Origin of the sequence: Nocardia sp. 852002-51101_SCH5132738 (genome assembly GCF_001665695.1) — a bacterium.
Taxonomy (GTDB): domain Bacteria; phylum Actinomycetota; class Actinomycetes; order Mycobacteriales; family Mycobacteriaceae; genus Nocardia; species Nocardia nova.
The window spans coordinates 1-56980 of the sequence record NZ_LZML01000123.1; the positions used below are offsets into that span (position 1 = coordinate 1).

Genomic DNA, 56980 nt, shown 5'->3' on the forward strand with positions numbered 1-56980 from the left:
TCGGCCTCGACACCACCATCGGCGCCGACGACAACTTCTTCGACCTCGGCGGCAACAGCCTCGTCGCCACCCGCGCCACCGCCGCCGCCCACGCCGACCGTGACTCCGACGCCGACCACGCCGCCGGGGACCACCACGTGGCAACGGCCCACGACCACTCCGCGCACCACCACGACCACGCCCAACGGTCTGGAACCGGTGCCCGGATTGCCGCTGCCGCCGGGCCTGCAGTTCTCCTAGTCACCGACTCCGTGATGATTTCGTAGCGAAACTCACGCCGTTGTGCCCTAAAGTGATGCGCTGACCGGTCGTTCCGGACGTCGCACCGGGCGAGCGGTCTGTTTGATGGTCGAGGGCTGTTGCCACCCAATGGTTTACCGCCCACGGGTGGCCGGCACGTATGTGCCTGACGAAGGGACTCCATGCGCAAGTTGGCGGCGCGTCGCGCCACGGTCGGACGCGCCTCGGTGGCACGCTCGTCGGTGAAAACTGCTGCTGTCGCCCTCGCTTCGACTCTGCTTCTCGGCCCGTGGATCGCCACATCGCCCGCGCTCGCCGATCCGGCGCCGGCCCAGTCGGCGGCCGACACGCTGCCGCCCGAACTGGTGCAGGCCATCGGCCGCGATCTGAAGATGTCGCCCGCGGAGTATCTGGACCGTGCCGCCCGTGCCCAGCAGTTGCGCGACTACGCCCGCGAATTCCGCTCCTCACACCCGCAGGCTTTCGCCGGGGCGTGGCTCGGCGCCGACGGCAAGCCGGTGATGGCGGTGACCTCGCTCGACGCCGCGCGCATCGCCAACTCCGCCGGATATCAGACTCGCCTGGCGCCGATTTCGGCCGACAATCTGGAGAGCTCGCTCGACCAGCTGGTCAAGTGGATCGGCGGGCTGCCGCGGGAACTGTCGGCCGGGATCAATTCGGTCGCCATCGATTTCCTGAACAGCCAGCTGGTGCTGAGCGTCGCGAACACCCCGGCCGGTCACCTGCTGAACCTTCCGACCCTGATCGCCAACGTCAAGGTCGTGCTCTCGCCCGACGGCGGCGGCCCGGTCGAGCACCGACCGATGGCGGGCGACACCTACATCAGCGCTCCTACCTCCCTCGACGATTCCGCGCTGAAGTCGGTGGACGTCTGCTCCTTCGGCTTCAACAGCATCGACGCCGCCGGGAACGCGCTGAATATCAGTGCCGGACACTGTGATCCGAACGTGGGCAAGGGCAACTCCGAGGCCGGGGTCTACCTGCCGAACGTGCGCAACCTGAAGGCCAGCCCACAGTTCGGCACCTTCGTGAAGGCGCAGCTGGGCGGCAGCACCGGACTGGACTACTCGGTGATCAAGCTCAACGAGCGGGCGATCACCGCCGGCATGGACCAGCCCTCGGTGCGCGGCGGCAACGGCACCACCCTCACGCTGACCGGAACCGCCGAACCGATCACCGGCGCCCCGATCTGCAAGTCGGGGCAGTCGTCCACCTTCACCTGCGGGTTCGTGGTGGCCGACCGGGTCGAGACGGCGCTGTTCACCGCCGAGGGCGACTCGAAGACCGTGCGCGGCTTCGCCAGCTCGGCGTGCACGCTCGGTGGCGACAGCGGTGGGGCGATCGTCTCGGGCACTCTCGCCCTGGGCATCACCAGCGGTTCCAACGCCGCCGACGCACCCGATTGCAAGGCCGCCAACATGGATCTGGCGCAGTACGGCGGCACCGCCACGCTGGGCATCCCGATCCGGCAGATCCTCAGCGATATCGACGCCAATTCCGGTGGCGGCCTGGGCGCCGGCATCACGGTGCGTACGCGCCCGAACGCGGGCTGACGATCCTTCCACTGCGCCGAGGGGCACGTCCGCCGGAGCGGACGTGCCCCTCGGCGCGATACGGACCGGGTGAACAGCGGGTATCGATTTCCGGTATGCCCGGTGTGAGTTCGGCCAAAGTCCGCGACAAGTAGGCATAGCCGCGCAAACCCCATATAGTCGCCTCATGCTCCTGCCACGCATCCGACTTTCGTCCGCCGCGGGACGTGCCCCGCGCACCCGCCTCCGCAGCGCGGCCGTCGCCGCCTCGGCGGCGGTTCTGGTTCTCGGGCCGCTCGCGGCGACCTCGTCCGCGGACCCCGCGCCCGCCCCGGCCCCGAACCTGCCTGCCGATCTCGTCGCGGCCGTGCAGCGCGACCTGAAGATCTCGCCGGAGGAGTACCTGCACCGCGCCGATGTGGCGCAGCACGTGGCGGCCTTCACGGCCACCGCGCAGCGTCAGTTCCCGCAGGCGTTCGCGGGCGCGTGGCTCGATGACGCCGGCAAGGCCGTGGTGGCGCTGGCCCCGGGCCAGGGCCTCGACGAGGCGAAGAAGGCCGCTCAGGACGCCGGATTCGGCGTGAAGGACGTGGCCAAGAGCCAGACCGTGCTGCGCAGCGAGAAGAACGCCTTCCAGCAGTGGCTCTCGGGCCAGCCCGAGGCCGTCGTGCAGGCCGTGCGCGGCGTCGTGATCGATACCGTCAACAACAGCATCGCGGTGCGCGTGGACAAGGCCGGCGTGCCGATGCCGGGCTTCGTCGACCCGGCGCACGTGATCGTGATGGCCGCTCCCCCGGTCGGCCCGCCGGAGTCCGACGCGCAGGTGAAGCCGGTTGCCGGTGAGCAGCCCAACGCTCCCCGCGCCGGCGGAGACGCCTACGCCTCGGTGGCCGGCAAGATGCAGCTGGTCTGCTCCACCGGCTTCAACGGTGAGGACCGCAACGGCAACCCGGTGAACATCACTGCCGGACACTGCGATCCGAACATTCCGGCCGCCGGTACCGCGAACGCGCCGGGCATGTTCGAGCTGCTGCCGGGCAACCACATCGGCGCCCAGCTGGGCTCGTTCCAGAAGTCGATCCTGGGCAACCAGGACTACTCGATCGTCTCGATCGATGGCGGCAGCCGGGATCGCTTCGCCAACAACCTGGTCCGGGTCCCCGGTGCCGCGCCGATCGCGATCACCGGTGTGGCCGATCCCGTCGTCGGCGCCCCGGTCTGCAAGTCGGGTTCGCGCACCGGCTTCAGCTGCGGCGTGGTCAACGCCGTGGATCAGACCGTGCAGGTCGGTGACCGTGACCTGACCCAGGCCTTCTCGGCGAACATCTGTGCGCTGCCGGGTGATTCGGGCGGCCCGATCGTCACCGGCACCATGGCCCTGGGCATCTCCAGCGCCTCCTCGGTGGCCGACTACCCGATCTGCGAGATCCCGAACCTGATCGGCGCCCTGACCGGTGACGCGCCCCAGCTGTTCGCGCAGCCGGTGAACCAGGTGCTCTCCGACAACCCGGGTCTGCGGGTTCGCACCAACTGAGCGCTTCGAGCATCGTCGAAGGCCCGGCAGCAATGCCGGGCTTTCGTCGTATCCGGGGCGGGAACCGGTGTGCCCCGAGCATTCGGGGCAGCGCAATTCGGGGATCCTTCTCCGCGCTGCCGGATGGAAGGATCGCACGCATGTTCACAACGAAGCTTTTCGCCGCCGGTTTGCTCTGCGCCACTTCACTTCTCGTCGCCGCCCCCATCGCATCGGCGACGACCGCCACGCCGGTAGCCGCGTCCGATACCGCCGGTCTGTCTTCCGGCAGCAGCCAGATCAACCTCGGCTGCCTGCTGGACACCCTGTCGGGCGGCGGACGGACCGCCGACTGCAATCCGCCCACCATCCCGGTCGGCTGATCGCCACGAGGAGGCGCCTCGTCGGCAGCACCGAGCCCACTGTGGCTCGCGCCGACGGGGCGCCTTCGCGCGCCGGTGACGAGGCTCGGTGGCCGCGGCCGCGATAGTGCCGGCACAGCGGCTGGGGCATGCTGGAGTTATGTGTCTGGTGTTGATCGGGTGGCGCGCGCATCCGGAGTATCGGCTGATCGTGGCGGGCAATCGCGACGAGTTCTACACGCGCCCAACCGAATCGATGCGCTGGTGGCCGGAGCGGCCGAACCTGCTGGCCGGGCGTGATCTCGGAGCTCCGGACGGCGTGCCGGGCACCTGGCTTGGGATCGTCCCCGAGGCCGGCCGGTTCGCGACCGTCACCAATGTGCGCGGCCCGAACGAGAGGCGCACCGATGCCCGCTCCCGCGGCGCCCTGCTGATGGACTATCTGACCGCCTCCACGGCCCCGGAGAAGTTCGTTCGTACCACCGCGGCCGATCTGGACGACTACAACGGCTACAACCTGGTGGTCTCCGATCTGGAGACGCTGTGGTGGCAGAGCAATCGCAGCGAGGCCACTCCGCTGGCCCTCCCGCCGGGAGTACACGGGCTGTCCAATGCCGCCCTCCTCGGTTCGACCCTTCCCGGTTCCGAACGGACGGCAGGCATCGCGGATGGTCGGACCGCGGAGAGCGGGGGCACCGGAGACGGCACCGTGCACACCGACAGCGGTGCCACAGCGTGGCCGAAGGTGCGCGACGGCGTGCGCGCGCTGAGCGCGATAGTCGGTTCGCCCGCTGTCGAGGACTACTTCGACGTCCTGGCCGACCGCGCCATCGCACCCGACGCCGAACTACCGCACACCGGATTGTCGCCGGATCAGGAACGCTCGGTATCGGCCCGCTTCGTCGCCAACGACTGGCACGGAACCCGCTGCAGCACAGTCCTCCTGGTCCGCGAGGACGGACGTTTCGAGATCGCCGAACGGTCCTTCGCCGAATTCGGCACACCGCTCGGCGAGGTGAGCTACACCGGGCGGCTGCGGTTCGCGGACTGACCGCCACAACGACAACGGCCCGCCTTCCGTGCGGAAGACGGGCCGTACACGTCCAGGAGCCGGCCGATGACCGGCTCTGCGCCGCGAACTACTTCGGCTGGTTGGCCTGCTGCGCCTGGCCGCTGGCCGCCGCCATGGCCGCATCCGACCACTGGGTGGTGCCGTCGGCAGCCTGCATGGTGTTGACGAGCTCGACGCCCGCCGCGACCAGAGCAGGGCCGCCCACCGCGACGGTGCCCACGATGCCGCCGACGCCGGCGCCGGTCACCAGACCCGGGATGCAGCCGGCGACGATCGTCACGACACAACCGATCGCGGCGCCGATGGCGGTACCGACGAAACCACCGATCGCGGTCGCCAGACCGAACTTGGTGGCGAAGTCGCTCATCGCGCGCTGGTTCTCGATCGGCGAGGCGACATCCTTGGCGACCAGAACCGGCTTATCGGCCTGGATCGGCGCCTGCTGGTCGACCTTCGTGTCCGCGACCGCGGCCACGGGGGCGGCGGCGACCGGCTTGGTCAGGTCGACGTTGGCGGGCTTGTCCGGCGTCAGCTCGAGTACCGTGCCGTTGTCTTTGAGCACCGGCTTGATCGGAATCTGAACGCCCGCGATCCGGTAGTCGATCGGCATCTCCAGGGCGACATTGCCGGCCTGGTCCTTGATGTCGACGACCTGCTGCTTCTGGTCGGGAGTCGCGCCGTGCTTCTCCACGAGCTCGAACGTGCCGTTCTTGAGCTTGGTGACGACAGTCTTGTCGACCAGTTTGGTGGAGTAGTCGATCCCCGGCTTGGCGTCGGCGGCCGGGGCCGGGGCCGGGGCAGGGTCGGCGTTGGCAGTTCCCAACGCCACGGTCATTGCGCCGATGACCATAGCGGCGACCGCAGTACCTCTGCGGAGCTTCATTCGGTTTCCAATCCGTCATCAGGGTTTGCCGCACGCAACTTCTCCGCGAGAGCCCACGCATCCATCAGGCCATCAACCCCGACTTCAAACCTGACGGACCTCCCCGAGCAGTGTGAAGGTGCACACAGCAAGCAGGACGAGGTGAGCTTAGTCGAATACCCCGACCGAAAGCGAGAATTGTTATGTGCCCTAACAATTAACGCGGAATTCCACAACGGTTCGCCTTCGCGGCGAGTAAGCCTGTCCTGGCTTGAGCACCGGATTTGCCGGGATTTACCGTGTCAGACGACCGCGCCCACGCCAAAACCGCAGGACAACACGTGAGAACGGTCACACCCCCAGTACGGTTGGACCCCACAACCTGGGATAGACCACTCGTGCATCATACGATGGACAGATAAGTTACCGGCGGGTAACTTACTGCCCGTTACGATACGAGCAACCGACGGCGACCCCAGCCCGGTCGCCGGAATGCTCGTGGAACCGAAGGAAGGTCGCGACATGAATGCCCTGACAGTGACGCTGGGCACGATTGGAGCGGTGCTCAGCCTGGTGTGCTGGGCGTCGTTCATCGGCGGCGCGTGGAAGATCTTCAGCGCGATCAGGGTCGGTCAGCCGGCACCCGATCGTTGGCGGCCGTTCTTCCCACGCCTCAAGACGATGCTGGTCGAGTTCATCGCCCATACCCGCATGAACAAGTTCCGCACCGTCGGCTGGGCGCACTGGCTGGTGATGATCGGCTTCATCACCGGCGCCATCCTCTGGTTCGAGGCGTACGGGCAGACGTTCGACCCCGAATTCCATTGGCCGATCATCGGCAACTGGGGTGTGTACCACTTCTGGGACGAGCTGATGGGCATCGGAACGGTGGTCGGCATCCTGACGCTGATCACCATTCGCCAGCTCAATCACCCGCGGATCCCGCAGCGCCTCTCGCGCTTCAGCGGTTCGAAGTTCGGGCCCGCCTATGTGATCGAAGCGATCGTGCTGATGGAAGGCCTCGGCATGATCTTCGTCAAGGCCGGCAAGATCGCGCTGAACGGCGAGGGCAACCCCGCGACCGACTTCTTCACGATGCGGGTCGCCGAATTGCTGCCCGCCAACGCGACGATGGTGTCGATCTTCGCCTTCATCAAGCTGATGTCGGGTATGGCATTCCTCTATTACGTCGGTCGCAACATCACCTGGGGTGTGGCGTGGCACCGGTTCTCCGCCTTCTTCAACATCTACTTCAAGCGTGAGGACGACGGCGGCGTCGCCCTGGGTGCGGCCAAGCCGATGATGTCCAAGGGCCGCGCCCTGGATATGGAGAACGTCGACCCCGATACCGACACCCTCGGCGCCGGGCGGATCGAGGACTTCTCCTGGAAGGGCTGGCTGGACTTCACCACCTGCACCGAATGCGGTCGCTGCCAGAGCCAGTGCCCGGCGTGGAACACCGGTAAACCGCTCTCGCCGAAGCTGCTGATCATGTCGCTGCGCGACCACGGTGCGGCCAAGGCGCCCTACCTGCTCGCCGGTGGCCGTAAGGATATGGGCGGCGACGAGGTCGGCCTGGTCGACGCCGAGGGCAAGCCGAACGAGGCCGCGCTGGCGAAGATCTCGGAGGCGGCCAAGGCCGAGGCCGAGCGTCCGCTGGTCGGTGGCGAGGATGTCAACGGCATCATCGACCCCGAGGTGCTGTGGTCCTGCACCACCTGTGGCGCCTGTGTCGAGCAGTGCCCGGTGGATATCGAGCACGTCGACCACATCATCGATATGCGTCGCTACCAGGTTCTGATCGAATCGGAATTCCCCTCCGAGCTGGCCGGTCTGTTCAAGAATCTGGAGAACAAGGGCAACCCCTGGGGCCAGAACGCCAAGGATCGCTTGAACTGGATGTCGGAGCTGGACTTCGATATTCCGGTATTCGGCCAGGACGCCGAGAGTTTCGACGGATACGAATATCTGTTCTGGGTCGGCTGTGCCGGTGCCTACGAGGACCGTGCCAAGAAGACCACCAAGGCCGTCGCCGAACTGCTCGCCACGGCCGGCGTGAAATTCATGGTGCTGGGTGCGGAGGAAACCTGTACCGGTGACTCGGCTCGCCGCGCGGGTAACGAATTCCTGTTCCAGCAGTTGGCGATGCAGAACATCGAGACGCTGAATTCGGTCTTCGAGGGCGTGGAGCCGTCGAAGAAGAAGATCGTCGTCACCTGTGCGCACTGCTTCAACGCGCTCAACAACGAGTATCCGCAGGTGGGCGGCACCTACGAGGTCGTGCACCACACGCAGCTGCTGAACCGGCTGGTGCGGCAGCGCAAGCTCGTTCAGGTGAAGCCGGTGTCGGAGAAGGTCACCTATCACGACCCCTGCTACCTGGGCCGGCACAACAAGATCTACAACGCGCCGCGTGAGCTGATGGCCGCCTCCGGTGCGAAGGTCAGCGAGATGCCGCGCCACGGCGAGCGTTCGATGTGCTGTGGCGCCGGTGGTGCCCGCATGTGGATGGAGGAACAACTCGGAAAGCGAGTCAACCTCGACCGGACCGACGAGGCGCTGGCCACCCTGGACGGCGGTAACTCGCCGTCGCTGATCGCCACCGGCTGCCCCTTCTGCCGCGTGATGCTCACCGACGGTGTGACCGCGCGCAAGGATTCCGGCGGGGTCGGCCAGGGCGTCGAGGTCGTGGACGTGGCGCAGCTGATGCTGCAGTCGATCGACCGGGTCGAGCCCGCGGCGCTGTCGGAGAACCTGAAGGTGGTCCAGCAGCCCAAGGCTCCCGAACCGGTCGCCGAAGCCGCGGCCGCACCGGCCGCCGTTGCCGAAGCCGCGGTCACCGAGGCGGAGGCGCCTGCCGAGCAGGCCGCCCCGGCCGCCGGTAAGGGCCTGGCGATGAAGGGTGGCGGTAAGGCACCCGGCGGCAAGGGCCTGGCCATGAAGGGCGCGGCGAAAGCACCGGGCGCCAAGGCGACTCCGGAGCCCGAGGCCGCCGAGGCGAGCGCGGAAGCGCCCGCCGCCAAGCCGGGTGGTCTGGCCATGAAGGGCGCCGCGAAGGCACCCGGCGGCAAGGGCCTGGCCATGAAGGGCGCGGCGAAAGCACCGGGCGCCAAGGCAACTCCGAAGCCCGCCGAGGCCCCCGCGGCAGAGGCGTCCGCAGCCGAGGCTCCGGCAGCCGAGAGCGCCGAGGCTCCGGCGGCACCGACCGCCAAGCCCGGCGGCCTGGCCATGAAGGGTGCCGCGAAGGCACCCGGCGGCAAGGGCCTCGCCATGAAGGGCAAGGCGAAGGCTCCGGGCGCCAAGCCCGCGAGCGAAGCCCCGGCCGAGGCGCCCGCTTCGGAGGCGCCCGCGGAACCGGCCGAGTCGGCTCCGACCGCCACGTCCACCGGCCCCACCGAAACCAAACCGACGGTGGCGCCGAAGGGTCTGGCGATGAAGTCCGGCTTCAAGCGCCCCGGCCCCAAGGCCCCGGGCACCGCCGCGCCCGCCGCTTCCGAATCCGCCCCGGCGGCAAAGGAATCCGGTAACGGCGCGGCACCGGCCGAAGCGGCCGGCGGCGAAGCAGCCGAGACCGAGGCTCCGGCGACCGAGTCGGCTCCCGCACCGGAGGCACCGGCGGCCTCTACCGAATCCGCCGACAGCGGCAACGGTGAGGTCCAGCCTCCGACCGCCAAGCCGGGTGGCCTGGGCTTCAAGTCCGGAGCGAAGGCCCCGGGCCGCAAGAAGTAGTTCGCCTCACCGCACGGGGGCGCTGCCGACACCGGCAGCGCCCCCGTGTCGTTTCCGGCACTACCGGCCTGCGAATCGGAGCATCCACGGATAGCGGCGGGTTCGCCGCAACGCCGAAGGCCGGCCGCTGCGCGAGCGACCGGCCTTCGATGGTGTGTAACTCCTAGTTGCCCGCGGAGTCCTTGGCCCACTTGCTGGTTCCCGGGGCGGCCTGCAGGGTGTTGATCAGGTCCATACCCGCGATGCCGAGTGCGGGGCCACCGACGGCGATGGTGCCGAGGATGCCGCCGACGCCGGCGCCGGCGATCGCGGCGGGGATGCAGCCCACGCCGAGCAGCGGCAGGCCCAGGATGCAGCCGGTGATTCCGCCGACCACGACGCCGATCGCGGTGCCGACGAATCCGCCCACGGCCGTGGCGAGTCCGAACTGGGTGGAGAAGTCGTTCATCGCGCGCTGGTTCTCGAGCGGCGACGCGATCGACTGGACGGTGACAGGATGGTCGGTGGTCATCGTCTTCTGCGGCGTCAGTTCGAGGACGGTGCCGTCGTTCTTCACCACCGGCTTCACCGGAACGGCGACATCGTCGACGCGCACATCGGTGGGCAGCGAAACCACGGTGGCGCCGTGGGAATCGGTGACGGAGTACGACTTCTCGTCCTGCGCCAGCCGGAAGGTCCCCCCTTGCAAGGTCGTCACGACCGTCTTGTCCACGAGTTTGACCGAGTACCTGATCCCGGTCTGCTCCGGCGTGGGAGCCGGGTCGGCGTGGGCGGTGGTCAGCCCGGCGGTCAGTGCGCCGATCGTCAGCGCGGAGGCCGCGGTGAGGCTGCGGAGATTCATCGATACTTCCATTCCGTCATCGAATCTCGGCGCCCGCCCCCTCGACGAGCGCCGTCACACCTGCGGGTTTGCGGTGAATTCGCTTCGAGCTCACCACTTTCGGCCACGCAAGCGGGTCGATGTTACGCGCATGCCCACCAGCGGAGGAGCCCCCAGTACTGGGGGCCGTCACAAGGCACTGTGCCGCGAATCGGGTTGCGGCACAGTCGGACCGCGGTCGGCCGGAACCGGACCTACTTGTCGTCGGCCCACTTGGTCGTACCCGGCGCGGCCGACAGGGTGCCGATCATGTCCAATCCGGTGATCGCCAGCGCGGGACCGCCGATCGCGATCGTGCCCAGGATGCCACCGATACCGGCGCCGGCGACCGCGGCCGGAATGCACCCGACACCCAGCAGCGGCAAACCCAGGATGCAGCCGGTGACACCGCCGATGATGGCGCCGACAGCGGTACCCAGGAAGGTGCCGACGGCGGTCGCGACGCCGAAATTGGTTTCGAAGTCGTTCATCGCGCGATGGTTCTCCAGCGGCGAGGCGATCGGTTGTACGGTGACCGGCTTGTCGACGGTGACGGTGCGCTGCGGCGTCAACTCGAGGACGGTGCCGTCGTTCTTGACCACCGGTGTCACCGGCACCTCGGTCCCGGCGACGCGCACCTCGGTCGGCAGTGAGACCGCGGTGGCGCCGTGGGGATCGGTGATGGCGTAGGACTTGCCGTCCGCGGCGATCCGGAAGGTGCCGCCCTGCAGGGTGGTCACCACGGTCTTGTCGACGAGTCTCATGGAGTACTTGATCGCCGCCGGTTGGGGTGCGGCGGCCGGTTCGGCGTGCGCGGCCGTGGTTCCGGCGGTGACGGCGCCGACGACCAGTGCGGATATCGCGGTAAGGCGCTGGAGCTTCATCCGGCAATCTTAAACGTCAACATGTCACAAATGGGTCAAATCTGAAGAAGGACTGTTCCGGATGTGATTGTATCCACGTTCCGAATCCGGGTCCGCCCCCGACAGGCAACGAGGCGGACCCGGATCGGCAGCGGCGAGGACCGGTCTGCGGGTTCAGTCCTCGCCGCCTCTTCCCACCGCCAGCGCCGTCGTGACGACTATCGAAAGGGGTGGAAGTTCCAGGTCGGGCCCCGGCGGCACGATCCAGTGACAACCCTCGCGGGTCCATCGACCCAGGCTGGTGGGCATCATGGTCTCGCCGCCGTCGGCCGGGATGCCGATATCGAGACGCTGCAGAATCTCCGCGATCTGCCCACCGGGCCGGCTGTCGGGAAATACGAGAAAGCTCCAGCGCGCGCGCCGGGCCAGCACCGGCCCGCACCCGCCGTGTTCGGTCAGCGATCGGCACACCGCTTCGGCGCGGTCGGCCGGCAGATGCACGACACCGACGGCGCCGGTCACCGGCAGCGTGACGAATCCCCCACGCTGGATACATGTCAGACCGGCGTGATGCCGATAGAACATCACCCAATCGTCGGCGGTTCTGAGCTTCTCGACGTTCACAGTTTCCCGACCTTCACGGCGACTCTCTCGATATCTTCAAGGCTCCCGCCACTGCGACGTCCCCGAAACGCCCCCACACGCGCCCTGCACTGCCCTTTCACTGCCCAAACCGCCGGGACCAGCCAATTCCCCTGTACCAGCTCGGTTTCGGTTGTGGCCGTGATCACCGTCCGCTCGTACTCTGGAGACCAGTTCGCGCGGAAGGGATGACATCGTGGTCCGGCAGTGGTCAGGTAAGGAAGCCCGCGCCCTCCGCGATGCCAAACGCATGAGCATCAGGGAGTTCGCGGCCCATCTCGGTGTACACGAACGCCTGGTGTCGAAATGGGAGGCTGGCGGTGCCCGGGTGCATCCGCGCCCGGTCAACCAGGCCGCGCTGGACACATCACTCGCCAGGTCCGACGAAGTCGTGCGGGCACGGTTCGCGGCCATGATCGATCAGCCCGTCATCGATCGGCCGGAACCGGAATTCGAGGTGCGTCAAGGTCATTCGACGCGCAGCAAGTATTCGAGCGACGCGGAACTTTTGGCACTCGTAGACGCAGGTGCGATGAGAGGTGATGCGTTAGCCGAGATTTCGGAGAGGGATCTGATCATGGCGGCTGCCCACGAAGCCAGCGAGCACGCCGGTCGCGCCGAGGCGAGTAACGTCGGCGCCTCCGCGCTGGAACAGCTCGACGCCGATGCCACCCGCATCGCCAGAGAGTATGTCCACGTGCCGCCGGTTCCGATGATGGTGGAGATGCTGCGGGTGCGCCGGCGGGTGTACCGGCTGCTCGAAGGCCACCAGAAGCCCGCGGACACAAGCCATTTGTATCTGCTGGCCGGAACGCTGTCGGGTCTGCTGGCCAACGCCAGTACCGATCTCGGACATCTCGACGCCGCCGGAGAACAGGCCCGTGCGGCCTGGGCCTATGCGGAACTGTGCGGCCACAACGGATTACGCGCGTGGACGCGCGGCATGCAGGCGCTGATCGAATACTGGTCCGAGCGGCCGCGCCGGGCGGTGGCACTCGCGCAGAACGGTCAGCAGTACGCCGACTCGGTGACCGCGAAGGTCCGGCTGCACAACATCGAGGCGCGCATCTGGTCCAAACTCGGCAGCGCCGCGGACGCCGAACGCTGCATCCGCGCCGCCGAGGCCGCACGCGCGGGCACCGGCACCGACGAACTGCACGACGAGACCGGCGGTGTCTTCGGCTTCCCGGAGGCCAAGAGTCATTACTACGCCGGCGCCACCTACATCCATCTCGGCCAGGCCGAACCGGCCCTGGCCGAAACCCAGCGCACCATCGAGTTGTACAGCGGCGGCCCCCGCGAACAGCGGTCGTACGGAGCCGAGGCGCTCGCGCGGGTCGACAACGCGGCGGCCCAGCTGATCAACGGCAGTCTCGACGGCGCCGGCGACGCACTCAGTCCGGTACTCGAACTCTCCGAGGATCGCCGCATCGCCCAACTCGAGGAGCGGCTCACCGGACTGCGCCGTCGCATCGCCACTCCCCGCTTCCGCGACGCGGTCGAGGCGCGCCGTCTGGACGAACGGATCGAGGAGTTCTGCGGCACCACGGTCGCCACCGGGATGCTGCCGGCCAATCCGCCGACCTGAGCGGCGGGCGCGCCGGCCCCGATGTGACCGGCGCAACGCCGATACGGCGCGGGCGCGATGCCTCGGATATGCAGTTGCGGGGCGGTGGCACCATTGAACAGGTGAGCCCTACCAGTCAGTCACCGCATCAGCCGCCCCGGATTCTGGAGCAGTCCCTGAAGCTCCAGAACGTTCTCTACGAAATCCGTGGGCCGGTGCACGCACATGCGGCACGACTGGAGGCCGAGGGCCATCGCATCCTGAAGCTGAACATCGGCAACCCGGCGCCGTTCGGTTTCGACGCCCCCGATGTGATCATGCGCGACATGATCGCCGCGCTGCCGTACGCGCAGGGCTACTCCGAATCCAAGGGCATCCTGCCCGCGCGCCGCGCGATCGTGACCCGGTACGAGCTGGTCCCCGGCTTCCCCGAATTCGACGTGGACGACGTCTACCTGGGCAACGGCGTCTCCGAACTGATCACGATGACGATGCAGGCGTTGCTCGACAGCGGCGACGAGGTGCTCATCCCCGCACCGGACTATCCGCTGTGGACCGCCATGACCAGTCTCGCCGGCGGCACCGCCGTGCACTACCTGTGCGACGAGTCCAACGGCTGGCAGCCGGATGTGGCCGATATCGAATCGAAGATCACCGACAAGACCAAGGCCCTGCTGGTGATCAACCCGAACAACCCCACCGGCGCGGTGTACTCGTCGGAGGTGCTGCAGCAGCTCGTGGACCTCGCTCGTAAACATCAGCTGTTGCTGCTCGCCGACGAGATCTACGACAAGATCCTCTACGACGACACCAAGCACATCTCGCTCGCCAGCCTGGCTCCCGACCTGCTGTGCCTCACCTTCAACGGCCTCTCCAAGGCCTATCGCGTGGCCGGATACCGGTCCGGCTGGCTGGTCATCACCGGCCCCAAGGAACACGCGGCCGGATTCCTCGAGGGCATCGACCTGCTGGCCTCCACCCGGCTGTGTCCGAACGTGCCCGCTCAGCACGCGATTCAGGTGGCGCTCGGCGGCTACCAGAGCATCGAGGATCTGATCCTGCCCGGCGGGCGGCTGCTCGAGCAGCGCGATGTGGCGTGGGAGAAGCTCAATATGATCCCCGGCGTCTCGTGCGTGAAGCCGAAGGGCGCGCTGTACGCGTTCCCGCGGCTGGATCCCGAGGTGCACGACATCCACGACGACGGAAAACTGGTGCTCGACCTGCTGCTTCAGGAGAAGATCCTGATGGTGCAGGGCACCGGCTTCAACTGGCCGCAGCACGATCACCTGCGCATCGTGACGCTGCCGTGGGCCCGGGATCTGGCCGTGGCGATCGAGCGCTTCGGCAATTTCCTCTCCAGCTACCGCCAGTAGGGCCGGGAACATGCCAAAAACAAACCGGGAGTTTGGAAAAGTAGGTTTTTGAAGACTTTACTGGCGCAAACTTCGAACTTTTGTGTACAGTAGTCCTCGGCACTCACAGTGCCCGGCCGAGCCGCCTACCCCCCCTGGGCCGCTCGGCCCTGGATTCGACCGCCTACCCCCCCTGGGCCGTCGGATCCCTTTCGGGCGGCGGAGACATCCCCCTGCTCTCCGCCGCCCGCACTCCCCCGCCTCCCCGCGAATTTCGGCCTGATTCAGGTGCGTGGTTCTGTGCGTTGGCGGCCGGCGGATGGTCGATTGGTTCTGTTAGCCCGTGCCCGGTGAGTTACCCATGTTCTTGCGTGATCAGGTGTGCGGGTGTTCTTTGAGGCTGGGGCGGGCGCGAATCCGGCCAAAGCACGCGGAGACGTAGTACGCGCTGCTGTTGAAAATAAGTTCCTTTAAGCTCCCTGCGGTGAGCGAGCATCATCATCACCATCATGACCATTCCGGGCCCATTGCTATCGGGGCTACGGCGGCTCGGGTGGTGGTGGGGGTGCTCACCGCGATCGGGGTGATCGTCGTGATCGCCATGATCTGGTTGTGGCCCAGTCGGCAGCATGTGGATATTCCGTTGCCGATGCAGAACGGTGGCGGCGGGGCGGTGCAGACCGAGGCCGGGACCGTGGCGATGCAGGATATGGGGCCGTGCGGGAGTCCGTCGAACGGGCGCGCGTTTCCCGATACTCCGCAACCACCGCCGACCAATGCCTACACCTGCCAGCGCAGTCTGGTCTCGATCGAATCGGGGCCGAACAAAGGCAGCCGTACGCTGCTCGAAATCGCGCCGGGGCCGGGACAACCCGATTTGCATGCCGGAGACCACATTCGGCTGGTTCGCCAGGACGACCCGAGCGGAACCACCATCTATTCCTTCGACGACTATTCGCGCGGCATGCCCCTGCTGCTGATCACGCTCGTCTTCGTGGTGGTGATCGTCGCGGTGGCGCGGTGGCGCGGTTTGCGCGCCGTGCTCGGCCTGGTGTTCGCCTTCGGGGTGCTGGTCGTATTCCTGCTGCCCGCACTGCTCGACGGGAAGCCCGCGCTGCCGGTTGCCCTCGTCTCGGGAGCGCTGATTCTCTACGCGGTCCTCTATCTGGCGCACGGCGTCAATCTGCGGACCAGTTCGGCGCTGCTGGGCACACTGAGCGCGATGGTGCTCGCGGCGGTGCTGTCGTGGGTCGCGCTGGAGGTGACGAATCTGACCGGATTGTCCGAGGAGCAGAACACCAACGTCGCCACCTATATCCAGCACGTCAGCATTACCGGCCTGCTGCTCGCGGGCTTCATCATCGGCTCCCTCGGTGTGCTCAACGACGTCACCATCACCCAGGCCTCGGCCGCTTTCGAACTCGCCGCACTCGACGAAGAGGCAACGCGGCGTGAGGTTTTCGCGGCCGCCATGCGCGTCGGCCGCGACCACATCGCCAGCACGGTGTACACCCTGGTCCTGGCCTACGCCGGCGGCGCGCTGCCGCTGCTGCTGATGTTCTCCGTCGCCGGGCGCTCCATCAGCGACGTGCTCACCGGTGATGCGGTGGCCATCGAAATCACCCGATCCGCGGTCGGCGGCATCTGCCTCGCACTGTCGGTGCCCTTGACCACCGCCATCGCGGTCCTGCTGGCCCGCCCCTTCGGGCAACGCGCCGGCTTCGACGACTACGAGCCCGAACCCGAACCCCGCCGTGCCGTTGCCACGGGCCGGCGCCGGGCGGAGAGTGCGGCCGAGACCACCGGCAGCCACCGCCGCGTCGCCGCGCGTGACGAGACCGCAGGAAGTCGGCGCGTGCAGGGCCGGGAGAACAGGGCCGGTCACGACCACATCGACCACCGCGGTGGACCGAATACGGGCAGTCATCGCCGCGTCGAAGGGCGTCCGGCCGAGCCGCCCACCCGTCGCCGCACCGCCCCCTCGCCCGATGCGACCGGGGGCCAACGCCGCGCCGACACCGGCGGCCACCGGCGCATCGACGATCCCCGGGCCGATACGGGCAGTCACCGGCGCATCGATGATCGCCGGACCGATACGGGCAGTCACCGGCGTATCGACGGCCGCACCGGAGAGCCCACCGGCGGCCACCGGCGCGTCCCGTCCGGCCGCCCTCACGACGACCCCCGGCCGAGCTGGCCCACCCGGCCACCGCGACCGGATGCCGAGCCATACCCCCGCAACGATCCCCCGCCGCGCAACCGATCCTCTTGGCCCACAACGGGTTACGGGGATTGATCGACGCGCTTTCGACTACCGGCGGTGAGGGTACCTGCCGCCGCGATCGCCAGCGCTGCTATCACCGCCGTAACAGCCCATCCGAACCAGCTCACCGCGGCCGCACCGAAGGCGGTGCCGGCACTGCCCCCGACGAAATACACGACCATGTAGGCGCTGTTGAACCGGGCGGGTGAGCCCGGGTCGATGGCCAGCACCGTGCTCTGATTGGCGACCTGCGCCGCGAACAGGCCCGCGTCGAACAGACCGAGACAGAGCAGGGCGAGCACCGTATTCGACAGGGCGACAGCGAGTATCACCGCGGCTGTACCGGCGACGACGAGACCCACCAGGATCACACGACGCGCCCCCACCCGATCCGTCCACGCTCCCGCGATGCGCGTCGCGGCGACACCGGCCAGTCCGGCGAACGCGTACAAGCCGATTCGCTCGGACGAGTAGGAGAACGGAGGCTGTGACAAGGCCGCCGCGAGACCGCCCCACACCGTGCAGAAGGCGAAGAACCACAAGGTGCCGCGAAGGGCCGCCGACCCCAGCGACGGACAGCGGGTGAACAGTCCCGGCAGCCCGCGCAGCATCGCCAGATATCCGGAGGCGACCGGCGCGGTTGCGGCGGGCAGCACGACCCGGGTCGCCGCCGCGAGCACCACACACGCCGCCGCGAAGACGAGCAGCATGCCCCGCCAGCCGATGAGGTCGGTGAGCCAACCGCCGACGATTCGCCCGGCCAGGATTCCGGCCGAGATCCCCGCCGTCACGGTTCCCAGCACCGTCGCATGCCGGCTCGGCTCCGCGAAACGCCCTGCCACCGAGCTCATCTGGGCACCCACCGAGGAGGCCGCACCGATCAGGCCGATCACCGGGCCGAGCAACCACATCGCCCCGGCCGCGGCGCCGATCGCCGAGGCCGCGGCGAGCGCGGCGAACTGCAGCGACACCACTGTCCGAGGTGGATACCGGTCCACCAGCGGAACCAGGAGGGCGAGCCCGAGCAGATAGCCGACCGGCCCGCACGCCAGCGCTATCCCCATTTCCGCGACCGACGCGTGCAGCGATCCCGCCACCGCCGCGATCCCCGGCTGCAGTACGTACATGGTCGCGGTGCCGAGCCCGGCCGCCACCGCCATCAGTCCGACGACGGCCGTGCGCAGGACCGGAGCACGGGTGTCGATCAGCAGGTCGTTGTCCATGAACACGACGCTAGGAATCGGTCCCGGCCGGTGCTGGCGCTAATCGGACGCGACCGTCGACGCTTCCCGAGGGAACCGGACGGCCAACTCGTTCAGCGTCGTTCAGTCCGGGAGGAGGCCCATCGCGGTCAGAATTCGGTCCGCATAGCCGGAATCGATGGTCTCCCCACTGACCAGCAGCCGGTAATAGAGGGCGCCGTAGATCAGATCGATGGCAGTGTCGGGGTCGAGACCCGCGGGAAGGCGGCCGGCGGATCGGGCGTCGGCGAGGAGCTCACCCACCTCGGCCCGCCGCCCGGCGATGAACCGATCTCGCAGCGCCGCAGCCAATTCCGGATCGTGCTGCGCGGCGGCGACCAGGGCTACGAAAGGACGTCGCGCGTCGGGATCGCTCATCAAGGTCGCCACGCGGCGGACCGTGGTGCGCAGACGGGTCAGGGCATCCCCCTCGGCGGGGACGCTCATCCGGTCCGCGAAGGCGTCGGTGAACGCATCCATCAGGACGGCCGCCTTGGTGGGCCACCAGCGGTAGATGGTGTTTTTGCTGACTCCGGCGCGGGCGGCGATCTCGTCCACACTCAGGCCCGGCAGGCCGCGGTCGGTCAGCAGGTCGCGGGCCGCCTCCAGCACCGCGCGCCTGGATCGTTCACTGCGCGGCCGGCCCGGACCGCGCGACTGTTTCACCTCGACCATGGCGCAAGTCTAACCTTTTGGATACGATACGAGCAGTATCTTAATTAACCGCAGGTGAGGACATGCGATGGCGACAGACAAGGTGTGGCTGATAACAGGGACCTCCTCCGGATTCGGATTGGCACTGACTCGTGCGATCGCGTCCGCCGGGGGCCGGATCGCGGCGACGGCCCGCGACCCTCAGCGCGCGCAGGCCCTGCGGGAACTGGCGGACGAGCATCCCGGGCGAATCCTGGTGACCCCGCTGGACGTCACCGACGCCGAGCAGTCCCGGCAGGCGATCGCGCGCGCGAAGCAGGCCTTCGGCCGGATCGACGTGGTCGTGAACAACGCCGGCTACGGGGTGTTCGGTGCGCTCGAGGAGATTCCGGACAGCGAAGTGCGCGCGGTATTCGAAACCAATGTGTTCGGATCGCTCAACGTCGTGCGCGCCGCACTGCCGGTATTGCGCGAGCAGAAGGGCGGCCACCTCGTGCAGATCTCGTCGGTAGCCGGTGTGGCCGCGCCGTCGCCGGGCCTGGGCCTTTATGCCGCAACGAAATTCGCCGTCGAGGGCATGAACGAGGGGCTGCTCCGGGAGGTCGCCCATCTCGGCATCGATGTGACCATCGTCGAGCCCGGTATGTTCGGCACCGGTTTCGTTGCGTCGCTGGGGATTACGCCTGTCACGCATCCCGACTACGGCGCCAGTGTCCGAGCGGCCTTCGACCGTTTGTCTACCCTGGACCCGAGCGTCTACGGCGATCCCGACGATGCCGCGCAGCAGATCATCGCGGCCGTCGAATCGCCCACACCGCCGCTGCGGCTACCGATCGGCCGGGACGCGATCACCGCGATCCGCGCCGAACTGACCGCCGAACTCGCCGCCCTCGACGCGCTGGACAGCGCCGCGGCGGCCGGCCGCTGATGCCGCACCGGATCGCGACGCCTCCCCGCGGGTTCGATCGCGGGGTGGCAGGCGCGCACGAATGCCGCTAAGGTCGGTGCGTTCCACCGGCACGGTGCCGGGGGAATCTTCAACGGGGGTGGGCCGCATGGCATTCCGTAAATCGACGATCCAGAAACAGCTGGCCGAGAAGCTGGTCGAATTCGCCCCGCCGGGTGAGCAGATGCAGCTCGCCTTCCAGGCGATCACCGGCCCGAGCCCGTGGGTGGACGACCTGCCCTACGTGCGGTTCGCGATGCTGTTCGTGCGCAAGTACTACTTCGTCGTGCTGACCAATACGTCGGTCGTCATCGTCGAGGCCAACAAGTGGACGGGCCGGCCCGCGAACCTGGTGTGCGCCGAGCATTTCAGCACGGCCATGTTCACGGAGATGAAGATCAACCCGCTGTGGTCGAAGGTGTACTACCGCATGCCGCACACCGGAGCCCCCGAGCGCCTCAACGTGCATCGCCGCTGGCGCGAGGAACTCGACGCACTGGTGTCGCGACTCCCGCAATTGGCCAACCTGGCCGCCTGAGAGCAGATCGGCTCATCGTGATGGCCGGCCGAAGTCTTCGCCGGCCATCACGCCCGGTTGCCGACCACAGCCTCGTCCCGCCCACACCTAGTGCGCGGGGCGGAGTTCCACGCAGCATTCGCCGGCGGTCGGCGCGAGTACCGCTTCGATCGCCTCGGCTTTCAGGCCCGTGAGCACCCCGCGCAGGTAGGCGTGGTTGAGGCCGCAGACCAGGCCGGGGGCTTGGGTGGAGAGGGGGTGGAAGGGGCAGTTGCGCAGGCGTAGGCAGTTCAGCGGGTCGCGGCTGGGTTCGAAGCCCTGGTCGGACAGGATCGCCTGCACCACCGTCAGGGCGCGCTCGACGCCGAGGCGGCCGGGGCGTAGGCGCTCGCGGGCGTTGTGGCCCAAGGCGTTTCCGCGTTCGGCCGCGACTCGTTCGGCGGCGTCGCGGGCCGTTTCGCCGGTACTCTCGGCCAGCACCGCATCCATCAGGATTTCGGCCAGCACTTCGTGGCGGCGTTCGGGGATGTTCACCCGCACCTCGGCGGCGGTGGGCTCGTACACCTTGGGAGCGCGGCCGACCCGGCGCAGGCCGCCGGTCTGTTCGTAACGCGCCTGGAGAAGTCCGGCGGCGACGAGTTTGTCCAGATGGAAGGCCGCCAGCTTCCGCGAGATCCCGACCTGTTCGGCCGCTTCGTCCCGAGTCACGGGCCGCCGGGCGCCGCGAATGAATCTGTACATGCCGCGCCGCAGGTCGTCATCGAGCACCGCGACCGCACCGATCGCCGAATCGCTGGTCATTCGACCACAATAACGCCGAATCCATTGGGTCGAAAGATCGATGGCATCGATTCACATGCGTTGTATTGACCACCGATACAGTTTCGCCAATACTTATTGGCGAAACTGAACCTCGACCGAGGGAGCGTGGAGCCATGGCCGGTGATGTCGCAGCCGGAGATATGGAGCAGGCCAAACAACCCGTCAGCGCCGCACTGGCCGGGCCGTACGGGCATCCGTTCCACCCGATCCTGGTGACGGTGCCGATCGGGGCGTGGGTCGCGAGCCTCGTCTTCGACATCGGCTCCCACATCGTCGACGACCCGCAGTTTCTCGCCCGCGGGGCCGAATGGCTGGTGGCGATCGGCGTGCTCGGCGCGTTGGCCGCCGCCTCGATCGGCTTTCTGGACCTGTTCGCCATCCCGTCCGGCACGCCCGCGTTCCGCACCGGGCTGATCCACATGAGCCTGAACCTGATCATCACCGTCGCCTATGCACTGAACTTCTGGTGGCGGACCGCGGCCGGCACCGATCGCGCGACACCCGTCGGGCCCCTGGTCTTGTCGATCGCATCCCTGCTCGTGCTGGGCATATCCGGATATCTCGGCGGCAAACTCGCCTACCGCTACGGCGTCCGGGTCGCCGGCGAAAGCACCCAGGCCACCGGCTACCGCCGCTGACCTTCCCTTCTCACACTCGGGAGTCATCATGGGCATCGCAGCTCTGATCCTCTGGCTGCTCACCGCGGGCGGAGGGTTCTTCCTGCTGGCCACCTGGATCGCCAAAGGCGATGTGCGACAACCGGGTTCCAGTCATCTGCCGCCGCCGGTGGTCTTCGGGCACTTCCTGCTCGCCGTGGCCGGTCTGGTGGTGTGGATCGTCTATCTCGTGATCGACAACGACGCCTTGGCCTGGGTCGGATTCGGACTACTGGTTCCGGTCGCGCTGCTCGGATTCGTGATGCTGTTGCGCTGGCTGCCCGTCTACCGCGCCCGCACCACCGGGCAGGTGGCCGCACCCGAGGCCGGGGATCCCGCCGAGCGGCATTTCCCGGTGGCGATCGTCGGCGGGCACGGCGTCCTGGCCGTCGCGACTCTCGTACTCGTGCTGCTCACGGCTCTCGGCGTCGGCGGGAGCTAGCTTCGCGCCCTGAGGCGAGCCCGGCGTCAGCCGGCGGGTCGAGCACCGGCCACGGCGAATGCGACCGCCTCGGCCGCATTCGCCGCCCGGTGACTCCCCTCGACGGTCTCGCCCTCCGCATCGAGGATCTGCCATCCGCCGATCGACACCACCGGCACGCCCCCACGTCGATTCGCCAGCGCCAGCTCCGACAGCGTTCCCCAGGAACCGCCCACCACGACCACCGCATCCGCCGACGAGATCAGAATCGCGTTCCGCGCCTCGCCCATATTCGTGTACAGGACGGCGGAGAGTCCGGCACACACACCTGCTCGGCCGGTGTCCGGCCGTACTCCGATCACCAGGCCGCCTTCGGCCGACGCGCCCTCGGCGACCGCCGCCATCACCCCGGTTCCGCCGCCGCACAACACGACCGCGCCGGCCCGAGCCAGCAGCCGGCCGACCTCCCGCGCGGTAGCGGCCTCGGTGTTCGTGCAGTCGCGCGGCCCGCAGACCGCGATCTGGACAGGGGGCATCTCGCACACTCCTCGGACCAGCCGATAGGTGATGATCAGGCTGATCCGGTCGGATGTCACCGCCCGCGATGGGCGTTGAGCGACAGGCCGAGTCCGGCGACGGTGAGGCCCAGCAGACCGAAGACCGGTTGCAGCCAGAAGAACTGGCCGATGATTATCGGCTGCACCGCGACCCAGCCGACCAGCAGCGCACCGCTGCACACCGCCATCGCGGCCGCCCGATGATCGTTTCGAATGACCGCGGCGGCCGTCGCCGCCATCGGAACCGCCACGAGCAGACCGAGGAGCACGGCTGCGAGAACCGGACTGTGCAGGGGCAATCGCGCCTCGACAGCGGCACCGAGGTCGGCACCGCCACCGGCGAGACCGATGGCCCCGGCCGAGGCCCAGAACGCGATGAATGCTGCCACACCCGCCAGCACCGCGCGGGTCAGCCGGATCGTCTTGACCTCGGTGGAAATCGTCATCATTCGACAGTGCCCGGTCGGCCACCGGTTGGGGCAGGGCCGAAGGTCGTTGCTTTGCCAGGCCCTCGGCCGAATCGAGGCGCATCACGGCCCCGGCCTCGTCAGCCCCCGCACCTCGGCGCGTTCCGGGCCTACTGCCGCGGCGGGAACGGTGGCAGCAGCGGCGGAATGGTCGGCACCACGATCGGCGGCAGGCCGGGGACGACGATGGTCGGTGGTCCCGGGGGCGCGGCCGAGGTGGTGGTGGTCGGCGCCTGCCAGTTGGGAGTGGGCGCGGCCACCGAGGCGTTGGTGGCATCGGTGGTCGGCGCGACCGAGGGGTCCGCGGAGGCGCGGGGCGGAGCGTCGGGCACCGAACTGGGGGCTGAGGTGTTGCTCTGGGAATCACCGCGGAGAACCGATTGGCCCCAGCCGAGACCGATCCCGAGCGCCGCGACGACGACCAGCGCACCGACCGCCACCCCGGCCACGCTCAACTCCCGGCGGCGACCGGCATCGACGGCGCCGACCTTGCCGCCGGGTGCGCTCTTGCCGCGCGCCTTGTTGCGTTTGCGGGCGCGTCGCAGCGCATCCTCGGACAACCACACCGGCGCCAATTGCACGGTGTCGTCGGCGGATCCGGGCCCGGGGGCCTGCGGGACGGGTGCGGGTGCGGCCACCTGGGCCGGGCGGGCGAGCAGCGCCGCGCCGCGCACGATCACGGTCTCCGGATCGGCGGGCACCAGCACGGGCATGCCCATCCACCGCTCCAGAATGCGCGCGATCAGCGGGATCCGGGCACACCCACCGATCACGAAGACCGCCTGCACGGCCTGTTCGGAGCGCATCATCACATCGCGGGTCATGCGGGCCGACGATTCGACGGCGAGCATGATCAGCGCTTCGAAGTTCTCCTGCGACAACAGCACCAGGCCGTGCTCGGACGGGACCGCGACCGCCGTGGTGCTCGACAGCTGTTCCTTGGCCTGCCGGCATACGCCGTCCAGGGCCGCCAAACCCTGTGCGGTGGGCGGATGTTCGATCCGGCCGGAAGCGATCTGCTGTTCACGGATCAGCGAATCCAGATAGTCGCCGCTGATGTCGCTGGTGCGCTCGCTGTGGCTCACCTTTCCGGATTCCACGTCGATCACGCTGACCGAGAGTCCGGAACTGCCGAGGTCGTAGAGCGCGACCGTGCGATAACCCTGCAGTTCACCGGTGGCGCGCAGGAATTCCCGCGCCGCCGCGACCTCGGGCACGAGTTCGTAGTTGGTGAGCTGACGGCGGGCGAGGGCGCCCCGCAGCGTGCGCGCGTGTTGTTCGTTGCGATAGGCCAGCGCGGTCGCGGCGATCTCCGGCGCGGAACCGAAGACGGCGCCGACGGTTTCGGCGGCCACATCGTCCATGGACTGCTGTTCGGCGACGGGCATCGCCTGGACGTCGAAGGCGGTGGAGACGAATCGTTCGGCGGAATTACCGGGATGTGGGATCGCGACGCGAATGGCGCCGGCCCCCACCGAAACTCCCAGTACCGAACTCATCTGCCGCCCATCTCGTTTCACGCTTCACGACCGGTACGCCCGACCGCCGCCCCCACGGCCTGCGCTGGGCCGTGCGAGCGAAGCCGGGCCGCTGTGCGGGCCCGATGCTCATGCCGCAGGGCGCCGCCACTCTACCTGGCTCCCGCCACCCTACGACGTGCCGAGTCCCGCGTACACCCATCCCGCGGCGGTCCACTCGGCGCGCTCGAGACAGTTGCGACCGTCGATGATGGAACGCCCGCGCACCACCGGCTCGAGGTCGCGCGGCGAGAGTGCGGTGAACTCGTCCCATTCCGTGAGAACCAGCACCACATCCGCTCGATCACAGGCCTCCGCCACCGAGGTCGCGTAGTTCAGCGTGGGAAACACCCGGCGCGAGTTCTCCAGCGCTTTCGGGTCGTAGACGGTGACCACGGCCCCGTGCAGCTGGATCATTCCGGCCACGTTCAGCGCGGGCGAATCGCGCACATCGTCGGATTCCGGTTTGAAGGCGGCGCCCAGCACCGCCACATTGGCGCCCAGCAGCGAGCCGCCGCACGCCTTGGCCGCCATATCGACCACCTTGGTGCGCCGGCGCATATTGATGTTGTCGACCTCACGCAGGAACGCGACCGCGTGATCGGCGCCGAGTTCCCCCGCGCGGGCCATGAACGCGCGGATGTCCTTGGGCAGGCAGCCGCCGCCGAAGCCGAGCCCGGCGTTGAGAAAGCGCCGGCCGATGCGGGCGTCGTGACCCAGCGCGTCGGCCAGCATCGTGACATCGGCCCCGGTCGCCTCGCAGACCTCGGAGACCGCGTTGATGAACGAGATCTTCGTGGCCAGGAACGCGTTGGCGGACACCTTCACCAATTCCGCGGTGGCCAGGTCGGTGAGCAGGAACGGCACCTGCGCCGCGATCAGGTCGGCGTAGATCTCGCGCACCTGCGCACGCACCCATTCGGCGCGTTCGCGTTCGGCGTCGACACCGAGGACCAGCCGGTCGGGCCGCAGGGTGTCACGCACCGCGAACCCCTCCCGCAGGAATTCCGGATTCCAGGCGACCTCGACGTCGGCGCGGGCGCGGGCCCGCATCCGGCGGCCCAGTTCCGCGGCCGTGCCGACGGGCACCGTCGACTTGCCGATCAGCACCGACGGCCGCTCCAGCAGCGGCGCCAGCGAATCGGCCACGGCATGGACATATTTCAGGTCCGCGCCGTATTCGCCCTTCTTCTGCGGCGTGCCGACACCGAGGAAATGGGCGTCGGCGTGCGCGGCCGCCTCCTCGTAGGAGGTGGTGAAGCGCAGTCGCCCGGCATCGAGATTGCGGCGCAACACCGCCTCCAGACCGGGTTCGTAGAACGGCACGACGCCGTCGGACAATTTGGCCACTTTGCCGGGGTCGATATCCACCCCGAGCACCTCGTGACCGAGCTCGGCCATGCAGGCGGCATGGGTGGCTCCCAGATATCCCGTCCCGAATACCGTCAGACGCATAATCGATTGATACGTGCCGGGTATGGCCGGTCCGCGTCCACGAGGCGAGGGCGCAGGCAACAGTGGGTGTACAGGGAGAAACCGTCGCCGATCAGCGCATTCGCCGACCACCTACCATCGCAGGGTGCGAAAAAGGTGGTGGGTGCGCGGTGCGGTGGGGGTCGTGCTCGTGCTCGCCGTCGCGGTGGCGGCGCTGTGGCCGGTGTACGTGCGCCCGCGGACCGACACCCCGCACGCGGCCGATGCCATCCTGGTGCTCGGCGGAGCCCACGACGGCCGCGAGGAGCTGGCGCTGCGCCTGGCCCACGACGGTTACGCCCCGCAGGTGGTGTTCTCCGATCCGTACGACCACTCCCCGCTGATCAACCGAATCTGTCACGGCGGCTACAGCTTCCGGGTGAGCTGCTTCGATCCCGAGCCGCGCACCACACGCGGTGAGGGACGCGAACTGGCCGCCCGCGCCGCCCGCGAGAACTGGCGGCGCGTGATCGTGGTGACCTTCACGCCGCACATCTCCCGCGCCCGGTATGTGCTCGGCAAGTGCTGGGGCGGTGAGATTCTCCTCGTCGACGCGCATCCGCACATCGGTGCCGCGCGATGGGCCTACCAGTACCTGTATCAGTCCTCGGGGTACATCAAAGCCGCATTCGAGGACTGCTGAACCGGTCCGGCATCCGCGGCGGGGGCCGGACCGCCACCCTATCGCTCGGTACCGGTAAATCCTTGTGCCGCACCGCTTTCCGGAAGCACAGGCCCCGAATAGCCGGCGATACGCACCCGCTCGTCCATGCGATCGCGGATGTGGCGAACGCGTTCGTCCACCGAGGTCCGCGGCGCGTACGCCGACACCGAGAGGGCATACAGCGCGGCCGCGTCGCCGGACTCCGCCCGCCGTTCCTGCAGTGCCACACCGAGGTCCGTGCCGTATCCCAGGTCGACGGCGGCGCGGTCGGCCCGGTAGTCGATGCGGCGCACGACCGGCACGAGCGCGCAGGCCGCCACCTCCGGAGCGATGCGCAGCAGCAGTGCGGCCGGAAGTCCCACGATCACAGTGGTGGCCGCGATCGCCGGGCAGGCGACCAGCACCCGGCTGACCGCACTCCAGCCGATCCCGAAGATCCGGGCCGCCGGTGGCGTCATCCGCCGCGTCAGCCACGCTCCGACCGCGGCCGGACCCGAGAGCAACACCCGCTCCAGCCATACCAACGGCAGATTGAAATATCGGAATACGAACTGGCACAGCGCTACTCGTCCTTCGGACCGATATCCGAGTTCACGGGCCAGCACCGCTTCGAGTTGCCGTGGGGGCGCACCGAGTACGGCGGAGGGGACCGCGATCATCCGCCGGGGCAGCAGCAATTCGCGCTCGCTCTCCCGGATCCACAGCGAGTGCGAGGAGGAGGCGATGCCGGACCGCCGGGCCACCCGCTCCCACGCCGTCGTCAGCGCGTGCCGCTCGGCGGAGGTGGGCGCACGCACCCCGAAACGTGCCGTCAACCACCGCCGCTCGGCGCCCAGGAAGAACACCACCGCGACGAGTACGCACACCGCCAGCCACGCGATGGCGAGGATGCCGAGGGTGCCGAAGCCCATCGCCAAACCGAGCCCGTAGAGCAGCACCGTGAGGATCGCGGCGGTGGGTGCGGCCGCCAGTACCAGCGCCGTCCAGGAGCGGATCCGGTCGGTCGCGGAGGGCCGGATGGCCGCGCCCGCACCGGGGTCGTTCGCCTTCGCTGTCGAGTCAAAGGTCATGCACCACGGTAAAGGGAGAGCGCAAAACCGCACGTCGCGGGGCGTTACACGGCGGTAACCGAGCGGCAAAACGGACACCACACGGGACCTGCACCCTCGAAAGGCCGCGCCGAGCGCGGAAACGATGAGGAGTAGATCGTGGTTGATGTGCAAACCCGTCCGGCGACCGCTGCCGCCGCGACGAAGGAAACCCTCGAGGACTACACGCTGCGCTTCGCGCCCCGCAGCTACCGCAAATGGAGTCCGGCCGTGGTGGGCGTCTCCGCGCTGGGCGGCATCGCCTATCTCGCGGATTTCTCCATCGGCGCGAACATCGGCATCGCGAACGGCACCGGAAACGCGTTGCTGGGCATCGGAATCTTCGCGATCGTCATCATGATCACCGGATTTCCGCTGGCCTACTACGCCGCCCGCTACAACATCGATCTGGATCTGATCACTCGCGGCAGTGGGTTCGGCTACTACGGTTCGGTGATCACCAACCTGGTGTTCGCCTCGTTCACTTTCATCTTCTTCGCCACCGAGGGCTCGATCATGGCGCAGGGCCTGAATCTGGGCCTGCACATTCCACTGTGGCTGGGTTATCTGCTCTCCACGGTGCTGATTTTCCCGCTGGTCGTCTACGGCATGAATACGCTGGCGAAACTGCAGGTGTGGACGACGCCGCTGTGGCTGTTGCTGATGGTGTTGCCGTTCGCGTTTCTGCTGATCCGCCACCCTGATTCGATCGATTCGTTCTTCGCCTACGGCGGTAAGGACGGTGCGGGAGTGAGCCTTTCCGGTGCGCTGCTGGCCGCCGGCGTCTGTCTCTCACTGATCGCCCAGATCGCCGAGCAGATCGATTATCTGCGGTTCATGCCGCCGAAAACCCCGGAGAACGCGCGCAGATGGTGGGGCTGGATGCTGCTGGCGGGGCCGGGCTGGGTGATCTTCGGTGCCGTCAAACAGGTCGTCGGCCTGTTCCTCGCGGTCTATCTGATCGCGAATCTGCCGGGGGCGCAGGACATCGCGAATCAGCCGGTGCATCAGTTCCTGGAAATCTACCGCGATATGGTTCCGTCCTGGCTGGCGATGACGCTCGCGGTGGTGCTGGTGGTCATCTCACAGATCAAAATCAATGTGACCAACGCGTATTCGGGTTCGCTGGCGTGGACCAACTCGTTCACCCGCGTGACGAAGACCTATCCGGGCCGGCTGGTATTCCTCGGCGTGAACCTCGCGATCGCGCTGATCCTGATGGAAGCCAATATGTTCGACTTCCTCAACGACATCCTCGGCTTCTACGCCAACTGCGGTATCGCCTGGATCGTCACCGTCGCAACGGATATCGCGGTCAACAAGTATCTGCTGAAGCTCTCGCCGAAACAGCCCGAATTCCGGCGCGGCATGCTCTACAACTTCAACCCCGTCGGCCTGGTCGGTTTCGGACTGTCGGCGGTGCTGTCGATCATGACATTCTTCGGTGTGTTCGGCGCGGCGTTGAAACCGTATTCGCCGATCGTCGCCGTCGTGATCGCCTTCGTCGCCACCCCGCTCACCGCCGTCCTCACCAAGGGCAAGTACTACCTGCGCCGGGGCGACGACGGAATCGAGCTGGACATGTTCGACGAACACGGCAACCCCTCGGGTGAAACCCTCACCTGCCACGTCACCGGAATGGACTTCGAACGCCCCGACATGATCGCCTCCGCGGTTCCGGGGCCGGAGGGCGAAATCCGATACATCAGCTCACTGGCGCTGTCGACGGACAAGTCGGGCGCGCACGTGCTGCCGCCGGGCTGACCTACCTCGGGTCGGCGACATGAGCGGCGGCCGGTTCGGAATATCAGGACTCCGCGGGCTGCGGAATCGAATCCTGCGGCAGGGGGAAATTCATATACGCCCGCGAGGGCGTGGGCCCGCGCTGACCCTGATATTTCGAGCCGGCCGCCGCGCTGCCGTACGGATGTTCCGAGGGACTGCTCAGGCGGAACAGGCACAGCTGGCCGATCTTCATCCCCGGCCACAGCGTGATCGGCAGATTCGCCACATTCGACAACTCCAGCGTGATGTGACCGCTGAAACCCGGATCGATGAATCCCGCCGTGGAATGGGTGAGCAGCCCGAGGCGCCCCAGACTCGATTTACCCTCCAGGCGGCCGGCCAGATCATCGGGCAGGGTGCAGACCTCGAGCGTGGAGCCGAGGACGAATTCACCCGGATGCAGGACGAACGGCTCGCCTTGATCGGGTTCGACCAGAGTGGTCAGCTCGTCCTGGCGTTGCGCGGGATCGATATGGGTGTAGCGGGTGTTGTTGAACACCCGGAACATTCGATCCAGACGCACATCGATACTCGACGGCTGAACCAATTTCTCGTCGAACGGTTCCAGCCCGAGCCGCCCGGCGGCCAGCTCGGCACGAATGTCGCGATCGGAAAGCAGCACGGCGGTCAGCCTAGTAACCCGTGTTCGCGGGCTCGCAGCCGCACAGCGAGCCGGGACGAAATTCGTCCCATCCGCCGGACCGGTCGACGCGAACTCCTTGTCGCCAACGACGAGATATGCGACCGCCGGGTCGTCCGAGAGAAAGCGATGAACCGATGAGAAGTATGAAGCGCGCCGTTGTCACCGCAGCGCTGGTTTCGACCACGGCCCTGCTGGGAGTGTCGGCCTGTTCTTCCGACGACAACTCCGGGTCGGGATCGACGCCGACCACGATGAACGGTAACGCGACGACCAGCCCCATGATGTCGCCGAGCGGTTCGGCCGCCGATGCCATGGCCGGCCTGGTCGGCCCCGGCTGCAAGGCCTACGCCGAGCAGGTGCCCACGGGCCCGGGGTCGGTCGAGGGGATGGCACAGGATCCGGTGGCGACCGCCGCCTCACACAATCCGATGCTGACCACGCTCACCGCGGCGGTGTCCGGAAAGCTGAATCCTCAGGTCAACCTGGTCGACACCCTGAACGGCGGCCAGTTCACCGTGTTCGCGCCCACCGACGACGCGTTCGCGAAACTGCCGCCGGCCACGGTCGACAGCCTGAAGACCGACAGCGCCACCCTCACCAAGATCCTCACCTACCACGTGGTGCCGGGGCAGATCGCGCCCGACGCCATCGCGGGTGAGCACAAGACGGTCGAGGGCGGCATGGTGAACGTGACCCGATCCGGCGACACGATCAAGGTCAACGACGCGTCGGTCGTCTGCGGAGGTGTGAAGACCGCCAATGCGACGGTCTATCTGATCGATACCGTCCTGATGCCGCCCGCCTGAGTTGTCACGGCTGCCGTCCGCGCTGGTCGGAGAACGTCCTGGTCGGAGAATGTATCGGCGCGGTTCGGTCGATGTAGCGCACCCGGGCGAAAACGTTCCGAAATCCGCACCCATCCGGCACGCTGGTCATGTCGAACCCCTTCCCATGTATGCAGGGACGCGCTCATGACCGGCGATCCGGAGTTCACCTCGATCCGCCTGGCAGACACCTCCGACACCCCGTCGTGTCCGCCGGGTGGAGGCGAGCGAGCGGAAACACAACGTGAGCTCGCTACCCTGCTCGCGGCCGCCGCCACCGGAAACCGCGAGGCGTTCACGCGCTTCTATCGGGCGACCAGCGCGAGGGTGTTCGGTCTGGCCCTGCGCATCCTGCGCAATCACACCGCCGCCGAGGAGGTCACGCAGGAGGTGTACCTGCAGGCCTGGACGGCCGCCGAACGCTACGACCCCGCGCTGGCCAGCCCGATCGGCTGGCTGATGATGCTCACCCATCGGCGTGCCGTGGACCGCGTGCGCCTCGAGGAATCGGCGACGGTGCGCGATCGTGTCTACGGCCACGCCCACCTCGGGCGCGACCACGACACGGTCGCCGAGACGGTCGGTCAGAGACTGGAGGAGCAGGCGGTGCTGCACTGCCTGGACACTCTCACCGCGACCCAGCGGGAGGCGATCGCGCTGGCCTACTACAGCGGACGCACCTATCGAGAAGTCGCCGAACATCTCGATGCGCCACTGCCCACCGTCAAGAGCCGTATCCGGGATGCGCTGAAACGGCTTCAGACCTGCCTCTCGGGGGTGGCCGCCCATGCCTGACACATCCGACCACGAGTTGCTCGACCTGGCCTACCCCTACGCACTGGACGCGGTCGGTGATTCCGAGCGCGACGAGATCGAACAGCGCGTCGCCGATGCCGGACCGGACACGAGCCAGGCCTTCTCGGTGGTGGTTCGCGCGGTCCGCGAGACGATGGGTGCTTTGTCGGTGCTCGATGCGCAGGAGCCCGCGCCGGAATTGGAAGCGCGCATACTCGCCGCACTCGACCGGGCGCGGCCCACCGATCCGTCCGCTGCGGTTCCGCTCACCCGACCGTCCAGGAGGCCTCGGCTACGGTGGCTGGCCGCGGCGGCCGCGGTAGTGGTGGCGGCCGGAATCGGCGGCGGTATCGTCGCCCAGCAATACGCCGGGCAGACCGCGAATCCCCCGATGGCGGAACAGATCATGCGGCAACCGGATGCACACACCGCGAGCGCGCCGCTCAGTACCGGCGGTGTGGTGACGGTGCACGCGTCCACCGAAATGGGTGCGGCCACAGTGGCTTTCGACAGCGTGCCGCCGGCGCCGCAGGGCCATGTGTACCAGCTGTGGGTGGTACCGCCGACCGGTGCGCCACGCTCGGAAGGGGTGATGGACCGCATGCCGAGTGCGTCCGCGCCGATGGTGGCCACTTATTCCGGCGGCGACGCACTGGCCATCACCGTCGAACCCGCGGGCGGCTCCCCGGCCCCGACCACGGCCCCGATCGCCTCCATGTCGATGAGCTGACGATCGGCGCCGTCCGCGCGGACCGGCGTCACGAATTCCTCATCCCACCTGGGAATCGAGGAGATCATGATCGATACGGGTACGCGCGAGCCCACCGCGCACCGCGGCACGCTCGGATTCGCCGCCGCCGCGCTCGCCGGAATACTGGCCGGTGCGGCGGTGCTGGGCATCGGCGAACTCGTGGGTGCGATCCTGGATCCACGCTCCTCGCCGTTCTTCGCCGCCGGGGCGACGGTCGTCGATCACACGCCGCAGCAACTGCGCGAGGAGGCGATCCGGCGGTTCGGCAGTCACGACAAGGACGTGCTGTTCGCCGCCATGGGCGCGGCGATGGTGGTGCTTGCCGCACTGTGCGGTGTGCTCGAACGTCGCCGTCGCATCGGCAGTGCGGTATTCGCCGTTCTGGGTGTCGCGATCATCGCTGCGGCACTGCATCGCCCGAATGCGCAGTGGTGGTTCGCGATTCCGACCGCGGCGGGTGTGGCGGCGGGGCTGATCGTCTTACGGCTACTGCTCCCACACGGCGGCCGACGCGACGAGTTGCGGGGCCGCGAAGGTGCTCGGGACCGCGTCCCGGACCACGGCGATATCCCGAGTGCCACTCGATTGGCCCGGCGGCGTTTTCTGGCGATGGCGGCCGGGGCCGGCGCGATCGCGGTCGGTGCCGCGGCGGCAGGACGATTCGTGGCGCAACGGCTGCGGGACGTGGCCGCGGACCGGGCGCGATTCATCGTGCCCGGAACAGTTTCGGAGGGCGCGCCGATCACCCCGGCCATGACCCGCTCGGTGCCGGGACTTACCGCATTCGTCACGCCCGGCGCCGACTTCTACCGGGTCGACACCGCGCTGCAGGTGCCGGCCGTCAGCAGTACCGAGTGGAGCCTGCGCATCCACGGAATGGTCGACCGCACAGTGGAATTCACGATGGACGAGTTGCGTCGGCGCCCCGCGATCGCGCGCATGATCACGCTGACCTGTGTGTCCAACGAAGTGGGTGGCGATCTCGCGGGCAATGCGGTGTGGACCGGCTACCGGCTGGCCGATCTGCTACACGAGGCGGGTGTGCGTCCGGATGCCGATATGGTGCTGTCCCGCAGCGCCGACGGATTCACCGCCGGGACGCCGATCCAGGCGATGACCGACGGGCGCGACGCCCTGCTCGCCGTCGGCATGAACGGCGCGCCGCTGCCGCTCGAACACGGCTACCCGGCGCGGCTCGTGGTTCCCGGCCTCTACGGCTACGTCTCCGCCACCAAATGGGTGGTCGACCTCGAAGTGACCAGATTCGATCGCGCACAGGCGTATTGGACGACCCGGGGGTGGGCGGACCGGGCTCCGATCAAGACCGCGTCCCGGATCGATGTCCCCGCCGCCTTCGCCACCCTGTCCGCCGGCCCGGTCACAGTCGCCGGAGTCGCCTGGGCTCAGCATCGCGGTATCGCGTCGGTGGAGGTGCGGGTCGACGACGGCCCCTGGCTCGCCGCCGACCTGACCACCGAATACTCCCCCGACACCTGGCGCCAATGGACCTACCGCTGGCAGGCCACCCCGGGCACCCACACCCTGCACGTCCGCGCCACCGACACCACCGGAACCACCCAGCCCGCACAGCGCCGCCCCCCGATGCCGGACGGCGCGACGGGGTGGCATTCCCGGACGGTCGGTGTGCGGTGAGATGTTTCGTGCGCCGTGGGCGGGTAGCCACCCTGTGACACCGACCGACCGACACCGACCGAGTCGGATTCCGTCGTACGAGGAGTGGTGACCGATGACATCGACCAACATCCAGCCGATGAGCGCCTCGGGTCCCGACGCCGAACCGTTCGAGACGGTCGACGCCTATACCGGCGAAACCCTCGCCGAACTGCCCTATCTGGCGACCGAACAACTCGATGCCCTGCTCGAACGTGCGGACGACGCCTGTCGGTCGTGGCGTGCCACGCCGGTCGAGCAGCGTGCGCGGGTGGTGTCCGCCGCAGCCGATCTGATGCGCGAACGCAAGGACGACCTCGCCCGGCTCATCACCCGCGAAATGGGCAAACGCATCTCCGAGAGCGAGTTCGAAGTCGACCTCGCGGCGAGCATCCTGCAGTACTACGGCGAGAACGGCCCGCGCATTCTGGAGCCCACCGCGCTGCCGGCCGAGGAGGGTGAAGCTCAGGTCGTCAACGCACCACTGGGGGTGCTGCTCGGCATCGAGCCGTGGAACTTCCCGCTCTATCAGGTGGTGCGGTTCGCGGCGCCGAATCTGGTGCTGGGCAACACGATTCTGCTCAAGCACGCCAAGATCTGCGCGCTCACCGCGCTCGAACTGCAGAAGATCTTCACCGACGCCGGCGCGCCCGAAGGGGTGTACACCAACGTCTTCCTGCGGATCTCGGACGTCGAGCACGTCCTGGCGCACCCCGCTGTCCAGGGCGTATCCCTCACCGGCAGCGACGCCGCCGGTGCGTCGGTGGCCGAGATCGCCGGGCGGCACGTGAAGAAATGCGTGCTGGAACTCGGCGGCAGCGACCCCTTCATCGTGCTCGACGCCGACGATCTGGACGACACGATCGATGCGGCGACCACCGGCCGGCTGGCGAACACCGGTCAAAGTTGTGTCGCCGCAAAACGTTTCATCGTCCCGGACGAACTGTGCGACCGCTTCGTGGCCGGTCTGGCCGCGCGGTTCGGCGCACTGCGCCCCGGCGACCCGTCGGATCCGGAGACCACACTCGGACCGCTCTCCTCCCCGAAGGCCGCCGACGACCTGCTGGAACAGGTTCGAGATGCCCGCGAGAAGGGCGCCACGGTGGTCACCGGTGGCGGCCGCCCCGACGTACCGGCGCCCGGACGCCGCGACGCGTTCGTCGACGCGACGGTGCTGACCGACGTCACCCCCGAGATGCGCGCCTATTCCGAGGAGCTGTTCGGGCCGGTCGCGGTGGTGTACCGCGTCGGCGACGAACGCGAGGCGATCGAGTTGGCGAACACCTCGAAGTTCGGACTCGGCGCCACGGTGTACAGCAGCGACCCGGACCGCGCGCGGGCGGTGGCCGAGCAGATCGACAGCGGCATGGTGTGGATCAACCACCCGACCTCCTCGCAGGCCGATCTGCCCTTCGGCGGGGTGAAGCAGTCCGGTTTCGGTCGCGAACTGTCCGAACTCGGCATGTTCGGTTTCGCCAATCGCAAGCTGATTCGCTCGCTGCCCCGCAAGACCGCATCCGCCGGTGTCGCGGGCTGACCGTTCGAAGGAGGAGATGCGCATGCGTGCAGCGGTGCTGCGGGAATTCGGTGGTCCGGAAGCACTCACGGTTCGAGACGTCGATACGCCACGTCCCGGCCCGGGTGAGGTGCTGGTGCGAGTCCGGGCGTCGAGCGCGAACCCGGTGGACGGAATCATCCGCCGGGGACTGGCGAATCCGAACTTGGCGCTGCCCGCCGTGATCGGCAGCGATGTCGCCGGAGAGGTGGAACAGGTCGGTGACGGTGTCACCGACGTGGCGGTCGGCGATGCCGTGTACTACACCTCGGAACTGGCCTCGGGTGGGGGCGCCTATGCCCAGTACCACGTGGCGGCCGCCTCGATCGTCGCGCCGAAACCCACGAGTCTGTCGTTCGCGGAGGCCGCCGCGATTCCGCTGGCCGGCGGAACCGCGTGGGAGGCGATCGTGCGCCGGCTCGCCGTGCGGCCGGGACAGACCGTGCTGGTACACGGTGGATCCGGCGGTGTCGGCACGTTCGCGGTGCAGTTCGCCCGCGCGGCCGGCGCCTCGGTGCTGGCCACCGCCGGGGCGGACCATCAGCAGCTGCTGCGGGATCTCGGCGCGACCCCGATCGACTACAAGAGCGAGGACTTCGTCGAGGTGGCCCGCACGCACACCGACGGCACCGGCGTCGACGCGGTGCTCGACACCGTAGGCGGTGAGAATGTCGGCCGGAGCTGCGCGGCCACTCGTGACGGCGGACGCATCGCCACCATCCTCGGACCGGAGGGCCGGCTCGACGATCTCTACCAGCGCAACCAGACGCTCTACGGCATCTTCCTCAGCCGCGAACGCCGCCGGCTCACCGAGATGACCCCGCTGTTCGAGCGCGGACTCGTCCATCCGCGGATCGCGAAGACCATGCCGCTCGACGACATCGTCGCGATCCACGAACGGCTGGACGAGGGGCACAACGCGGGCAAGCTCGTCATCGACGTGCCCTGATACCCCGCCTCAGTTCTGCCGCGGCAGCAGTTCGGTGACGAACCGGTCCACGAATTCCGCCGATATCGCGCCGTCGGCCGGCACCACGACGAATTTGCTCAGACCGGCCGCGAGGTACCCGTCCACCAGCCGGTGCAGGTCCGTCCAGCTCCCGGCGATCACGTCGTTCGGATCGGCACCCGCTCGCTGCGCGCCGATCCGTGCCGCCAGCTGGGCGGGGATGCCGTTCTCCGCGAGCAACAGCGTGATGCCGAAGTGATCGGCTTCGATCTCCCGGCCCGCCGCGGCGGCCGCCGCGTTGATCGCCGACACCCCGGCCGCCGCCTCGGCCGGGGTCACGAAACTCCCGAGCCAGCCGTCGCCGTATCGGCCGATGCGGCGGAAGGCGCCCGCTGCGCGACCACCGAGCCAGATGTCGAGCGGGCGGGCCGGCCGCTTGCCCACCGTCGCCCCGCGAACGGTGAAGTAGTCGCCGTCGAAATCGACATCGTCGGCGCGCAGCACCGCCCGCAGCAGGCGCAGCGATTCGTCGAAGACCGCGCCGCGCGGTCCCGGCACCGGAAACAGGTCCTGTTCGCCGGGCCCCGCCGGTCGCAGTCCGAATACCGGCAGCACCCGCTTCGGAGCCAAGGCCGCCAAGGACGCCAGCTGTTTGGCGACCAGCACAGGATGGCGCCCCGGCAGAATCGCGACCGAGGTGCCGACTTTCAGACGGCTGGTGCGGGCCAGCGCGAACGCCATCCCCACCGTCGGATCCACGGCCGGTGCGAAGACCAGTTCGGAGAACCACAGCGAATCGACCCGCGCGGCCTCGAGCCGATCCACCAGCGCCGCCAGATCTGCCGGATCGGCCGCCGAACCCGTACCCACCCCGAACCGGATCTTCACCTCGCCATTGCTCACAAGCCTGCACAACAGCCGCGTCGGGATCGATATTTCGGCCGAGTCCGGCGCCTTCACCCGCGGCGGGTGATCCGGTTGTGCCCTGCGCGACGGCACAGTCGGTCGGATGAGGACTTCGTCGCGGTCGCGCTGTGCCCGCATGCTGGGCGTGCTCCTCGCGGTATGGGCCGGGGTCTGGTCGGCGCCGTCGGCCGGTGCGCAGGCCGCGCCCGATTCACCGCTGTGCGCCTGGCGGTTCATGTCGAACAGCACGGTGCTCAATGTGGCGTTCCCGGATGCCAACGCCACGTACTGGGTGCTGCCGTATGCGCTCGGTCCGGGCGACTCCATCGAATTGTCGGGCAGCTACCCCGCCGCGCGCTACTTCTCGCTCAATACCTACGGCACGAGCTTCGATACCGTGGATACGTTGCGGGACAACCAGATTGCCCCCGATCCGGGCAGTGCCAATCCGTTCGCCGCACCGACGGCAGCGCCGGAAACGCAGCGGCGCTGGCACGCTCGACTGGTCACCGGAGCAGCAGACCACGGCCGCAACGAAATTCGGGCGTTGCCCGCCGCGCAGAACGCGCCCATCGGATTCCTGATCATCCGGGTCTATGTGCCGACCGACCCGACTTCGGCCGGCGGTGGGGTACCACTGCCCGATGCGACGCTGACCGTCGCCGGCGCGACCGTCACCAGGCAACCGTGCAGCCGGGTCTTCGACCCCAGCGCCTATCCCGGCCCCCTCGCCCAGGCCGCGACCGCCGGATTCGACCAGGTCATCGCCGGGGCGGCGGCGGGCGCGTTCCCGGGCAACGTGCCCGAGGCCACGTTCGTGAATCCGGCGAGCACCTCGGGGCTGTTCCCGAACGGCGACAACAAATACCTCGGGGCGGGACTCACCTATCAGCCGGGCCGCCTGGTCGTGGTGCGCGGTAAGGCGCCGAATTTTCCGGATTCGCGAGCCGGACAGCCTCCGACCGACCCGGCTCAGCAGGTCCGATATTGGTCGATGTGCCAGAACGACCTGGTGACGCCCTATCCGGTCGTGGCCTGCGCGGCCGACTTCCAGACCCGGCTCGACGCCGACGGCTACTACACCTACGTCGTCGCGGCGCCGGAAGACCTACCGGCACAGATGGATTCGAGTGTCACCGTGCTGCCCTGGGGCAGCACGCAGGTGGCGAAGAAGGTTCTCTTCCTGCGGAACATGCTGCCGAGCGAGAGCTTCTACCCGCAGTCGATCCAGGCTTCGCAGGATCGCGGCGGCGATCCGGCCACCACGATGGGCCCCTATTACCCGGTGGCCACCTACTGCACCACCGCCGTATTCGCCGCCACGGGAGCGGCCGGATGCTTCGGAGCGGGCCGCTGAATCGCCGGTCAGTTCTTGTCGTCGAGGCTGTCCAAGGTGGTCAGGATCGCCTCGACCGGGATGCGGCCGACGGCGACGGTTTCGGCGCCGTTACGCCGCAGAGCCACCGACAGTGGTGCGGCCCAGGTGTTTTCGTAGATCAGAACGGCGGCCGAACGCCCGGGGTGCAGGGCGGCGCCCGCCTCCCGCAGATCACCGTCGTCGAGTACGCCCGTCGTCTCCTCGGCGAACAAGGCCACGCTCGCTTCGCACTCGAGCCCGATATCGGCGATATCGATGCCGGTCAGCGACCCGTCGCCCTCTTTCCGGAGGAACGCCAGATTCAGCACGCGGATGATGCCCCGGCCGACCAGATCGCGCAGCACCGGCAGGGCCGAACCGTCCGGGGGGCGGCCCGCGGGGAACTCGATGACGAGATAGTCGATCGGACCCATCTCATCTATACCGGCAGCACTGGTCATCCGAGCACCTCATCCCTGGCCGGATCACCGGCGTGATTCGGCGAGACAGCAGCTGACGCCACGCGGTAAACGACGAGCACATCGGCCACCGGCATGACACCTAATGATTCGAAGCCGCGCCGCTCGCGGATAAACCGGAATCTATTCCTGCACGCAAGCCGGTCGGACACGGTGTCTCATCCACGTCCCGAATCGCAAGTCCGCCCGGTGAATCCGCCGGGCGGACGCCGCCCGTTCACCCGGCTCGGCGACACCGCGGAATTTCGCTCACGGTGAGTCTGGATGGTGGCAAACCGCGTGTGGCGGCGAAGAATTCGCGTGACCGTAGTGTGGAAGGGGTAGTGGTGACGACGTCCGTGCCTGTGCGACTCGAGCACGCCGAAGACATACATCCGGGCGTCGACGTGCCGCTGCTCCGCGACGCCGTGGTGGCCGAGCGCACGCTGTGGACACCGGCCGAACTACACGAGCTCACCGCGGTGGTGGCGAGCGAACTGGCGACACCGCTGCTGGATATCGTGCGGTTCGACACCTCGCGGCGCTGGTGGACCCGGCTCGCGCTGACGATGGGCGTGGAACTGTGGCTGCTGTCGTGGGCGCCCGGGCAGGGCACCGAACCGCACGACCACGGGGGCGCGTCGGGGTCGTTCACCGTCTCGATCGGCGAACTGGACGAGGACTACCGCTACCCCACCGGCCCGGTACGCTCGGCCGGGCGCCGCGCCGGCGACACGATCGCGTTCGGGCCCGAACGCGCCCACCAGCTGCACAACCGCAGCGTCCGGCCGGCCACCACGGTGCACGCCTACTCGCCACCGCTGCGACCGGTCCGCGAATACCGGTCGCTGCGGGATTTCACCGGTGTGTGACCATGCCGGTAGCCCCCATCGCCCGATCGCCGAGGAGTGACGGTATGAGCGCCGAGGATCTGCTCACACAGGCACGCGCCGGATTGAACCGCGTCGAGCCCGTCACCGCCGCGCACCGGTTGGCCGAGGGCGCGCTCGTGGTCGATATCCGCCCGCACGCCGACCGCCTCGCCGAGGGCGAGATACCCGGCGCGGTCGTCGTCGAACGGATCGTGCTGGAATGGCGGCTCGACCCCGGGGGTTCGCATCGGCTCCCGGATCTGACGCCCGACACCGAGGTGATCATCGTCTGCAACGAGGGCTACGCCTCCAGCCTGGCCGCCGCCGAGGCACAGCGTCTCGGACTGGCTCGCGCCACCGATCTGGTCGGCGGGTTCCGGGCGTGGAAGGCGGCCGGCCTGCCCGTGGCTCCCGGCGGCACACCCGCCGTTCCGTAGCACCACCGACCGCCACCCGCCTCGCCCGCACGGTTGCCACGACAACCACACGTCCGCAGCGCCGCGTCTACCTCCCGGTTCCCGGAATTCTTTCACCTGCAAACGATCTGGCTGAGAATGTAGAGGGGCAAACGGAATTACGAGGAGTGCGATGACCAGGTGTGCGCATTATGTCGGAAGTGTTCCAGCCGAGTTGATGACCGGGGATGCTGCGGTGCTGCAGTGGTTCGCAGACCGCAGTGCGGGCCATCCCGTGACCGGACTGCCGTGTGACCTGGATCCGGACTGGATCCTCGACTACCTCCGCCGGCGCAGAGAGCACGAGGACGTCTTCGATGTCGTCCGCACCGGCGATTACTCCGACTACAGCGATTTCCCGAGCTACGGCCTCCGACCGGGGGCGAAGCTGGAACCGCGGCACGTGGCGATGGACCGGCTCGACCGCATCGGTGCCGTGGTAGCCGCCTTCGACGAGGTGCGTGCCGCGCGGCCCGAGCTGGACGGGACGAGATTGCAACTGAGCCAACCCAATCCGCTGGATCTTGCGATGTTCGTCTTCGCCGGTGCGGCGGTGTCGAACGGCTTCCCGCTCGGCCCGGCACTGCGCCGCTCCGATCTCATCGTGGCCGCGCTGCGGCATCTGCCGGTCTTCACCGAGGCCGCACTGCAAGAGATCGCGGAGGTGAACGCGCGCTACGGCGATCGCGTGGTCTGGCAGGTCGAATCACCGTTCGCGCTGCTGGGCATGGTCAAGGCCGACCAGCTGGGCGCGAAATGGGCGGCGGCGCCGCTGCTGGCCCGCCAGCTGGCCGGGGTACTCACCGGCATACACGAGATCGGGGCACAGGCCGTGGTCCACCTGTGCTACGGCGATTACCAGCACAAGGCGCTGCTCAGCCCGCGGTCGCTGGCGCCCGCGGTCACCCTGCTGAAGCACACCGCACGCCGGCTGCGCGCAGACGGCACTCCCCTTCCGGCAGTGCACATTCCGTGTGCGTTCGGTGCCGAACCCGCGCCCCAGGACGCCGCGTTCTACGCGCCCCTGCGCCGGCTGGACCCGGACTGGAACGTCATCGCGGGGGTGGTGTCACCGGATTCCGCCGAAGACAGCGCACACGCCCTGCGACTGTTCGAGCAGGCGGCCGGTCGTACCGCGTTCGGTGTCGCGACCGCGTGCGGTCTCGGCCGCTGCAGTGTTGCGGACGCCCAGCGGGCTGCCGAGACGACCGCGGCACTGACCGCGGAGACGACCACCGGATAGCGCCCACGGCACGAGTCGCGGTGCCTGCGTCAGGGCCCTGACGCCGGCACCGCGGCCTCGCGTGGACGCCCGTCGCATCGCCGGTGTGCCGCAATATCGTTCGGCCCCAAGGATTCTCCCGCACATGCCCGGCGACCAGGGCATACCCCGAAGGAGCCGTCGGAATCCGGCGGATGCCACGCGGGAACCGAACAAAGGCCTTACTCTGATTGAGTCGGTGGAAGTGGGGTGATGCCGGGCGTGACCAACCGGGACTGCGAACCCGCATCGGTCCGTCGTCACCGTCTCTATGGCTTTGCTCGCCGAAAACGGCACTCACGTAACGCAACGTCGCGTCCCCTGTCGTGACCCTAGCCGCGCATCACAGACAGCGGCATTTTCGTACCTATAGCAGCTATCTTCTAGCTACGCTCTGTCTGTATGAACTTGCATCGAAACTTACTGTTTCCCTTGATGATTCAAGTACTACTGCTAAACTGATTCCCCGTGCGCCGAGTTCGAGTTAACAAGCGGCTACGGAGGTTTCGGAGTTTGTCGTAGGGCATGCCATCCGGACTCGGTCCGGCAGCCGATCAGGCGCACCGTCCGTTCGTACGCAGTTCCAGGGAGTTGCTATGGGGAACAACGAAATTCCGCGCGTTCTGGTGGTAGGCGGCGGCCCCGCGGGGTCGACCGCAGCCGCACTGCTCGCACGGTCCGGAGTGCAGGTGACCCTCCTGGAGCGGGATACGTTCCCGCGCTATCACATCGGAGAATCACTGCTGGCCTCGTGCCTGTCCACGCTGCGGGTTTCCGGCGCCTACGACAGGGTCGCCGCGCACGGCTTCCAGATCAAACGCGGCGGCTACTTCCAATGGCAGAACGACACCTGGCTGCTGGACTGGTCCAAGCTCGTCGATGCCGAGGCATGGTCCTGGCAGGTCGACCGGGCCACCTTCGACGATCTCCTGCTGCGCAATGCCGCCGACCAGGGCGCGGAGGTCATCGAACAGGCGACCGTCAAGAACATCCTGTTCGACGGTGAGCGTCCGACCGCGGCAGAGTGGGTCAAGGCCGGCGACGACACCGTCCACACCGCCGAGTTCGATTTCCTCGTCGACGCCACCGGCCGAGACGGGTTGCTGGCCAAGCACTTCGGCATGCGTCGCCAACATCCGGCCTTCCGCAACGTGGCGATCTGGTCCTACTGGAAGGGCGCACACCTGCACCCGGACAGCCCGGAGGGCGCGATCAACGTGGTGTCGACCCAGGAGGGCGGCTGGTTCTGGAACATTCCGCTCGCCGACGGCCGTACCAGCGTCGGTTATGTGGTCTCGGCGCGGCTGGCCGCGGAAAAGCTGCGCGCGCACGATTCGCGCCAGTCGTACTACCTGGAGACCATCCGGGAGAGCAAGCCGATGTGCGAGATGCTCGAGGGCGCCGAGCAGATCGCCGACGTACGGGCCGAACAGGACTACTCCTACGTCGCCGACCGGTTCTGCGGACCCGGCTACGTCCTCGTCGGCGACGCGGCCTGCTTCCTGGATCCGTTGCTGTCCACCGGAGTTCACCTGGCGACCTATTCCGGGCTCGTGTCCGCGGCGGCGATCGCTACCACACTGCGCGGTGAGATGTCCGAAACCGATGCGCTGGCGTACTACGAGTACACCTACCGCCGCGGCTACACCCGGTTCCTCTCGCTGGTCTCACGGATGTACGAGCACTACATCGGCTCCGAGGAATACTTCGCGCACGCGCACAAGCTCACCGACGTCCACGACGGCGATTCGCCCGAGCAGTCGTTCACCCGGATCATGGCCGGCCTGACCGATGTCAGCGAGACCACGGGCGATCAGGACCGCACCGGCACCGAGGTCATCGTCGCCGAGGCGGAGCGTCTGCACACCGCCCCGGAGACCGACGGGGTCAACATCAAGTACATGGGCGGCCTGGATATGTCGCCGGTCTGGGACCACTGGCGCGATCCGCTGTCCGACACCACGATGGGCGAGATTCGCATCACCACGGAACCGGTGTTCGGCCTGACCACCCGCCCGCGCTCCGACGCCGAGCGCGAGGCTATGACTCTCCCGGTCCAACCGCCCCGCAAGGGTGCCGGCGCCGCTCTCTAGCGGTGACGTCACCAGGACTCCCGGTGCGAACCGAGACGTGGAGTCGACAGTGACCGTCACAGGATCCGTCCCAGGCCCGCTGAGCGAACCCACGCCCAGCGGGCCGGGTCCCCGGACGAACCCGGCCACGCAGATCGAGCGATTCCACCACCCCACGACCCGAACCCTGCTGTCGGGCACCGGCTTCACGACCACGGCGCTCGAACATATCCTCGGGACGACGCTGAGCGTGCACGTCCTGCGCCAGCAGCAGGTTCCGCCCCGAACATTGCCCACATTCATCGTCGACGAACTCCGGCTGCAGGATGCCGACGGCGCGCTGGTCCGGCGCTCCCGCCTGGTCACCCCCGCGCTGGCGACCGTCTCGCTCAATTACGTAGTGGCCGTGCCACAATCGGCGGCCGCCAGCGGCATCGACGATGTCCGGATGCCGATCGGCCACGGCTTGCTCACCCGCGGCCTACCCCAGCACCGCCGCCTGCTCTGGGCGGGCATCAGGCGGTGGCCGGACGGCCGGCCCAGTGCGTCCAGGGCGTACATCATGACGCTCGGCCGCCGCCCCGTGTGCTACATCCGCGAAGTCTTCCATCCCGCGGTCGTCCCGCCCGCACACACGACGGGTCCGCTGCCGGAACCGGCTCTGCCGGATGATGTTTTCGAGGAGAACTGAGTGCCTGCTCCCACCATCACGGTCCTACTCGACTTGGTTCTCATCATGGCGGCCGCGCACCTGCTCGGATGGCTGGCCGAAAAGATCGGGCAGCCACCGGTCATCGGTGAGATCGCCGCCGGGATCCTGGCCGGTCCCACCGTCATCGGACACCACCTGTCCGCCACCCTGTTTCCCGAAGCCGGACGCTCGTATCTGACGCTGCTCGCCAATATCGGTGTGGCAGTGTTCATGTTCGTCGCCGGACTGGAACTCGATCGGGAGATATTCCGCGGCGCCCGGCGCTCGATCCCCGCGGTTTCCGCGGCGGCCTACGCGATTCCCTTCGCACTGGGCAGCGCGGTCGCGATCACCGTCCTGGCACGTCACACCACCGGGAATCGGTTGCACTTCGCGCTGTTCGTCGGCTGCGCGATGGCCGTGACCGCTTTTCCGGTACTGGCCCGAATCCTGCACGACCGCAATCTCGTTCGCACCGAGATCGGACAGCTCAGTCTGGCCTGCGCGGCGCTGGTCGACGTCGTGGCGTGGTCGGTCCTCGCCGTCGTCCTCGCCCTCGCGCACCCCGGTGGTGTCCAGTGGCGGCTCGTTCTGCTCCTACCGCTGGTCGGTCTGCTGTGGTGGTTCATCCGACCGTTGCTGGCCCGGATCTCGGAATCCGGCACCCAGCAGACGATGATCGTGCTCGGCGTGGGTGGGGCGCTCGGGCTCGCCGCGATCACCGAATGGATCGGATTGCATCTGATCTTCGGCGCTTTCGCCTTCGGTGTCATATTCCCGCGCGAACGCCGCCGGACGGTCGAGGCCGGTGTGCGAATCCTGTGCATCCTGCTGATGCCCGGCTTCTTCGTGATCGCCGGGCTGGCCGTGGATCTCGGCTCGGTCGACGCGACATCGATCGGCGAACTGATCGCGGTCATCGGGGTCGCGGTGGTGGGCAAAGTCGGCAGCGTCTATCTCGCAGGGCGGTTGACCGGGATGCAGTCGCGAGCGGCCGCCGCGGTGGCAGCGCTGCTCAACACCCGAGGTCTGACCGAGCTGGTGATTCTGAACGTGGGCCTGACCACCGGCCTCATCGGCACCCAGTTGTATTCACTGCTGGTGATAATGGCCCTGGTGACCACCGCGTCGACGGCGCCGATGCTCCGTCTGCTCGGCATATCTCGCGGCGACCGGCCGTCCCGTCCGCCGCACACACCGGACTCGGAGCGCGATCCGGACGCGGGCGCCGTGGCCGCGGCCGCGTCGCCCGATATGAGCGGAAAGCTCTGACCCACAAGCACATCCGATCGACTCCGGATGCGGGTGGCGGCACCCTACTCCCACGTTCGCAGACACCGTCGCCGCGTCGCTGCTATGTTGCTTGCGTGGGCGAACCGCCAGGCACCGTGAGCGCGACATGTGCCGCGCCCGCCGAGCTGTCGTCGAATTCCTGTTCCACCCGTCTGGAGTCCCGTCTTTGACCACACCACAGTCACCCCTTCCCGAGCCCTACATCACGGCGACCGGAATATGTCCCGTCCAGCACGGCTCGCCCTTCGATGCCGACGACGACCGATTCCCGATGTACACAGCCGAATTCGTCGCCGATCCACATGCCGCCTATCGAGAGATGCGACAGCAGTACCCCTCCCTCGTTCCCGTCGAGCTCGCCCCCGGTGTGCCTGCCACCCTGGTCATCGACTACGCCGTCGCGGTTCGCATCCTCAACGATCCGGACCACTTTCCCTCCGATCCGCGCACCTGGCAGAAAACCATTCCGCAGGATTCACCGGTGCGCCCGATGATGGAGTGGTATCCGGCGGCCCGGTACAACACCGGTGCGCCGCATGCCCGTTACCGCGCTCCGTCGGTCGCCGCGATCGACCACATCGACCTCCACAGCGTGCCCGCGATCGTGGAAAGGGTTGCCGTTCCGCTGGTCAACTCCTTCTGTGAGCAGGGATCCGCCGATCTCGTCATGCAGTACTCGTTCCCGCTGGTCCTCGAGGTCCTCAACCGGATGGTCGGCTGCCCGGCCGACATCGGGACCCGCGTCGCCAACGGCATGGCCGCCCGGTTCGACACCGTCAGAGGTCAACAGGGCATGGACATGCTCAAGGAAGCGCTGATGGAACTGATCGCGTTCCGGCGCGAGCAGCCGGGCGACGACGTCACCTCGCACCTGGCCCATCACCCGAACGGCCTCAACGACGTCGAGGTGTTCGCCCAGCTGATGTCCTTCTACGGCGCCGGCTTCGAGGCCCAGCGCAATCTCATCAACAACGCGCTGATGCTCATCCTCACCGATGAGCGATTCCGGTTCGGCGACATCCTCGGCCGCAACCTGTCCACCACCGACGCCCTCGACGAAATCCTGTTCAACGACCCGCCGATGGCCAACTTCTGCACCACCTATCCACGGCAGCCGATCATGATCGACGGTGTGTGGCTGCCCGCCGATCAGCCGGTCCTGATCAGCCTCGCGGCGTGCAACAACGATCCGAAGATCCGCGGCGAAGCCTCGAGCAGTATCGGCAACCGTTCGCATCTGGCCTGGAGCACCGGCCCGCACAGCTGCCCCGCCAAATCGGTGGCCTACCTGACGGTCCAGAACGCCATCGACCAGCTCTTCGACGCGCTGCCGGAAATTCAGTTGGCCGTCCCGGCCGCACAACTGGAATGGCGGCCCGGCCCGTTCCACCGGGCCCTGACCTCGTTGCCGGTCGTCTTCCCCAAATCGCCGCCCCTGCCCGTGATGTAGCCACCCTCATCGCCCGGCCCGGGCGACCGCCGCGACGGTCGCCGGGTCGGGGCCGGGGTTCCGAGAAGCGACGGGGCACCGACAAGTCCCGCGATCAGTCGGAGGAGTGCGATGAGTCTGGGTAGTCACTACGCAAGCTCATCGCCGAGATCCACTGAGGCGCAATCACTCCCGATGGTAAGAGCCGTGGATCTCACCTGTGGGTACGGTGATCCGCAACCGGAGCGGCGACATTGGAATGTCGCGTGTGACGGGACAACTCAGAAGCAGTAGGGGAATTTGCACGTGGACGGATCGTCGGGGCCGAAGATCGCGGCTATCAGGCCGTTGATCAACACGTCCGCGGCGCCCGACCCGGTGCTGATTGCGATGTCCTGTGCGCCGGCAACCGACGGGGCGGCGACCTCGGGCTGTGTTGCCCCGGCGGCGGCTGTCATCGGGGTGGTGAGGAGGATGCCTGCCGTCACTGCCAGCATCGTCTTTCGAGTAATCATGGGATCCTTCGTTCGAATGTCGGTTGATGCGGGGTCAAGGGAGTGACCTGAGAAGGGCTGCTCCCAGACGGTTCGCTTCGGCGCAGGGTTCGCCTTCGCCGGTCTGGACGTGTGCATTGCGCACGGTGAGCACGATGCTGCCGAAAGCGGCCGGCGTTCTGGTGTAGCAACCCAGCTTGTCGACGGGCCCACTCGGGCTCGGCGAGTTGTTCACCGCCGTGCCGCAGGCTGCGAGAGGCATCACGGCTCCACCTGCAATCGACGCGAGACGGCTCCCGGGCCTGCCCCAACGCCCCTTTGGAGTGGACGAACCTGCCACGTTTTCGGACTTGGCCGGCCGGACGAGCCCTGGCGATTCTTGTCGGTGCCTGCCGGCAAAGCCGAATCCTTTCCGTGGCAATCATTTCCTGGAGCGGCCAGCCTGGTCAGTGCGGAAGCCCGTCGGGAAAGCAGACAGGCCGCCAGATCGTTCCGCAGGCAAGGTTGTTCAGATCGGCCGAGCCACTGGCAATTCCGCTGTTTGCGTTGACCTGCGTCTCGCTCGCCTGGGGTCCGATCGGTGTCTCGGCCTGCGCGGGAGCGATAGACACCAGAACGGCACCGGTCAAGAGCGCAGCAGGGACGACCGCGCGATGTACTCGAAACATTTCAGCCCGTTTTCTCACGTGGGATCCGGTCAAGGAGATGACCTTGATGACGTATCGAGCGGTCGGCCTCTCTCCGTTAACGCAACCAAACGACCTGCGTCACAGTCGGATCGGTGTGCCGTCAGGTGGGTTGAACGAGTCACCCGCGTTCTGGATCCGGTTCGGTCAGCAGACGCCGGGCACTTCACCGTGCAGGAGGATTCGAATGAAGCAGTCCGGATTCGCGCTGCCGGTACTCGGACCCGGCGCGGGCGTCACGCAAGGCGGCGGCACCGCGCCGACCAACGAGCGGGCCGTGTTCACCGCGGTGGTGTTCGTACCGGCCGATGGGTGTGCGTGGCGGATGCTGCCGCTATCGCTGAACGTCGACCGAGCGGTCCGCCGCGAGACGCCGCGGGCAGCGGGTACCGTCGCGTTCGACTGTGCTGGTCAGTTCGATTTATCAGGGAAGTTGTGATCGCGGCCGGGCACTCTGCTATGTTCTCTGCACGCCCAGATGGCACCGGCCGGTGTAGTTTAGTGGTAGAACATCAGCTTCCCAAGCTGAGAGTGCGGGTTCGATTCCCGTCACCGGCTCTCTTTCCCTCCCCCCTCGATACCGTCCTTCGGCTGCGCGATACCGCCTGCGGGCTCACGAACGAAATCCTTTGTCGCCCATAAACATCGGTCACCGGCGAACAACCGGCGGCCGATGTCCCTCGTCCGGGGTCGTCAGCTGACGCCGAGGTTGATACCGAACGCCAACTCGATCCACCGCACGGCGGCGGTGAACGCCGGGTACCACCCACCGCGGAGACCGAAACGAAGGCTCGTAACGGGTCGATTCCGGCGGAGGGGTTAGGCGGGGCGAATCGTGGCTACCCCTCCGGAGGTGCCGGGTGCCGTGGACGACTGCCGGCCGGGTTGATCGGCCGGTCCACGGCACGTGACTGTCGCACCGACCGAGACCTGTGACGACGGCGGAAGGAAACCGGACAGATGCTCATGCTCACGCCCACTGCCATCGAGGCCGTTCGCACCATCACCTCCGCGGACGGAATGCCCGACGATGCCGGATTGCGCATCTCCTCGAACGACGGCGCCGAGACGCTGCAACTCGCAGTAGCCGCGGGGCCGTCGGAGCAGGACCAGGTGCTCAACGCGGAAGGCCCGCGCGTCTTCCTCGACGAGCAGGTCGTCGACTTCCTCGACGACAAGATCCTCGACACCGGGCTGGGCCCGGACGGGCAGGGCACCTTCGTGCTCGCCCAGCAGGACCCGAACACCGCGGGGCGCTAGGCCGACGCCGATTCGGCTTCCGCGGCCGAATCGGCGCCCTCCCCCGCCCGACTGCCGGACCGAGCTAGTCCGGCCAGATCGGCGTGCGCTTGTTCAGAAAGGCATCCATACCCTCGCGGGCGCCCGGCAGCTGGGATGCGGCGGCCATGACCTCGAGCGCGATCGCGTAGGCGTCGTCCTCCGGGCGGTCCAGCTGGGCGTACAGCGTGCGCTTGCCCAGCGCCTTACTGGCCCGGCTGCCCCGGGTCGCCCTGGTGAGCAGCTCGGCGACCGCCCGGTCGAGATCGGCGTCGGGGACGGCTCGGTTGATCAGCCCCCAGTCGGCGGCGGTGTGGGCATCGATCGGGTCGCCGGTGAGGGCGAGTTCCATCAGGCGTTTGCGGCCGATCGCCCTCGCCACGGGAACGGCCGGAGTGTGGCAGAACCAGCCGCCCTTGCCGCCCGGGAGGGCGAAGCCGGCCGATTCGGCGGCGACGGCCAGATCGCAGGAGGCGACCAGCTGGCATCCGGCTGCCGTGGCGAGGCCGTGAACGCGCGCGACAACGACCTGGGGCACGGATTCGATGGTCGACATGACCTCGGTGCACAAGGTCAGCAGATCGCGCACGCCGAGCAGGTCACGGGCGGCGACATCGGCGAAATCGTGCCCGGCGGAGAAGACGGGACCGTTCGCGGCCAGAACGATCCCGCTCGCATCGCTGCCGCCGGCCCAGCGAAACGCGGACAGCAGCTCCCCGAGATGATCGGCCGAAAGCGCATTGCGCCGGTCCGGCCTGTTCATGGTGATCCGAACGGTCTCACCGTTGCGCTCGACGAGCAGGTGCTGGTACTCCGCTGTAGCCATATCCCCACGGTAGATCGGTCCGGCCGCGGTGGGGGCCTGCGAACCGGTCGAGCGCCCGGTGAGCGTGCCGTGGATCTACTGCGGGGCCGCGACGCAGGTCGTGGCGATCTTCTGGGTCGCCGCACGCGCCTTGTCGGAGTCCTCCTTGCTCAGGCCACCCATCGAGCCGTCGGTCACCTGGGCATTGCTGCCGGGCTTGGTCATCTTGCGCAGGCCGTCCTGCGAAATGCCTTCGTCCACATAGAGTTTGGCGGCGCAATCGGCGAGTTTCGCATCCTTGAGGCCGCTGGACTGCAGAGATTTCGACAGGTCGGCCTGGGTGATGGTCGGCTCCGAATCCTTGTCGGAACCGCACGCACCCAGAAGCGGCAGGGCGATGCAGACGGCGGCGATCAGCGAAATCCTCAACTGTTCCTCAATTCTCAGGCGTATCAGCTATGGCGCGTTCCGGTGGAACCGGACACGAACCGCGCAGGTGATACTGCCGCATCAGGCGGCCGGGCAACAGTCCGAGTCCTGCGAACACGGAGCGTTCACAACGGCGCCGCTCACCGATCCTTCGGCCGCGGTTACGGCGACCTCTGTTGGCGTAACGCCAATGATTGCTAGGGTGTCCCCGTTCCTCGTCGGCGTCCGATCTCGGTGCGGGAGTTTCGAAATGATGTTGAACCATCACCGGGTCGGCACCGGTGAACCGCTGGTCCTGATCCACGGCGTCGGCAGTCGCTGGCAGGTGTGGGAACCGGTCATCGACACGCTGGCGGCCCACTTCGACGTGATCGCGGTCGACCTTCCCGGTTTCGGCGGGTCCGACCCGCTACCGCACACCACGGTGGACACCCTCACCGACGCTCTGCACGCGTTCCTCACCGAACAGGGCCTGGAACGACCCCACCTCGCCGGCAATTCGATGGGCGGTCTGATCGCGCTGAACCTCGGCGCGCGCGGTGTGGCGAGTTCGGTGACCGCGTATTCACCGATCGGGTTCTGGTCCGATGCCGGGCGCATCTGGTGTCAGCAGGCGCTGGGCCGCGCGGCCACCCTGGGCCGGGGACTGCGCACACAACTGCCCGCCATCCTCGGCACACCGGCCGGGCGGACCGCCTTCCTGAGCATCGTCTTCGGCCGGCCGTGGGCGCTGGACACCCGGACCGCGGTCGAGACCGTGGACGGCGTTCTCGATGCCCCCGGATTCCGTTCGGCCCTGGCCTCTTTCGACCAGGCGCGGCTGCGCGACGGCGGCCGCCTGGCTCGCATCCCGGTCACGATCGCCTGGGGCAACCGCGACATCCTGCTCACCTATCGGACCCAGAGCCGGCGGGCGCGGCAATGGCTTCCCCAGGCCCGGCACATCACCCTGGCGGGCAGCGGCCACACCCCGTTCTACGACGACCCGGCCGGTTGCACGAAGATAATCCTCGAGCAGGTGCCTACCGGCGGGTAACCGCGGGGGCCGACCCCGATCAGCACGGAGTGAGCGATGAGCGACGTATCCCTGACCTTCGACGGTGATCGTGCCTACGTCGAACTCGACCGGCCCGACAAACACAACGGGCTCACCATCGACATGTTGAACGATCTTGTCCGGGTGGCGCGGGTGATCGGAAAGCGCGACGAGATTCGCGCCGTGATCCTCGCCGGCAACGGGCCCAGTTTCTCCAGTGGCCTCGATATCGCGAAGGCAACCGGCGACCCGTTGAGTATCGTGCGCAATTTCCTGCCCCTGCCGTGGCTGGGCACGAATGCTTTTCAGGAGGCGTGCTGGGCGTGGCGGCGGCTGCCGCAGCCGGTGATCGCGGCGGTGCACGGCCATTGTTTCGGCGGCGGACTGCAATTGGCCCTGGCCGCCGATTTCCGTTTCGCCACACCGGATTCCGATTTCGCCGTGATGGAAGTCGCGCACGGCCTCGTTCCGGATATGTCGGGCGCGGTCACGCTGTCGCGCCTGATCGGCGCGGACAAGGCCCTCCTGCTGACCATGACCGCCGATCCCGTCGACGCCGCCTATGCCGCACGAATCGGACTGATCACCGAGGTGAGCGAGGATCCGCGCGCCGAAGCCGAGAAATTGGCCGATCGCATCGCGGCCCGCCCGGCACCCGCCGTCGCCGCCGCCAAACAATTGTTCGAGCGCACCTGGCACGCGGGCACCCGCCGCACGCTGGGAATCGAACGGGCGACGCAGATACCACTCCTGGTCCGGCAAGCGCTCGGCCGTCGGTAGATTCGACAAAGGGACACACCGCCGATCCGGGAGTTACCCGAAAACGCGAGAAGGAAACCCATTTACCCGCGATTCGCTGTTAGCATTTTCACACTTTGCCAGCGAAGCCGGTGAACGGGGGCGCATCGGCGAGAACGGGAAGGGCTGCATTTGTCCAAGACCGTATCCGTCCTGCTGTCCGCGATAGCGGGCGCCTCGGCCGTCCTTCTGACCGTGACCGCGCCGGCGGCCGCCAACCCGAATGCCATCAATCCGATTCCGGTTCTCAACGGCACCACCGGATTACCGAATCTGGTCGGGCGTTCGCGAGCGATATTCCAGGTCACCGGAATGGCCAGCCCGAACGCCACCGAGAACTACAACGTCCTCGGCACCGACCTGGGAATCATGTGGGACAACGGCCGCGGCGAGATGCTCACCGCCTTCGGCGATACCGCCGGCGTGGGGCTGCCGAATCTGCTGGCCGGCAGTTTCTGGGCGTGGCGCAGCAATATCCTGGTGCGCAGTCACACCCAGGATCCTTCGGACGGCATCTATTTCGACAGCGCCGTGCGCGACGTGTTCGGCCAGGCGCGGGATCTGATCCCCAGTCCCAAGATTCCGTTCATCGAGATCAGCCGCATCCCGACCGCGGGAATCTCGGTGAACGGCGTGCAGTACATGAGCCTGATGTCGGTGAAGAGCTGGGACGACGTCGGCCAGTGGACCACCAACTTCTCGGGTCTGGCCGCCTCCGCCGACAACGGGGAAACATGGGCCGACCTCGATTTCACCCGCCGGCCCGACGAGGGCGGCAATGCCAACTTCCAGATGAACGCCTTCGTGAAGAGCGGCGGCTGGGTGTACGAATACGGCACGCCGTCGGGCCGCAATCACTTCGCCTACGTCGCGCGCGTGCGGGAGAACGACATCCAGAATCTCGCCGAATACGAGTACTGGGACGGCGGGGCGTGGCGTAAGAACGATGTGAACGCCGCCCGCCCGATCACCGGCGGGGTCGGCGAGATGTCGGTGATGTGGAACGACTACCTCGGGCAATTCGTCATGCTGACCACCGTCCGTGGAATTCGGTGGTGATGCGCCGGGCGTCTTCCCCGGAGGGGCCGTGGAGTCCGCCGGAGGTGCTGATCGATACACGTGAATTGCCCACCGCCTACGCCCCCTCGATCTTCCCGTACCAGACCGGGCGCGATCTGTATTTCCTCACCACGGTGCACAGTCAGTACAACGTCGTTCTCATGCGCACGACGCTGTAGGTCGCCTCGGATACCCGGCGCCCGGCCCCCGTTTCACTCGGCCGGGCGTCGCGCTGTAGCTGGCTAGACTCGCCCCATGGACGCCGCCGAGTGGGACGAGCGCTACGCGCAGAGCGAGTTGGTGTGGGGTGCACCGCCGAACGCGACGGTGGTGGAACACATCTTCGGTTTGGAGCGGCGCATTCGGCTGGTGCCCGATGTGCCCGGTGAAGCGCCACCCGAACTGCCGCGTGCCCTGGACCTGGCGTGCGGGGAGGGACGGCACGCGCTCTGGCTGGCCACGCACGGCTGGCAGGTGCGAGCGGTCGACTTCTCCCAGGTGGGCATCGACAAGGGCCGCACGGTCGCCTCGCGGCTTTCACGTTCGGTGCGCAGCAGGATCGATTGGGAATGCGCGGACGTCACCGATCTGGCCGGTGCGGGGATCGACGGCCCGTTCGAACTGATTCTCGCCGTCTACATTCATCTGCCCGCCGACCAGCGGCGCAGCCTGTTGCTCGCGGCGGCCGAGCGGCTGAGCCCGGGCGGCACCCTCCTCGTCCTCGGCCACGACACCACCAATATCGCCGACGGTTACGGCGGGCCGCAGGATCCGGCGATCCTGTTCACTCCCTACGACGTGGTGGCGGATCTCGCTGCGGCAAAACATATTCGGATCGACACGGCGCAGCGGGTGCTGCGCGAGACCGAGGGACGCGACGCCATCGACGCCCTCGTGGTGGCCACCGCGATCGTGCCCGATCTGGAAGAGCAAGCGACGGCCACCCCGGACGCGTGATCCGGGGTGGCGACGCCTCACAGTCCGGCGCTGCCGGTGGGTAGCGGCGCCGGTCCGTGGGACTGTGCGGGCGGATCCGTCCGATCGTCACCGAATCGGTCGCGGCCGAATCGGTCACGGCCGAATCGGTCCCGGCCGAACCGGTCGTAACCGAAGCGGTCGTAACCGAGCGAGTCGTATCCGGACCGGTCGAAGCCCGAGCGGTCACGGCCGAACCGGTCGTATCCGGACCGGTCGAAGCCCGAGCGGTCGCGCCCGAATCGGTCGACACCCTGGGCGTTGAACCCGTCGGAGCCGAAGCCGTCGGCGCTGCACGGCGGGGCGGCGCCACACGGAACGCTCGCCTGCGCGGCACCCGCTCCGGCGACGGCGATACCGGCCGCTGCGAGGACAGCCAGTGCGACACCGGCCGCGGGACGACGAGCGGCGCGAATCGGGCCTGCGATCATGGATCTGTCTCCTCTCGAAATCCCGACCACAGCCGAAATTACCTCGGCAACGGCGGCCCGGCATCGGGGTATTCCCGGAGATGGAACCTGAGATTCGATGATCCACAGGCCTTTTCGCACCGATCAATCCATGTCCGCCCAGCGTCGCAGCCACGGCTCCACCGTCCCGGCGATGAGATCGAAGCCACTGCGAAACGAATGGGCCTGGCCCGGAATCACTTTCACCTCGGCCGCATCGGCGGAGTCCGGAATTCCGAAGGGATCGCGTTCACCGTTGATCACCACCACATCGGTGTGCGCGGACGCCGCCAGCAGCTCCTCTCGCCGCGTCTTCTCCGGCTTACCTGGCGGGTGCAGCGGAAACGACAGCGCCAGTATGCCTTTGGCGTCGGCTTCGACGGCGGTCCGGCAGGCGACCCGGGCGCCGTTGCTGCGCCCGCCCTGGATCAGCGGTATCCCGGGCGCCTGCTCGCGCAGGGCCGAGACGATCTCCAACCACGCCGCATCCTGCACCGTCGCCGAACCGGGTGCCCGCCGACCGGCGACCCGGTACGGCTGAATCACCCGCGCGACCACCCCGCCCAGCGCCACCGCGCGATCGCGGACCGCCAGCAGATCCCCGGCCTCCACCCCGCCGCCGGAACCGTGGGTGAGCAGCAGCAGAAACCGGTCGCCGGCCTCCCGGTCGATCTCCACCTCGGCGTCCCCCGCAGCTGTCTCGATGCGCACGGTGTCCACGGTAATCCCCGCTCAGCGGGGGCCTGCCACGCACCGGAAGCCGATATGACTCATCCCGGTGTCGACCATCTGCGGGCGACGCGCGGCGGGCCGGTACCGGCGGCAGTAGCTGTCGGCGCAGAGAAACGAACCGCCCTTGATCACCTTGCGCGGCACCCGGAACTGCGGCTGACGCGGGTCGAAACTCCGCTCCTGATCCCCACCGCGCGGATTACGCGGGACGCAGCATCCGCCGCCGCCCGGATGGCGCTCGGCGTACCAGTCGCCGGTCCATTCCCACACGTTGCCGGCCATATCGGACAGGCCGTAGTCGTTGGGCGGATAGGAACCGACGGCAGTCGTGTGTCCGTAACCGCGGTCGGGACGCCACGGGAAGTCGCCGTGCCAGTAGTTCGCGAGGCGCCGGTCTCCGGATTCTCCCTCCTCGCCCCAGGTGAATTCGGCACCCTCCACCCCGCCGCGGGCCGCGGCCTCCCACTGCGCCTCGGTCGGCAGCGCCCGGCCCATCCATGTCGCGTAGGCGGCGGCGTCCTCGTACGCGATATGCACTACCGGATGATCGGGCCGGTCGGCGATCGACGACC

54 protein-coding genes, 1 tRNA gene and 2 pseudogenes (1 of these 57 cut by a window edge) are annotated in these 56980 nt (G+C 67.9%); 36 read left to right on the forward strand and 21 right to left on the reverse strand.

The annotated features are described in order from the left end of the window. The 5 genes from A5789_RS17820 to A5789_RS17840 all read left to right on the forward strand — a co-directional run. On the forward strand, positions 1-266 hold a 266-nt coding region (locus A5789_RS17820; protein WP_156773015.1), incomplete at its 5' end, for a phosphopantetheine-binding protein. A 156-nt stretch (positions 267-422) separates the two neighbouring features. Next, complete coding sequence (locus tag A5789_RS17825) at positions 423-1814, forward strand: S1 family peptidase (protein WP_064903403.1); 1392 nt, start codon at positions 423-425, stop codon at positions 1812-1814. Between the two features lie 166 nt (positions 1815-1980). Beyond that, positions 1981-3327 (forward strand): S1 family peptidase, encoded by a 1347-nt coding sequence (locus A5789_RS17830; protein ID WP_063019369.1) that lies wholly within the window; start codon positions 1981-1983, stop codon positions 3325-3327. A 140-nt stretch (positions 3328-3467) separates the two neighbouring features. Then, positions 3468-3689 carry a hypothetical protein gene (locus A5789_RS17835; RefSeq protein WP_063019371.1) on the forward strand — a complete coding sequence of 74 codons (222 nt, stop codon included), beginning with the start codon at positions 3468-3470 and terminating at the stop codon, positions 3687-3689. A gap of 139 nt (positions 3690-3828) precedes the next feature. After that, positions 3829-4719 carry an NRDE family protein gene (locus tag A5789_RS17840; protein WP_064903401.1) on the forward strand — a complete coding sequence of 297 codons (891 nt, stop codon included), beginning with the start codon at positions 3829-3831 and terminating at the stop codon, positions 4717-4719. An 88-nt stretch (positions 4720-4807) separates the two neighbouring features. On the opposite strand, the gene A5789_RS17845 is transcribed toward A5789_RS17840, so the two are convergent. After that, the gene (locus A5789_RS17845) at positions 4808-5575 is read right to left on the reverse strand and encodes a hypothetical protein (protein ID WP_227463074.1); all 768 of its coding nucleotides are present in this window, start codon (positions 5573-5575) and stop codon (positions 4808-4810) included. A gap of 549 nt (positions 5576-6124) precedes the next feature. Here A5789_RS17845 and A5789_RS17850 point away from each other — a divergent pair. After that, complete coding sequence (locus A5789_RS17850) at positions 6125-9331, forward strand: (Fe-S)-binding protein (protein ID WP_064903405.1); 3207 nt, start codon at positions 6125-6127, stop codon at positions 9329-9331. A gap of 163 nt (positions 9332-9494) precedes the next feature. Here the strand turns inward: A5789_RS17850 and A5789_RS17855 are convergent, their stop codons facing one another. The 3 genes from A5789_RS17855 to A5789_RS17865 all read right to left on the reverse strand — a co-directional run bounded on the left by A5789_RS17855 (position 9495) and on the right by A5789_RS17865 (position 11677). Next, positions 9495-10172 carry a hypothetical protein gene (locus A5789_RS17855; protein ID WP_030514312.1) on the reverse strand — a complete coding sequence of 226 codons (678 nt, stop codon included), beginning with the start codon at positions 10170-10172 and terminating at the stop codon, positions 9495-9497. Positions 10173-10405: 233 nt separating this feature from the next. Then, the gene (locus tag A5789_RS17860; RefSeq protein ID WP_064903399.1) at positions 10406-11074 is read right to left on the reverse strand and encodes a hypothetical protein; all 669 of its coding nucleotides are present in this window, start codon (positions 11072-11074) and stop codon (positions 10406-10408) included. Positions 11075-11227: 153 nt separating this feature from the next. Further along, on the reverse strand, positions 11228-11677 hold the full coding sequence (locus A5789_RS17865) for a hypothetical protein (protein WP_064903397.1): 450 nt from the start codon (positions 11675-11677) through the stop codon (positions 11228-11230). 595 nt (positions 11678-12272) lie between these two features. Between A5789_RS17865 and A5789_RS17870 the strand changes: the two genes are divergently transcribed. The 3 genes and pseudogenes from A5789_RS17870 to A5789_RS17880 all read left to right on the forward strand — a co-directional run. Beyond that, entirely contained in the window at positions 12273-13283 is a 1011-nt protein-coding gene (locus A5789_RS17870) for an XRE family transcriptional regulator (protein ID WP_231956649.1), read from the forward strand. Positions 13284-13375: 92 nt separating this feature from the next. After that, a complete protein-coding gene (locus A5789_RS17875; protein ID WP_036523778.1) occupies positions 13376-14635 on the forward strand; it encodes an aminotransferase class I/II-fold pyridoxal phosphate-dependent enzyme in 1260 nt (419 codons plus the stop codon). A 463-nt stretch (positions 14636-15098) separates the two neighbouring features. Then, positions 15099-16322, forward strand: a pseudogene (locus A5789_RS17880) (YibE/F family protein); the annotation flags it as partial. A gap of 575 nt (positions 16323-16897) precedes the next feature. Here the strand turns inward: A5789_RS17880 and A5789_RS17885 are convergent. Next, a complete protein-coding gene (locus tag A5789_RS17885) occupies positions 16898-18100 on the reverse strand; it encodes an MFS transporter (RefSeq protein WP_064907136.1) in 1203 nt (400 codons plus the stop codon). Positions 18101-18202: 102 nt separating this feature from the next. Further along, positions 18203-18793: a TetR/AcrR family transcriptional regulator gene (locus A5789_RS17890; protein WP_063011361.1), complete on the reverse strand. Its 591-nt coding sequence runs from the start codon at positions 18791-18793 to the stop codon at positions 18203-18205. A gap of 67 nt (positions 18794-18860) precedes the next feature. On the opposite strand from A5789_RS17890, the gene A5789_RS17895 reads away from it, so the two are divergent. Both A5789_RS17895 and A5789_RS17900 read left to right on the forward strand, forming a co-directional pair. Continuing rightward, the gene (locus tag A5789_RS17895) at positions 18861-19700 is read left to right on the forward strand and encodes an SDR family oxidoreductase (RefSeq protein WP_063910697.1); all 840 of its coding nucleotides are present in this window, start codon (positions 18861-18863) and stop codon (positions 19698-19700) included. A gap of 127 nt (positions 19701-19827) precedes the next feature. After that, positions 19828-20256 carry a hypothetical protein gene (locus tag A5789_RS17900; protein ID WP_064907133.1) on the forward strand — a complete coding sequence of 143 codons (429 nt, stop codon included), beginning with the start codon at positions 19828-19830 and terminating at the stop codon, positions 20254-20256. 87 nt (positions 20257-20343) lie between these two features. On the opposite strand, the gene A5789_RS17905 is transcribed toward A5789_RS17900, so the two are convergent. Continuing rightward, on the reverse strand, positions 20344-21036 hold the full coding sequence (locus tag A5789_RS17905; RefSeq protein ID WP_030514302.1) for a metalloregulator ArsR/SmtB family transcription factor: 693 nt from the start codon (positions 21034-21036) through the stop codon (positions 20344-20346). Between the two features lie 134 nt (positions 21037-21170). On the opposite strand from A5789_RS17905, the gene A5789_RS17910 reads away from it, so the two are divergent. Together A5789_RS17910 and A5789_RS17915 are read left to right on the forward strand one after the other, a co-directional pair. Next, the gene (locus tag A5789_RS17910; RefSeq protein ID WP_030514301.1) at positions 21171-21695 is read left to right on the forward strand and encodes a DUF2231 domain-containing protein; all 525 of its coding nucleotides are present in this window, start codon (positions 21171-21173) and stop codon (positions 21693-21695) included. Between the two features lie 28 nt (positions 21696-21723). After that, the gene (locus A5789_RS17915) at positions 21724-22155 is read left to right on the forward strand and encodes a hypothetical protein (protein WP_064907132.1); all 432 of its coding nucleotides are present in this window, start codon (positions 21724-21726) and stop codon (positions 22153-22155) included. A 26-nt stretch (positions 22156-22181) separates the two neighbouring features. Here the strand turns inward: A5789_RS17915 and A5789_RS17920 are convergent, their stop codons facing one another. The 4 genes from A5789_RS17920 to A5789_RS17935 form a co-directional block, all read right to left on the reverse strand. Then, complete coding sequence (locus A5789_RS17920) at positions 22182-22730, reverse strand: LOG family protein (RefSeq protein WP_227463075.1); 549 nt, start codon at positions 22728-22730, stop codon at positions 22182-22184. Continuing rightward, on the reverse strand, positions 22727-23137 hold the full coding sequence (locus tag A5789_RS17925; RefSeq protein ID WP_063011367.1) for a hypothetical protein: 411 nt from the start codon (positions 23135-23137) through the stop codon (positions 22727-22729). Before A5789_RS17925 ends, A5789_RS17920 begins: the two co-directional genes overlap by 4 nt. Positions 23138-23268: 131 nt before the next feature. Further along, the gene (locus A5789_RS17930; RefSeq protein ID WP_064907130.1) at positions 23269-24657 is read right to left on the reverse strand and encodes an Hsp70 family protein; all 1389 of its coding nucleotides are present in this window, start codon (positions 24655-24657) and stop codon (positions 23269-23271) included. Between the two features lie 150 nt (positions 24658-24807). Then, positions 24808-26130, reverse strand: coding sequence for a UDP-glucose/GDP-mannose dehydrogenase family protein (locus A5789_RS17935; RefSeq protein ID WP_064907129.1), 1323 nt, complete (start codon positions 26128-26130; stop codon positions 24808-24810). Positions 26131-26254: 124 nt separating this feature from the next. On the opposite strand from A5789_RS17935, the gene A5789_RS17940 reads away from it, so the two are divergent. Next, the gene (locus A5789_RS17940; RefSeq protein ID WP_063011369.1) at positions 26255-26791 is read left to right on the forward strand and encodes a YdcF family protein; all 537 of its coding nucleotides are present in this window, start codon (positions 26255-26257) and stop codon (positions 26789-26791) included. A 38-nt stretch (positions 26792-26829) separates the two neighbouring features. On the opposite strand, the gene A5789_RS17945 is transcribed toward A5789_RS17940, so the two are convergent. Continuing rightward, positions 26830-27882, reverse strand: coding sequence for a hypothetical protein (locus tag A5789_RS17945; protein WP_063011371.1), 1053 nt, complete (start codon positions 27880-27882; stop codon positions 26830-26832). A 138-nt stretch (positions 27883-28020) separates the two neighbouring features. On the opposite strand from A5789_RS17945, the gene A5789_RS17950 reads away from it, so the two are divergent. Beyond that, the gene (locus A5789_RS17950) at positions 28021-29664 is read left to right on the forward strand and encodes a cytosine permease (RefSeq protein WP_227463076.1); all 1644 of its coding nucleotides are present in this window, start codon (positions 28021-28023) and stop codon (positions 29662-29664) included. Between the two features lie 43 nt (positions 29665-29707). On the opposite strand, the gene dcd is transcribed toward A5789_RS17950, so the two are convergent. After that, complete coding sequence (gene dcd / locus A5789_RS17955; protein WP_030514292.1) at positions 29708-30307, reverse strand: dCTP deaminase; 600 nt, start codon at positions 30305-30307, stop codon at positions 29708-29710. Between the two features lie 155 nt (positions 30308-30462). On the opposite strand from dcd, the gene A5789_RS17960 reads away from it, so the two are divergent. From A5789_RS17960 to A5789_RS17985, 6 genes are all read left to right on the forward strand, one after another. After that, a complete protein-coding gene (locus A5789_RS17960) occupies positions 30463-31134 on the forward strand; it encodes a fasciclin domain-containing protein (protein WP_063011377.1) in 672 nt (223 codons plus the stop codon). 165 nt (positions 31135-31299) lie between these two features. Further along, entirely contained in the window at positions 31300-31947 is a 648-nt protein-coding gene (gene sigK, locus A5789_RS17965; protein ID WP_063011379.1) for an ECF RNA polymerase sigma factor SigK, read from the forward strand. After that, positions 31940-32677 (forward strand): anti-sigma factor domain-containing protein, encoded by a 738-nt coding sequence (locus tag A5789_RS17970; protein WP_063011381.1) that lies wholly within the window; start codon positions 31940-31942, stop codon positions 32675-32677. The genes sigK and A5789_RS17970 overlap by 8 nt, the downstream gene beginning before the upstream one ends. A gap of 66 nt (positions 32678-32743) precedes the next feature. Then, on the forward strand, positions 32744-34351 hold the full coding sequence (locus tag A5789_RS17975; protein WP_064907127.1) for a molybdopterin-dependent oxidoreductase: 1608 nt from the start codon (positions 32744-32746) through the stop codon (positions 34349-34351). Between the two features lie 94 nt (positions 34352-34445). Continuing rightward, positions 34446-35906 (forward strand): NAD-dependent succinate-semialdehyde dehydrogenase, encoded by a 1461-nt coding sequence (locus A5789_RS17980; RefSeq protein ID WP_155525849.1) that lies wholly within the window; start codon positions 34446-34448, stop codon positions 35904-35906. Positions 35907-35928: 22 nt separating this feature from the next. Beyond that, a complete protein-coding gene (locus A5789_RS17985; protein WP_063011440.1) occupies positions 35929-36873 on the forward strand; it encodes a zinc-binding dehydrogenase in 945 nt (314 codons plus the stop codon). Positions 36874-36882: 9 nt separating this feature from the next. Here the strand turns inward: A5789_RS17985 and A5789_RS17990 are convergent, their stop codons facing one another. Beyond that, positions 36883-37761, reverse strand: a complete 879-nt coding sequence (locus tag A5789_RS17990) for a TIGR03854 family LLM class F420-dependent oxidoreductase (protein ID WP_064907134.1) — start codon at positions 37759-37761, stop codon at positions 36883-36885. A gap of 121 nt (positions 37762-37882) precedes the next feature. On the opposite strand from A5789_RS17990, the gene A5789_RS17995 reads away from it, so the two are divergent. Further along, positions 37883-39136 (forward strand): hypothetical protein, encoded by a 1254-nt coding sequence (locus A5789_RS17995; protein ID WP_369817607.1) that lies wholly within the window; start codon positions 37883-37885, stop codon positions 39134-39136. A gap of 8 nt (positions 39137-39144) precedes the next feature. Here A5789_RS17995 and A5789_RS18000 read toward each other — a convergent pair whose 3' ends face one another. Further along, positions 39145-39597 carry a DUF6325 family protein gene (locus A5789_RS18000; protein ID WP_064907125.1) on the reverse strand — a complete coding sequence of 151 codons (453 nt, stop codon included), beginning with the start codon at positions 39595-39597 and terminating at the stop codon, positions 39145-39147. 344 nt (positions 39598-39941) lie between these two features. Here A5789_RS18000 and A5789_RS18005 point away from each other — a divergent pair, with 344 nt between their 5' ends. From A5789_RS18005 to A5789_RS18035, 7 genes are all read left to right on the forward strand, one after another. Beyond that, entirely contained in the window at positions 39942-40466 is a 525-nt protein-coding gene (locus A5789_RS18005; RefSeq protein WP_064906788.1) for a cysteine dioxygenase family protein, read from the forward strand. Positions 40467-40510: 44 nt separating this feature from the next. Beyond that, the gene (locus A5789_RS18010) at positions 40511-40903 is read left to right on the forward strand and encodes a rhodanese-like domain-containing protein (protein ID WP_064906785.1); all 393 of its coding nucleotides are present in this window, start codon (positions 40511-40513) and stop codon (positions 40901-40903) included. Positions 40904-41099: 196 nt separating this feature from the next. Next, positions 41100-42164: a hypothetical protein gene (locus A5789_RS18015; RefSeq protein ID WP_063011389.1), complete on the forward strand. Its 1065-nt coding sequence runs from the start codon at positions 41100-41102 to the stop codon at positions 42162-42164. Between the two features lie 614 nt (positions 42165-42778). Further along, complete coding sequence (locus A5789_RS18020; protein ID WP_063011391.1) at positions 42779-44275, forward strand: NAD(P)/FAD-dependent oxidoreductase; 1497 nt, start codon at positions 42779-42781, stop codon at positions 44273-44275. 49 nt (positions 44276-44324) lie between these two features. Further along, entirely contained in the window at positions 44325-44945 is a 621-nt protein-coding gene (locus A5789_RS18025; RefSeq protein WP_064906784.1) for a hypothetical protein, read from the forward strand. After that, positions 44946-46217, forward strand: a complete 1272-nt coding sequence (locus A5789_RS18030; protein WP_063011393.1) for a cation:proton antiporter — start codon at positions 44946-44948, stop codon at positions 46215-46217. It abuts the gene before it with no gap. A 187-nt stretch (positions 46218-46404) separates the two neighbouring features. Further along, positions 46405-47688 carry a cytochrome P450 gene (locus A5789_RS18035; protein WP_082940785.1) on the forward strand — a complete coding sequence of 428 codons (1284 nt, stop codon included), beginning with the start codon at positions 46405-46407 and terminating at the stop codon, positions 47686-47688. 260 nt (positions 47689-47948) lie between these two features. Here A5789_RS18035 and A5789_RS18040 read toward each other — a convergent pair whose 3' ends face one another. Beyond that, positions 47949-48182, reverse strand: a complete 234-nt coding sequence (locus A5789_RS18040) for a hypothetical protein (protein ID WP_064906783.1) — start codon at positions 48180-48182, stop codon at positions 47949-47951. Between the two features lie 852 nt (positions 48183-49034). Between A5789_RS18040 and A5789_RS38410 the strand changes: the two genes are divergently transcribed. From A5789_RS38410 to A5789_RS18055, 3 genes are all read left to right on the forward strand, one after another. Then, positions 49035-49286: a transposase gene (locus tag A5789_RS38410; RefSeq protein WP_064906782.1), complete on the forward strand. Its 252-nt coding sequence runs from the start codon at positions 49035-49037 to the stop codon at positions 49284-49286. Between the two features lie 48 nt (positions 49287-49334). Then, a tRNA-Gly gene (locus A5789_RS18050) sits at positions 49335-49405 on the forward strand. A 402-nt stretch (positions 49406-49807) separates the two neighbouring features. Further along, positions 49808-50107, forward strand: a complete 300-nt coding sequence (locus tag A5789_RS18055) for a hypothetical protein (RefSeq protein WP_030514272.1) — start codon at positions 49808-49810, stop codon at positions 50105-50107. Between the two features lie 64 nt (positions 50108-50171). Here A5789_RS18055 and A5789_RS18060 read toward each other — a convergent pair whose 3' ends face one another. After that, positions 50172-50951 carry an enoyl-CoA hydratase-related protein gene (locus A5789_RS18060; protein WP_063011395.1) on the reverse strand — a complete coding sequence of 260 codons (780 nt, stop codon included), beginning with the start codon at positions 50949-50951 and terminating at the stop codon, positions 50172-50174. Positions 50952-51026: 75 nt separating this feature from the next. Continuing rightward, positions 51027-51359 carry a hypothetical protein gene (locus A5789_RS18065; RefSeq protein WP_030514270.1) on the reverse strand — a complete coding sequence of 111 codons (333 nt, stop codon included), beginning with the start codon at positions 51357-51359 and terminating at the stop codon, positions 51027-51029. Between the two features lie 250 nt (positions 51360-51609). Here A5789_RS18065 and A5789_RS18070 point away from each other — a divergent pair, with 250 nt between their 5' ends. The 4 genes and pseudogenes from A5789_RS18070 to A5789_RS18085 all read left to right on the forward strand — a co-directional run bounded on the left by A5789_RS18070 (position 51610) and on the right by A5789_RS18085 (position 55209). Further along, entirely contained in the window at positions 51610-52395 is a 786-nt protein-coding gene (locus tag A5789_RS18070; protein ID WP_064906781.1) for an alpha/beta fold hydrolase, read from the forward strand. Between the two features lie 36 nt (positions 52396-52431). Continuing rightward, positions 52432-53175, forward strand: a complete 744-nt coding sequence (locus A5789_RS18075; RefSeq protein WP_030514268.1) for a crotonase/enoyl-CoA hydratase family protein — start codon at positions 52432-52434, stop codon at positions 53173-53175. Between the two features lie 183 nt (positions 53176-53358). Beyond that, positions 53359-54431: pseudogene (locus A5789_RS18080) on the forward strand (DUF4185 domain-containing protein). A gap of 76 nt (positions 54432-54507) precedes the next feature. After that, positions 54508-55209 carry a bifunctional 2-polyprenyl-6-hydroxyphenol methylase/3-demethylubiquinol 3-O-methyltransferase UbiG gene (locus A5789_RS18085; RefSeq protein ID WP_064906780.1) on the forward strand — a complete coding sequence of 234 codons (702 nt, stop codon included), beginning with the start codon at positions 54508-54510 and terminating at the stop codon, positions 55207-55209. Between the two features lie 17 nt (positions 55210-55226). On the opposite strand, the gene A5789_RS18090 is transcribed toward A5789_RS18085, so the two are convergent. From A5789_RS18090 to A5789_RS18100, 3 genes are all read right to left on the reverse strand, one after another. Beyond that, on the reverse strand, positions 55227-55658 hold the full coding sequence (locus A5789_RS18090) for a hypothetical protein (RefSeq protein WP_064906779.1): 432 nt from the start codon (positions 55656-55658) through the stop codon (positions 55227-55229). A 123-nt stretch (positions 55659-55781) separates the two neighbouring features. Further along, the gene (locus A5789_RS18095; RefSeq protein WP_063011448.1) at positions 55782-56387 is read right to left on the reverse strand and encodes an alpha/beta family hydrolase; all 606 of its coding nucleotides are present in this window, start codon (positions 56385-56387) and stop codon (positions 55782-55784) included. Between the two features lie 21 nt (positions 56388-56408). Beyond that, positions 56409-56980 carry the 3' portion of a formylglycine-generating enzyme family protein gene (locus A5789_RS18100; protein WP_064906786.1) on the reverse strand. The gene runs 301 nt beyond the window's last position, so 572 of the gene's 873 nt are visible here — the last part of the coding sequence; its start codon lies off the right edge, out of view; it ends in the stop codon at positions 56409-56411.

Excerpts from the sequence above, each read along its gene's own strand:
- A5789_RS17825 (WP_064903403.1), top strand. The coding sequence starts at position 423 with ATGCGCAAGTTGGCGGCGCGTCGCGCCACGGTCGGACGCGCCTCGGTG.
- A5789_RS17830 (WP_063019369.1), top strand. The coding sequence starts at position 1,981 with ATGCTCCTGCCACGCATCCGACTTTCGTCCGCCGCGGGACGTGCCCCG.
- A5789_RS17835 (WP_063019371.1), top strand. The coding sequence starts at position 3,468 with ATGTTCACAACGAAGCTTTTCGCCGCCGGTTTGCTCTGCGCCACTTCA.
- A5789_RS17840 (WP_064903401.1), top strand. The coding sequence starts at position 3,829 with ATGTGTCTGGTGTTGATCGGGTGGCGCGCGCATCCGGAGTATCGGCTG.
- A5789_RS17845 (WP_227463074.1), bottom strand. The coding sequence starts at position 5,575 with ATGACCGTGGCGTTGGGAACTGCCAACGCCGACCCTGCCCCGGCCCCG.
- A5789_RS17850 (WP_064903405.1), top strand. The coding sequence starts at position 6,125 with ATGAATGCCCTGACAGTGACGCTGGGCACGATTGGAGCGGTGCTCAGC.
- A5789_RS17855 (WP_030514312.1), bottom strand. The coding sequence starts at position 10,172 with ATGAATCTCCGCAGCCTCACCGCGGCCTCCGCGCTGACGATCGGCGCA.
- A5789_RS17860 (WP_064903399.1), bottom strand. The coding sequence starts at position 11,074 with ATGAAGCTCCAGCGCCTTACCGCGATATCCGCACTGGTCGTCGGCGCC.
- A5789_RS17870 (WP_231956649.1), top strand. The coding sequence starts at position 12,273 with ATGGCGGCTGCCCACGAAGCCAGCGAGCACGCCGGTCGCGCCGAGGCG.
- A5789_RS17885 (WP_064907136.1), bottom strand. The coding sequence starts at position 18,100 with ATGGACAACGACCTGCTGATCGACACCCGTGCTCCGGTCCTGCGCACG.
- A5789_RS17890 (WP_063011361.1), bottom strand. The coding sequence starts at position 18,793 with ATGGTCGAGGTGAAACAGTCGCGCGGTCCGGGCCGGCCGCGCAGTGAA.
- A5789_RS17895 (WP_063910697.1), top strand. The coding sequence starts at position 18,861 with ATGGCGACAGACAAGGTGTGGCTGATAACAGGGACCTCCTCCGGATTC.
- A5789_RS17900 (WP_064907133.1), top strand. The coding sequence starts at position 19,828 with ATGGCATTCCGTAAATCGACGATCCAGAAACAGCTGGCCGAGAAGCTG.
- A5789_RS17905 (WP_030514302.1), bottom strand. The coding sequence starts at position 21,036 with ATGACCAGCGATTCGGCGATCGGTGCGGTCGCGGTGCTCGATGACGAC.
- A5789_RS17910 (WP_030514301.1), top strand. The coding sequence starts at position 21,171 with ATGGCCGGTGATGTCGCAGCCGGAGATATGGAGCAGGCCAAACAACCC.
- A5789_RS17915 (WP_064907132.1), top strand. The coding sequence starts at position 21,724 with ATGGGCATCGCAGCTCTGATCCTCTGGCTGCTCACCGCGGGCGGAGGG.
- A5789_RS17925 (WP_063011367.1), bottom strand. The coding sequence starts at position 23,137 with ATGACGATTTCCACCGAGGTCAAGACGATCCGGCTGACCCGCGCGGTG.
- A5789_RS17930 (WP_064907130.1), bottom strand. The coding sequence starts at position 24,657 with ATGAGTTCGGTACTGGGAGTTTCGGTGGGGGCCGGCGCCATTCGCGTC.
- A5789_RS17935 (WP_064907129.1), bottom strand. The coding sequence starts at position 26,130 with ATGCGTCTGACGGTATTCGGGACGGGATATCTGGGAGCCACCCATGCC.
- A5789_RS17945 (WP_063011371.1), bottom strand. The coding sequence starts at position 27,882 with ATGACCTTTGACTCGACAGCGAAGGCGAACGACCCCGGTGCGGGCGCG.
- A5789_RS17960 (WP_063011377.1), top strand. The coding sequence starts at position 30,463 with ATGAGAAGTATGAAGCGCGCCGTTGTCACCGCAGCGCTGGTTTCGACC.
- sigK (WP_063011379.1), top strand. The coding sequence starts at position 31,300 with ATGACCGGCGATCCGGAGTTCACCTCGATCCGCCTGGCAGACACCTCC.
- A5789_RS17970 (WP_063011381.1), top strand. The coding sequence starts at position 31,940 with ATGCCTGACACATCCGACCACGAGTTGCTCGACCTGGCCTACCCCTAC.
- A5789_RS17975 (WP_064907127.1), top strand. The coding sequence starts at position 32,744 with ATGATCGATACGGGTACGCGCGAGCCCACCGCGCACCGCGGCACGCTC.
- A5789_RS17980 (WP_155525849.1), top strand. The coding sequence starts at position 34,446 with ATGACATCGACCAACATCCAGCCGATGAGCGCCTCGGGTCCCGACGCC.
- A5789_RS17985 (WP_063011440.1), top strand. The coding sequence starts at position 35,929 with ATGCGTGCAGCGGTGCTGCGGGAATTCGGTGGTCCGGAAGCACTCACG.
- A5789_RS17995 (WP_369817607.1), top strand. The coding sequence starts at position 37,883 with ATGAGGACTTCGTCGCGGTCGCGCTGTGCCCGCATGCTGGGCGTGCTC.
- A5789_RS18000 (WP_064907125.1), bottom strand. The coding sequence starts at position 39,597 with ATGACCAGTGCTGCCGGTATAGATGAGATGGGTCCGATCGACTATCTC.
- A5789_RS18010 (WP_064906785.1), top strand. The coding sequence starts at position 40,511 with ATGAGCGCCGAGGATCTGCTCACACAGGCACGCGCCGGATTGAACCGC.
- A5789_RS18015 (WP_063011389.1), top strand. The coding sequence starts at position 41,100 with ATGACCGGGGATGCTGCGGTGCTGCAGTGGTTCGCAGACCGCAGTGCG.
- A5789_RS18020 (WP_063011391.1), top strand. The coding sequence starts at position 42,779 with ATGGGGAACAACGAAATTCCGCGCGTTCTGGTGGTAGGCGGCGGCCCC.
- A5789_RS18040 (WP_064906783.1), bottom strand. The coding sequence starts at position 48,182 with ATGATTACTCGAAAGACGATGCTGGCAGTGACGGCAGGCATCCTCCTC.
- A5789_RS38410 (WP_064906782.1), top strand. The coding sequence starts at position 49,035 with ATGAAGCAGTCCGGATTCGCGCTGCCGGTACTCGGACCCGGCGCGGGC.
- A5789_RS18055 (WP_030514272.1), top strand. The coding sequence starts at position 49,808 with ATGCTCATGCTCACGCCCACTGCCATCGAGGCCGTTCGCACCATCACC.
- A5789_RS18060 (WP_063011395.1), bottom strand. The coding sequence starts at position 50,951 with ATGGCTACAGCGGAGTACCAGCACCTGCTCGTCGAGCGCAACGGTGAG.
- A5789_RS18070 (WP_064906781.1), top strand. The coding sequence starts at position 51,610 with ATGATGTTGAACCATCACCGGGTCGGCACCGGTGAACCGCTGGTCCTG.
- A5789_RS18075 (WP_030514268.1), top strand. The coding sequence starts at position 52,432 with ATGAGCGACGTATCCCTGACCTTCGACGGTGATCGTGCCTACGTCGAA.
- A5789_RS18085 (WP_064906780.1), top strand. The coding sequence starts at position 54,508 with ATGGACGCCGCCGAGTGGGACGAGCGCTACGCGCAGAGCGAGTTGGTG.
- A5789_RS18090 (WP_064906779.1), bottom strand. The coding sequence starts at position 55,658 with ATGATCGCAGGCCCGATTCGCGCCGCTCGTCGTCCCGCGGCCGGTGTC.